Below are 57,671 nucleotides of genomic sequence, written 5' to 3' on the forward strand. Positions count from 1 at the left end.
GAGCCAGATTGTGGGTAACGATCACCAGAGTGTAACGGCCACGCAAGCGCATGATCAGCTCTTCCACCACTCTGGATGAAATGGGGTCAAGGGCACTGCAAGGTTCATCCATCAACAGAATTTCCGGCTCCAACACCAACGCCCGCGCAATACACAGCCGTTGCTGTTGACCGCCCGACAAGCTCAAGGCAGAGCTGTCTAACCGATCACAGACTTCATCCCACAAGCCCACGCCCTTAAGGGCTTGTTTGATCTTACGCTTTCGCAGGTGAGGATCACGCACACCGTGCTCCTTCAGTGGTAGATCCAAATTGCGCCGGATGGACAAGGGAAAGGGGTTGGGCCGTTGGAAAATCATACCGATACGGCGGCGCAGGGCCAGCGTATCAACGGATTCCTGCCGCAGGTTATGGCCATCAAACAGAATCTGCCCACGCACCTGCACGCCGGGATGGTAATCGGTAAGCCGGTTCAGGGTTGAAAGAAAACTGGTCTTGCCACACCCGGAAGGGCCAATCAGAGCGGTGATGCATCCCTTGTGGATATCCAGGGATACATCGGCCAGTACCGCGTTGTTACCATAATAAACGGCAAGGTCTCGCACTTGCAGAATGGGGCTGGGCACACAACAGGCGGCTTTCTGCTCCATCTCCCCCAGGGTATAGGCAGCTGTAGGTTGATCAATCATCATTGGCTTATCCTCCGCTTGAACCAGTTGTCTACCAGGCTCTGTGCCAGCCCATTGAGCAAAACAATCAGCACGATCAGCACCAGGGCTGAACCATATGCCGCGCCATCGCCCCCGGTCACATTCATCGACAAGTCAAATATATGTACCGCCAGCACTCTGCCGGAGTCCAATGGTGATTCCGGCATGCGGTCGACATAACCACTGGTAAACAACAGGGCCGCGGTTTCTGCGGTGGCCCGACCAATACCAAGCACCAAACCCGCCAGAATGGCCGGGCGCGCCGCCGGCAGTAACACATGACAAACTGCCGCAGCCCGGGTCATACCGAGTGCCCACGCCCCCTGGCGCCAATCGTCACTCACCTGCCGCAGGCCGGATTCACAGGTGCGGATAAACACCGGTAAAATCATGCACGCCAATGTCAAACCACCGGCTAACAACGAATACCCCAGCCCCATGTAGACGCTAAAAAACGCGTTACCAAACAGCCCGTACACAATGGACGGTATCCCGGCCAGAACATCCAGCGTAATACCGGTGTAGGCGGCGAAGCCACGCTGCTTGGGTGCAAACTCCGACAACCAAATGGCCACACCCAATCCCAAAGGCAACGCGGCAGCCAACGCAATCACCAGTACCCACAGGGTGGACACCAGAACAGGTGCTATGCCACCGGCACGGCCGGCATCCCTGGGTTCGGTGACCAGAAAAGCCCAGGAAATCCGTGCAGCACCTTCGCTGACGACGTCCGTCAACACCCACACCAATGCGGCAACCACCAGGGCCGCAGCAGCGAAAACCACAGTGGAAAAAACACGGTCAATCATGGCGGGCAAACTTCCGCTGGTGACGGCCCAGCCGATAAGCCATCCAGGATAGCCCCCACACCACCAACGTCAGCAATAAGCCGGAGGCAAACAAACTGGCCCGGTGTTCGCCCACGGCGTAGGCCATTTCCAAAGCCATATTGGCGGTGAGCACACGCACCGGTTCAAACAGGGTTGCAGGAATCTGAACGACGTTGCCCGCCACCATCAGTACCGCCATGGTTTCCCCCAATGCACGCGCCGCGGCCAGTATGGTACCGGCCACAATACCGGAGCGGGCGGCGGGCAGCATGATGTGGATAATCTGTGAAGTGCGGCGCAGGCCCAACGCTATTGCCCCTGTGTGCAGCTCCCGGGGAACACTGGCCAAGGCGGAAGCGCTGGTTAGCGCAATGGTGGGCAGTATCATCAAAGACAACACCAGTATTGCCGCCAACAGGGAAGCACCAGGGGGTTGCCATTGAGTGATCCAGGGCACCAGCCGGGTTAACCCCCACAGCCCAAACACTACAGAGGGGATTCCCGCCAACAGATTGAGCAACAGGCGAAAGCCGCGCGCAAATGCCGCAGACGCGTAAAATTCCAGATAAATCCCATTGATCAGCCCCAATGGTAAAGCAATCAGAATGGCGCCCAGCATAACGGCCAGCGACGCCAGAATCATGGGCGCCAACCCAAACCGGCCCTCCAGCGGATACCAGCCTGGATTCTGCAACAGGTTCGCAAACAAACGGTTGCCGCCGTGCCCGGTGTCGGCGCTGACCAGGAAAGGCCAGGCTTCACTCATCAAGAACAGTAAAATGGTGAGCAACAGGGCCACCATGCCGGCCGTCAACAGGGCCAGCGAGGCATTCCAGCGGCCGTCTTTGGATCTCAGGTGATCCAGGCACTTTGCCATCATTGCTTCACCTGGGAACAACAAAGAACTGATCTGCAATAAGATCCGCCACCGCTTCCGATTGCGCGAACGCTATAAAACGGCGCGCCAGTGGCGACGGGGATTTCCCGGTGAGCAGATTGAGCGGACGCGCCAACGGAAACCTGTGGGCCTGCACTTCAGCAACCGAGGCTGCAACGCCTTCCAGCGGCAGGCGTTTTATGGTCACGCCTCTTGCCTGGCTGAACTCAGCCGCACCGATGGACACGTAACCGATTGCCCCCGGGTTTCCTGCCACGGTTTTAATGCCTTGTTCGTTATCCCCGATGATAATGCTCGGCCTTACCTGGCTGTTTTTCAGTGCAAAATAATTGAGGAACAGCTCCAGCGTGGAATGCCCTTCGGCTTTGTTGACAACGGTGATGGAAAGATCACGGCCGCCAACGTCTTTCCAGTTGCGGATCTTTCCGGTGTAGATGTCGATGATCTGGGTGTTGCTTAACGAGCTTATGGGGTTGGAGCGATGGACGATGATACCCACACCATCAATGGCAATGGTATGTACACGCAAACCCGTCTCCGTTGGTTTGAGATTGCGGGAGGCCATACCGATGTGGGCCAAACCGGTACGGGTATCGTTCACACCGCGGGTGGAACCGCCGGTTTGTACATCGATCCGCACCTGCGGATGCTGCTGTTCGTATCGTTTGGCCATCTCCAGCACCAACGGTGCCACGGTACTTGATCCGGTCAGAATGAGTCGGTTATCCGCCGCCTGCACACCGTACGCACTCAGGCACAGGGCCACCGCCAACAAAAGCCCGGTCAGTCGCTGGAACATGACAGTTTCCTCATGGTGTTACAGACGGTCTCCCGCGACGCACCCTGTGGGTGGGCAGCCACCAACGCCTCCACCCGGGCCTGAAGCACTGAAAAGCAACGCCTGAAGCCATCCCGTTCGCTTTCCGGATCGAGTGCAGCATTGGCGGGATCGGGCAACCCCCAATGTACGATTTCATAATCACCGTAAAACGTGGGGCAAACCTCGGCAGCAGCGTTATCACACACCGTTAACACCAGATCCAACCGCGGAGCGTCCGCCTGAGTGAACTCATCCCAACTCTTACTGCGTACGCTGTTTTGTTCCTGGGGCAGCAACTGGGCTATTTGTTCGATGGCCAGTGGGTTAACTTTACCGGTGGGCTGGCTTCCCGCACTGAACGCCCGAAACAGGGGTGCCCCCACACTGTTGAGCAGGGCTTCCGCCATAATAGAGCGCGCAGAGTTGCCGGTACAAAGCACCAGCACATTAAGCCGCTTACCCTGATCGGAGGTTGATGCAACGTTCTCAGCAGAGGTCAGCAACATGAGCTTGCTCCCGCCTGATCAACAAGGGCATCGGTTACAGACTCGGTACAGCCGTCGAACAAACCAAAGTGCGTATCGAAGTTACCAAAGAACTCAAAGTGTTCACGAAACCGGGTTTCCCGCAGCATGGACCAGGTGTTACCGCAAACCGGAAACACTTTACCGGTGGGCATGACATGATGGTCATCCAGCACAAAATGATGAGGCTGATGCTGAATCGTGCCCAGGTAGCGCACCGCCTGGCCGTAGTCTTCACAGGCAGTTTCCAATGTATCAAGCTTGAACAACCGATAGGTTGTTGATGTAAATTGAACATGGCCGATCTTTTCAGCCAGATTGGAATCATCGATGGCAAGGGGCCGGCTTTCCACCCGGCGCGGATCGATAAACCCGGCTTTGGCGGCTAGCCGCAGAAAATCCTGTTGGTAGAGGGCGCCACCCAGGCACTCACCGTAAATTACCGGATCGTTTTGCAGGGCTGCCGGGATGCGGCGATCTGCGTACACGTCGGAAAAATACAGTTCGCCCCCGGGTTTTAATAAGCGGGCGATGTTGTGCAGAACCGCTTCTTTGTCGGTGGATAAATTCACCACGCAATTGGATACGATGACATCAAAGCTTTCTGGCTCCAGATCCAGCTCATCCAATTGTTCGATGTATCCGGTCAGAAACCGGCAATTATCATAGCCAAAGGTAGTGGCGTGATAGGCTTGGTGGCTGCGGGCCACTGCCAATTGCTCGGCTGTCATATCCACGCCCACCACAGACCCCGCTGCACCCACCAATTGCGCCAGCAGGTAAACATCACGGCCAGCGCCACACCCCAGATCCAGCACGCGACACCCTTCCAAGGCCGGGGGGCACACCAGTCCGCAACCGTAATAACGGCTAAGGACTTCCCCATGCACGTTCGCCAACAGTGGCTTTAACCATCCCGGTATGGCACCGGGGTCACAACAGGCACTGGTTTTCAGATCGTCACTGGATTGAAGTTGACGCCCATAATAATCCTGAACTGCCTCTCGCATGTCGCTTCTCCTGATCTTACTTGGTTGAATCACTGGGTATCATTTAAACGCCAGTCATAATCCAGAAAACTGATGTCCAACGCCCCTGCCTGCAACGCTGCAATGCTGGCTTCGGACCACGGCAATGCGTGCTTGTAAAGCCCGAAGAATTCAGACAGAGAATTCGAACCTCGCCATCCTGCCTCGAAATCACCTCGATACCATTTGAAGATGGACGATATTTGCATGCTGCCATTGCTGACACGATTACGGGACGAATCCGTTAGAAAGCGCATGGTCTGCTGCTCCAATTGCTTTTCCAATTGGCTGCCCGTGTAAGCTTCCTCACGCAATGCCGGACAGCCAACGCTGGCACAGTTGACCGCAAAATGGATGCGCGGATCATTGTATCGACCCGACCCGCGAATGAGATCGTGTTCGATATAATCCAGGGATACCTTGTCATTAAACAGCGGTATAAACTCCTCTTTCCACGGCGATGAGAAAAAACCACCCAGATCTTTAATGGATTCAACATCGGGGTATTCGCTTAAGATCAGCTCCACCGTCCAGGCGTTGTAGGCATTAATAAGGAAAGCCAATTGCTCTGGCTTCGAAAACGCGTCAAAGCGACTACGGGGTAGTGCAGAAAGCGTTTCTAAGTATGCAGTCAGGTTTGCCCTGTTTTGTTGCAAGGCACTGTAGTCCACCTGAGTGGATGATCCGCCCTGAATGGGCACCACATGCGATTTCACCAGATTATCCCAAAGGGAGTGATCGAAGGTTTCTGCCTGTACCCAGGATGAGCACAGAGCTATGACAAAAGCAGCCAACAGTTGTTTTAACATGATTTACGCTCTCCTCCAGGTATGGTAGCGCTGTAGCCATTCCAGTATGCGTTGCGGTGCGTGGTCTTTCTTCCACACTCCCGCCACGTATTTATTCGACTCCGCCCAGGTTGGATAGGCATGGATCGTGCCCAGGATCTTGTTCAAACCGAGCCCATGCTTCATGGCCAGCACAAATTCGGCCAGCAACTCTCCGGCGTGCTCACCGACGATGGTGGCGCCCAGGATTCGATCCTTGCCCGGTTCGGTGAGCACTTTGACAAAGCCCCGGGTTTCCCCTTCCACAATGGCGCGATCCAGATCATCCAGTTGATAACGGCTGATTTCATATTCAATGTTCTGCTCGCTGGCCTCACGCTCATTGAGGCCAACCCGTGCAATCTCCGGTTCCATAAACGTGGTAGCGGGGATCACCCGATAATCCACTTTGAATTTTTTTAACTGGCCGAATAAGCCGTTTACCGCGGCATACCAGGCTTGGTGCGCCGCCACATGGGTAAACTGGTAAGGCCCAACCACATCACCCACCGCCAATATATTGGGATACATTGTTTGCAGGTAATCATCCGTTGTAACCGTACGATCGGTTTTAATGCCCAATGCCTCCAGGCCAAACCCTGAGGTTCGAGGCACGCGACCCACCGCGCACAGCAGCTGATCGAACTCGATGTCATGCTGCATTCCCTCATGCTCAACCACCAGGTATTGACGGGCACCCTGCCGATAACAGCGCAGCGCTTTGTGATCTGTTAATACCTTAACCCCTTCCTGCTCCAGGGTTTGTCGGGCAAAGGCGGAGACTTCATCGTCCTCGCGCAGCAAAAGCCGGCTTGCCATTTCAACCTGGGTTACCTGCACCCCAAGGCGGGAGAAGCTTTGTGACAGCTCGCAGCCTATGGGGCCGCCACCCAGCACCACCAGACGCCCGGGGGGCTCCTGCAATTGCGCAAAGGTATCCCACAGCGTATCACTGGTCACGTAGTCCACTTCATCCAAACCCGGCAACGGTGGCACAAAGGGCCGGGCTCCGGTGGCAATGACAATGGTTCGACTGGTAAGCCGGGTAAGGTCACCGTCACTTGATTCAATCTCAACGGTCCAGGGATCGATTAAACGGCCATACCCTTGTTTTACTTCAACACCCAATTCGGTATAACGCTCAACGCTGTCATGAGGTGCAATGGCCGCAATTTTCTCGTGAATACCCTGCATGACTTTGCTAAACGAGATGCGGGCCGGCCCGCTGCTGACACCGTAATCACCGGCCTTCTTGATCTGGTGTGCCACCTTGGCACTTTTGATCAGCGCTTTACTGGGGACGCAGCCAAAGTTCAAACAGTCGCCACCCATCTTATGGGCTTCAACCAACGTCACTTTGGCATTCACCGCTGCGGCAATGTACGCGGATACCAATCCGCCCGCGCCGGCCCCGAGGACAATCAGGTTACGATCGAACGATGACGGCTTGCGCCAACCCCGATAGGCACGCCGGGCCTGTAAACTATTGACCAGTTTCTTGGCGAACAACGGAAACAGGCCCAGTAACGCGAACGAGAGCAACAACGATGGGGAAATAATGCCACCCAAACTCTCGATCTGGGCCAACTGGGTTCCCGCGTTAACATAAACGATGGTTCCCGCCAGCATACCCACCTGACTGACCCAGTAAAACGTCGCGGCTCTGATGGTGGTCAGCCCCATCACCAGATTGATTAAGAAGAATGGAAAGATCGGTACCAGCCTTAGTGTGAACAGATAGAATCCGCCCTCCTGTTCCACTCCCGCATTGATTTGCTGCATGCGCTGCCGGAAGCGCCGTTCAACGGATTCACGCAATAGATAGCGGGATGCCAGAAACGCCAGAGTGGCCCCCAAACTGCTGGCAAACGACACCAGAATCGTGCCATACACCAGGCCGAACAGGGCCCCTGCGGCTAACGTCATGACCGCCGCACCGGGCAGGGACAACGCAGTCACCACGACGTACAGAACGAAGAATCCCGCCATCACAAACCACAGGGATTCCGTTTTCCAGCGCTCAAACTGGGACAGGCTGGATTTCAGCCCTTCCAAGGTCAGAGTGTGATTCAGATCCAGAGCAAAAAACAGCAGCACGACCAGCGCAATTACGCCGACGATAATAAGCTTCTTCATAGCTGAGCCCCCGCCAATGCACCGGCGCAGCTACTACCCTGCCCTGCTGTACAACCAAAACAATGATCCGCCACCGCAATGGGCTGATCGATGTCAACGGCATTGTTCAAGTCAATTAAATGCATGCGCTGATTGCCCCGCAACGGAATGTTCAACTGTTGATTAAAATCACAGTCATATAGATAGCCTTTCCAATCCACACTCACCAGTGACCGGCACATCACCGTATCCAGGTGTTGCGGATGAAAGCTGTCTTTCAACAGTTGCATGTAGCTGTAGAACTGCCCCTTCGATATCAAGGTGGAACCGAAGCGTTGAATGGGCATGTTGGTGATGACGTACAACCGGTTAAACCGAATACTGAACTCATCATTCAGAATGCGCTTGTAGTCGGCCTCCAACTCGCCTTGCTCAGGTGGAAGCGTTGGGCCCTGCGGGTTATACACCAGATTCAACAACAGGCCACTATCATCATGGCCGTATCCCAATGCGTTCAGGCGCTGCAAAGCGTCAATGCTTTTCGAGAACACGCCTTTGCCCCGTTGCTGATCCACGTTCTTGGTGGAATAACAGGGCAACGAGGCGATTATCTCTACCTGGTGTTTGGCAAGAAACTCTGCCAGCAAGTGCTGTTCCGGCTCCAACAGAATGGTCAGGTTGCAGCGATCCACAACATGGATATGGGCAGCCCTGGCCTGCTGCACCAGCTCACGGAACTGCGGGTGCATTTCGGGTGCGCCACCGGTAAGGTCGAGCGTGGTCATGCCTGCGGCCTGCATGGCGGGAACAATCAGGCGCACTGTATCCGCCGACATCATTTCCGTGCGATGGGGCCCAGCATTAACATGGCAGTGGATGCAACGTTGATTACATTGATAGCCTAGATTTACCTGCAACGTGGTGGTTGCACCGCGACGCAGGCTGGGAAAATGCGTCGCATTCAGTAGGGGGAGTATTTTATGCATCGACTGCTCCTGCATACGTAGAGTCTATGAAATGGATTGCGCAGATTGGGTTTTGTTACACTGAAGATCCGAAAATACTGCTTTTTTGTGGTAGCGCTGCTGTAGCAGAAAGCACAGCAACAGTGTGCCGCCCTGAGCCAGGGCAATCCAAGGGGATACGTGGAACTGTAATAGGCCTTCGGCCGGACTGATATTGCCGCCATGGCAGTAGCTCAACACCGCGAATGCACAAAAATAGAATAGCCAAGCGCGCCCCATCAAAACCGTGATGGGTAACAACCACAGCCAATACCAACTGTTAACCACTGGGGACACTAACAATAAGCACAACAGCGCCAAATCCACAGGCGGGTAATGATTGTTTACCCTGGAACGCCACCTGATCCACAACACGGCCAAGCCGACCAGCAACACAAGCGCGCTGGTTTCACGGGCATAACCCGCCGGGGCGACCGCTTCAATCAATCGAAACAGCAAGGGGTTAAAACGCCACTCACGGGCAAAGGTTTGCAGTGAATACCATTCGCTGCCACTTAGCTGCAGCAAAGGTGCATACAGCAATGCCAAAGTGATGCCGCAGTACAACAACACTTTCATAAACCAGCCAAAATGAACGGGATAATTCCGTAACGCCTGCACCTGCACAAGAACAAACGGCAGCACCACAAGCGCAGATATTTTGGCGCCCAGTGCAATGCCTAACGCCACACCGGTAAGAAGCGGGCGCCGTTGCTGCCAGCCATAAAGGCACCAGATAAGCGCCAGTGCCACCATCAGATCAGGGTGAGCACTGGCAATGGCCTCTTTCAGTAGCAACGGATGGATCGCGTAGGCAGTGAGCCAGCGGCAGGATACCCCCATGGCATACAGGCTCAGCAGGATGCACACATCGGTGAGCACCAGCAGCCCTTGCAGCGCGGTGAGATTACCGGGGGCGATGTAATAGGCCAGAGCAAACACATACTGCAACACCGGGCCATAGATCGAAGGCAACTCCGGATAGTTGATGTTATTCAGTATCCATTGCCACTGCTGGGGCAACTGGGCCTGTGAAAAAAAGAATTCCGGTGGATGCTGCCAGGGGGGAAGGAACAACGCTGTTTGCCGACCATCCCATAGATAGCGAAAGTAATCGTCCTCCAGCAAGGGCCAGGCCATGGCCGCTATCACACGCAGCACCACCGCCAACAACAGTACCTGCCCCAGGGTGGGCGCGATGTCCTTGCGCAGGGCCAGGATCACCAAGGCACCCAAGCCCAGCGCCGAAGAAAGCAGCGTGAACACCAGCTCACGCTGCGGGTTGGTTCCGAGGTCACTGTTACCGCCGAGGTACAGCATTATTGCTGCTGACAAAGCCAGCAACAATAATGCCTTCCTGCCTCGGACCAGAGACACGTTAAAACGCGTGGGTATAAGTAAGGCCGGCAATTTCATCGTCCGCTACGGTATTGCGACCGTCCGTCAAGGTAGCCAGGGTGAAGGCGATCCCCTGGCTGGGTCCAACGGCGTAGTTCAAAGAGAACTTCACCAACTCCCGCTCTTCATTCACCTCTTGGAAGCGTTCCGGGGTAAAACCGGGGCCGCCGATATCCAAATCACCGCCGTAGCGCTTGTTCGAGTAACCAAGGCTCAGCCCCAGGGCGCTGGTGGGATTGTACTGGGCAGACAGATGAACAAAGCTTGCTTCGGGCACATCTCCACTGCGGTACTCGTATCCCAGCTCTGCGCTGACACCCCAGTTAAGCCCTACCTGCTTACCCACCAGCGCCGATGCCTGAAATCCGTTTTCGGCTTTGCCGAGGGCGGCAAGGCGATCACCTTCGTAATCCCCCTTGATGATCGCGGCACCGCGCAGCGTGATGGTGGGAACATTGTTTGCCGTGGCAAACTCATCCATCACCCGCCAACTTACACCGATGGTCGAGTCGGTAAAACCACTGTCCCGATCGGCGCTGCCCGCCTCCACCTCGCCGTAGCCGATCAAGGCATCCAGTGCCAGGTTGTCGCTGATCCCATAGTTGATCAGCAACGCGGTATCATTGCGCTCAAAACTGCTGGCTGCCCCACCGGTAATGGCGCTTGCAGCAAGCTCATCATCGCCAATGTAGGCATCATCACCTTCCTGTTGCGTGTAATTGATCGATACCAATGTCTCCCCGGGAATGGGCAACCAGGGCGAGGTACCTTCAGCAACAGAAAGGCCCGGCAGTGTCAGTAATGCAGGTACTAACCATAACGTTCTATTCATCATTGCGATCCTTTCGATACTTTGGATTAATTGGGGTTAAAGTTTGAAGCGACGCTTCAGATATACGCTCACGGCTTCCTGCTCCCGGGAGGTCAGATCCGCCTGCGGCAGCTTCTGCAACAGCTCCTGAGCACTGCTTTTGTTCAGGTCGAACCCCGGCATGGAACAACTCTCACAGGCAATTTTCACAGCAAAGACCCGTTTACCCAGGTTGTAGTTCGCCTTATCTCCGGTTTGTGCGTGGCCCACCGCATCCGAACCTGATGCCAACGCCAGGGAGGAGGCCATACTCATGAACAGGATTAGCGCACAGTGAGAGAGCTTGTTTGGGTTTCGCATCGTGTATCTCCTTATTTGTAGGGGGTATGGTTTTGATCTAATAAAAGGTGTGGTTTAACGCCACGGCGTTGTTGCCACCAGAATCTGGCCAGCATGCCGATGATGTCCCTGCCTGCGCGCAGCACCCCCAGTACGGTACCGCCGATTTTGGAGTGGCCGCCCAGCCGCGCCCGCCAGCGCACGGGCACTTCCACCACGCATAATTGCGCGCGATAGGCACTTAACTGCATCTCGATCGTCCATCCGAAATCGCGATCGACCATGTGCAACTGATCAAAGGCATGCCGGGTGATGGCACGCAGCGGGCCGAGATCCTGTACCGGGTAACCCCACAGAGTACGCATCAGCGTGCAGGCCAGTTGATTTCCAAAACGCTGGGCCGTGGTCATCGACCCGGGTTCTGCATAGGTCCGCACTCCAATGGCAAGGTCGGCACCCTGCATCAGGGCAACCAGTAGATTCCAGCTGTCGTCAATGGCCACCGCACCGTCGCCATCCACAAACAGCAGCACCTCACCGCGACTGGCTTGCACACCCTGCCAACAGGCTTCGCCGTACCCCAGTTTGGGTGCCCGTATCACCTTAACGCCGTGCTGCCGGGCAATGGCCGCAGTACTGTCGGTGGATCCGTTATCCACCACCAACAACTCCCAGCGCAGCGGTAGATTGCAGCGCGCAACGAACTTCAGAATCTGCACCAGCACCAAGCCAATACAGTTGGCTTCGTTATGGGCGGGGATAATGATGCTGACCAGGTGGTTGGGTTTCACAAGTTCACTTCCTGAAAAATCTGTGCAGCCATACTAGGTATCCACACAGGCCACTTCCTCACGGAAGTTTCACAAAACCTTCAATTAAGTTTCGCAATGAGGCGTGAGCAACATTGAAGTCCGGGGTCAGGGTAAGCGGATTGATTAAAAACCAAGCACAAGAAGTGCAGGGATTGTAATTCCCCAAAGAGGTGCTGGTGTTCTTGTTGGGGGTTTTAGGTGAGGGTTTTAGGTGGGGTATTTCGTTAGACTATCAGGCGTGGGTGGAAACCGGCAGGGATTTACCGGATCCAGCGATTTCTCCGGTGCGGAACCATTCTCAGCATGCTTACACGCAATGGTATATTTTGCAGGTGTAAATAGGCGTTAATCTGCTTGCCTCAAGCAGGCTGGTGATTATCAGCGCCACCATCAACTGCTGTCGCAACCTTTGTGAAAAACCACGAGTGCTTTTCGCCTCTGAAGCCAGCTCGCTGCACCGTGGCTGGGGAAAAGGTGCCTGTGCCAGCGGCCAGGGAAGGAAAGGAAAGGAAAGATGCCCCTGATCCAGGGCGCGAATACGCAGACACACCAAAATGTGATCGCCGTCACGCTTTGGCACCAATAGGCACCATAACCAGCCCATCTACTTGAGACAATCTATCAACAAACTAGAGTTAACTTTATCAGCTATCTCTGACAAGAAGCTGCATGGATTGAATTCATTTGCTCTTAGCAACGAACACAACTTTCACTTCATATACTCCGGACGAAAGCCCGTACCGACTAAGGAAGTAGTTTATGACTGATCCACAAATCGAAGTTATGCAACATTTGGCGAAGGCACCTGCTTTGGTATTTCTAATTGTTGCCGCTTCAGACGGAAAGGTTGACCAGAAAGAAATCAAACAGTTCGGCAAGATACTTAAAGATAACGCGTATGAGCCGCTCTTTGTGGCAATGCAGAAAACCAATATGTCGATGGTCGATCTCATCTTATCGGTAAAGAACAGCAACAATTCCCCCATAGAAGATTTGGCCTTAATCCGGCGCATTCTGGATCAAATGATGCCGGAAAATGTCGCCAAGACCTATAAGGTAATGCTGTTGATGCTGGCCAAGAGTATTGCCGAAGCCTCAGGCGGATTTCTGGGTATTTTTGGCAGCAAAATCAGCCAAGAAGAGAAGCTTGCTCTGGCTGCTATCGCCAGTACCTTGGGTGTACTGGAAGAGGGTAGTCAAACCGAAGCCAAGCCCGCTGCTGACTCTCAGTATCAGAGCGTGGCAGACCTGCCCGACAATCTATTCCCGGCTTTAAAGACAGCAGAGTGGGGAAAAGACGCGAAAGGCAGTGTTGTCATGAACACGATATTTGAGGCAAGTGATCCGATACAGTATGAGCCGGTTATCGGCTACGCCATTGACAGCCCTGAAGCCATCACGTTTTTAAACTGCGACATGATTGCGGAATCAATGACGGTTCAAGACGTACATGCGCGTGCTTTAATGAACCTAGAAGCACGGTTACTGGGTAACGCTACGTGGGAGCCACTGAAATATGATGTCGATTCCAGCTCGAAAGAACCCATATCAGGATTGGTTCTAACCGGGGATTACTATTGCAGCGAAGCCATGCTAAGTGAAACGCTTTTACAACAGGCCCATGACAAACTTGGCTCTGAACTGATCATGGTAATGGCGCCAGAACGAGGCAAATTGTTTGCTACACAAATCGTCAGCCAACAGGATCCAGAACCCGAACGGATTCTCTTCGCCAGCTTTGCCATCGCGCAATTTTTTAACCCGGAACAGGCACCAATATCGCCCAATGTGTGGATTTCACTTAATGGCAGTATTGTGGGCCATATTAAAGGAATGGATGACATTATTGCCTCCGCCAAAAAGCATGCAGAGGCTGACATGCAGCGAGAGGAAGAACAATTGCCCCATAAGGCGGGAACGTTCTCAGATGGTAGCGGTGTCGGCATACGCATAAAAGTGCAGGCACACAACATCGAAATCATGTTCAAGAATTTGCAGCATATTATCCGTGGCTATGTTCAGCATGGCATAAAAGATGACAAGTTCACCGGCGCCATTGACGTTGTGCTGGAGATCAAGGATTCCCAATTTAACCCAGCAATGATAGATGCACTAAAAACCGAACTGGATGATATGTTTGATTTCTTAACTAATCAGTGTTCGAGCTTAGGATTTCGAGGTAAGGATAATTCAGCGATCAGGCTCAATTATGAAGTCAGTGCCTGAACGTAAGAAGCACTCAATATAAAGCATTCCGGCTCATCGATGCTTTTCATCGATGAGCCCGCTGGTAATCCGTTGAGCAATTCTTTTTCCGGCATCTACGCAATGCGGAACTTTACTCACACTAATAATAGCCACAACTTCATTCCTTGTATTCAGAACTGGCCCACCTGAATCACCCCGGCAAGCGCCAGAAGAAAATGAGATCAACTTTTCGTCTAAAGCTGCATTTTCCAGTGGTCGCGATTTTTTTATACCGTAGTACCCCCATTCATCTTCACCAAAACCCCAAGCAATAAAGGGAGTATTTTTTTGTGTATAAGATGCAATTGGAACAGGTGTAACAGGCAACACATCAGTGGAAACTAAGGAAACAACATCGTTCCCAAGAAAATCGTTTACGGTTTTGATGGTGGCAGAAGACCTGGGTGATATTTTAGTGACATCAAACCACTGAACCGTGTCATGCAAAATATTATCTCCAACACCTATTTTTACAGTATTGGATGGGTAGTATGTTTGGGCTTTTAAACCATAAACGCAATGAGTTGCGGTTAACACTTCGTTAGCACCCACAACCACACCACTGCAAAAATCTTTTTTGCCTGTGATTTTGATGGCCACAATGGCGTTACTATCGAAACCATACTGTGTGTTTTTATATCCTGTTTCAGAAACAGGGGCAGCACTGGTCTGATTAACGCTAACGCCCAGATAGAGCATCACAAGTAAAAAACGATTAAACAAACGCATAATGAAATTGGCTGACATTTCCATTACCTTTGAAATGTCAGCCCTGTTCCTTGTATTTGTTGGAGGATTAAATTGATTCTTCAGCTTATGGGAACGTAGAGCGGAAATACGAGATCCAGCTTGCGTATTGTGGCGTTAACCGCACCATGCGGTCTGCGCGACTGACATTCTCACATGAAGAGGAAGACGCCGTTCCACCACAAGTGGATTGAATATCGTGTGCAGTATAATAGACTGATCCGTCATTTCCTACATTGCCGTTGCCGTATAGATACAGAGGTGAACCGCTCATTCCCGCTGACCCATCACAAGACATTCTGAAATTACGATTGTAGCCATCGCCATCCAGATTGGTACCATTACCTACCGAGCACGATGCTGCATCGCCGTACAAGTGGAATGGGCTGCACACTGTCAAATCTGTTGTACAGGTAGGGCACTTGGCAGGGTCGGCTGGATCGTCGATACGCGGGTTATTGGCAGGGCCGGCGTTACATGAGGGATAACCACGACTGAATTTGGATACCGTGTTGAGCGAACCCATAGGAGCGTACCAGTAGCCCATCCAACCCACGTTATTACCCAACCGATCAGGGATGACAATAATACCAAAATCGTACTGCTCACGATTGCTCACACTGCTCTGACGCCATTGGCTGGGGGTAAAATACCAGTATGTTTTACCGATGCTGGGGCAATCATCAGTGCTGGAATTTGGGCATCCGGGCATAGTGGTGGAAGCTTTCCAATCAGTGCCATTGCGCCCTACACGTGCAGATAAAGCAAAAAAGTTATCGGTAGCCGAGGTGTTAATGCAGTGTGCTGCAGTAACGATGTGACGGGGGCCAACCAAGGTGCCGGAACAACCGCTATTAGAGCCACCGTAATCAAAATTCGCAATGGTGCGCCAGGGCCAAGCGTTGATTTCGGTGTTGAGCGAACCCAACCGAACACGATTGTCATCGTTAAAGCTCCAGCCCATTGGATAATACTGGCGCTTATCCACCGCCTCTACTCGCTCTGTGGTTTCTGATTTTATCTCACCCACAAAGCTGTCGTTTTGCTTCTCATTCACGGCAACTCGAAAGGTCAGCTCACGAATTTCGACCGGTATGAAGAAGTTAAACTCATTGCGTGTTTCAGGTTTATAGGCTGAAAAACTGTCTACGGTTGGAACATCGTCTGGCGCATATTCGCTGTAGCCATCAATACGATTAAAACTTTCATCGGCTTTTGCTTCAGGCTGCTCCGGATTGCCTTTACTAATCGTATTGCCTTTGCGTAACCAGTCGATTCGCACAGGGGGCAGCCCTGCCAAGCGTTCGCCCGTGGTTTTTTGCAAGTTGATCAACATGGATTCCGATTCATCAACCAATTCATAGGCATCCTTGAAGATGCTTTTGTCATTAGCGTATTTTTCGTGGACCCGAATTACATATTCAACCTGGGTTTCATCACTCGTAAAGCGCTTTTCCACGTAGGATTCACCCTTTGAGAAAGCACTACCGCTGAACAGCAGCACACAAGCCGCCAGTGAAGCGGATAGAGTGGATGGGATTTTCCGTAGCATTCCATTTGACATTGTTGTTTCCTGAAGAGGTCGTTGTAGGATGGGGCTATCTTAATGAGGGATGCAGTGAAGGTAAGTAACAAGTGAGGCGCAGAAATGTGACATAGTTCCGCAATCGAACTTCCCGTTTCGGGTGTTTCGACAAGATGCCCCTACATTAATTTCACCCCCGAAAGTACAAGGGTTATATATCGCCGTTTTGCACTTCCTAAAGGTCTTACTATAATTCAGGTCTGATATGTTTGGTTGTGAGCAAACACCCCTAACCCATCAGATGTGAAAGTAGTTGATGTCTATATCCAGTTTTACACGGTTTTTAGTACTGATTGTTGCTTTATGTTCCTTAATCGCTGGTTGTTCTACCGCTGTCGAACGGCTAAACAAGCTGCATCAGCAAAATAGGGAAACAATGCGACATGAGATTAATGCCTTGCTCTCTGAGCCTGGCGATATTAATCGTCAATCTCCTGAGAAAGCGTTAACACCTTTGATGGCAGCAGCCTTCTTTGACCCGGAGCGCATACCGGGCATGATCGCCCAAGGGGCAGATGTAAATTATAGAACGCCTTTTGACGAGACTGCTTTACACATTCTTATGTTTCGGGAAGCCACATACAAAGGAATCTTCTGGGCTAGTGCCGGGTATGGCCCATATGAGGATACTCATGAGCTTGCTGCCATTGAAGCTTTGCTTCAAGCAGGCGCAAACCCAAATATCGGCGGACCTGGAGGCTCAACCCCAGCACACTTCGCTGCCAACCCCAAATACTACAAAGGCGATGATGAGTACTGGCTTGATATGCAGGTTGAGCGTATTGCCTTGCTCGTCAGGTATGGCGCCGATCTTTCTATCATAAACTCTAAAGGGTTTACCCCATATGAGATCTCCGTTCCGGCTCATGCTTGGGAACAGGAAGACCAATCTCCCTCCCAGGCAGCTTTTTCTCAGTTTCTTTTACTCGCCGAAAAGCGTGGAATAGAACAGGCGTATACCGCTCATATTGAACGCAAAACATCACTCGCCAAACAGGCTAAGGAAAGGGCCAGGGCCGAAGCAGAACGTAAACACCGCGAGGAAATCGCGCGCAGGAAAATGCGCGCCAAGGAGGAAGCCGTCGCCTCTTATATTGCCTCACACCCGAATCTGAACAACGCGTTATCGGAAGTGGTTCAGATCGGGAAGGAAAAAAGAGCGGTGGAATCGGTCCTCAGGCAAAATGCGTTCGGTGAAAGGTGTGAAACCGGCAGTAACAACACGTATTATCAATCTAAAACCTGTATGACGAGTTGGGAGGCCTTGAAGGCGAGTGCTGAAAGCCATTATTCGAGCCTTGATTCAGCCTACCGTAAGCAACGCAACTGGTTTGCCAACCTGTTTGGTGAAAGTGGCCATATCGTTAAAGCGCTGGTAGACGATCGCGTTGTGAATGCCCCAGCAGACGAAGCGGTCATGCAGCAATACGCACCGGCTCTGAGGCAACTCAGCAACATTACACAGGCCGAAGCTCGCGCCGAACGAGCTGAACAACGGCGCAAAGAACAGCAGATGATGGCTGACTTTATGAGTACGATTCAAAATTCGTTCGATAGGACGAACCAAATGCTGGACCGTAATATGGCTCAAACCCAGCAGGTGATTCAGCAGGCCTATGCGTCACAGAGAGCAAACGCTACCGCCCACCAATCTTCTTCCCACCAAGGAATACCTGAACTGGAAGACAAGTTGAACAATATTGATCGCACATTTGATTCACCAACCAGCTCCCGCTCAGGCAGCCTCGCTTCTGAAAACAATCAACCAGATATCCTCCTCAACAAGCCAGAAAGTAGCCATAGAGTCTGTGCCGGCCCATTTACCATGCCGGCTATCGACATGGTTGTAACAACCCAGGAATATAATGGAGGGCGTGCCAGTCAAAAATTTGAGTGTCCGGAAGGCACTATCCCTGTGCAGGAAGGTGCTCACAGCAACCAATTCACCAACTGGTTATTGCCAAGCAGGACAGAAGAGCCAGCAGGCAAGGGAAAGATTCGGGTCACTCGCAAGTCGTTTCGTTATGAATGCCTGTGCGCAAACAAAAAGAAAACCGGTTCTGGCGCAACCCAACAATAAACGGACCTTGCATGATTGTAATGCGATTGGGTAATCACAGGGGACGCATCATCAACCGTTATTTATCCTTTCCGGTGTGCCCCCCATCTGCAAGGCCATTGCTCCCTCGGGATAACGTTCTCCATAGATCGACACTGATGCAATTGCCTCATCAGGCTTAGTCAGCATATCGCTCCCGAGTTCGATCTCAACCGCAGCAGCATTTTCCGCCAAGCGTCGCAGGCTGCGTGTGCCCGGGTTCTCTTTAAAGAAACGGCCCAACAGGGTTTCATTGGTAAAAGGACCATACATATCGGCGGTATCCCACAGGGTTACCTGTTGCTGCAGCGCACTGGATAACACCTGCCTATTGACGGCATCATCACTGCTACCGTAAAAATCCGACATACCCATGCAACCCAGACCAATAGCTGAAAGCTCCAGCCCCTTCCCATCCCCGACGCAAGGCTTAGACCGGGGCAATGATCGTCACCATGCCCGTATCGCCAACGTACTGGCCATATCCAGACCCACTTTGCCGAGCCACTGGATATCAACGCACTGGCCGATATTGCCAGTATGAGTCAAAGCAGCCTGCACCAGCACTTCAACGCTGTGACCAAAGCCTCGCCCCTGCAATACATCAAGGCCATCCGCCTGCATCGGGCTCAGCACTTGTTAAGCGACAGCCAACTCAGTGTCAGCGAGGCCGCCTGGGAAGCTGGCTATCAAAGCCTTTCCCAATTCAGTCGTGAGTACAAACGGCTTTTTGGCGACGTACCGAGTCGAGCGGTGGGATCGGTGGTGGATTAACGACGATTCGCGGAATGCTTGGAATCCCACCTGGAGGAAGACGACCTGTGCTGGTATGACATTGGCATCGGCAATAACGACCTGCATCCGGGCCGGGGCCTGCTGATATTGGGTTGCCGGTGGGGCGGGAAGGCATATTCCCCCGGGGGAAGCCGCAAACTGATCGGGGGACGATCAATTACCCCCGGGGGAGACCTTGAACTGGTCGGGGGACGACCAATCGCCCCCGGGGGATGGCGTCAGAGGCCGGTTGCTTGCTGTTGCGGAACGGGGGAAGCCGTGCCGGAGCGGCGGGCGCGACGATACTGGCTGTGATAGCCGTCCAGGCGCGCCGGGTTATCCCAGAACACATACTCGCCACAGGCACGGATCTCATCCACGGCCTCCTTCAGGTGCGTATACGCCTGATCGCGGATCACCCGGGCGCTGCTGCCGTGGGCTCGCTCACCGTTCACCATCGCCAGCAAATCCGCCATGTCAGCGGCGGTGGAGGCGGCCAGATCCAGCGCCTGCGCATCCACACCCACCGCCAGCAATGGCTCCGCATTGGCGCGCCCCAGAATCGCAACGTCGTTCAAATCCTGAATCATGTCCACATGTCCGGTGCCCTCAGCAATGTCCGACACCCGCTTCAACAACGCATCATCCCTGCGGTAGGCATAACGCATGGCACGCAACATCTGATCGCGCAGGGCATAGGCGGCGGGCGCTTCCTGATCCCATTGCTGTTGCGCCTCCTCGCGGCCAAAACGCTCCTTGAACCACAGGGATTCAGCCTCGCGCAGGGCGCCAATGCGCTGCGGTAAATCCTGCACCCAAGCCCAGGGCAGGCCTGCGCTCTGCAAGGTGGTTTTATCCTCCTGCGCCCAGTGGTAGAGGTTTTCCGCCTCCTGCAGATAGGCTTTAACGGGAATATTGGGTTTCTTGAGGGTGGCGGGATCAATGGCCTCGATCAGCGCCAATTTGGCAGCATAATCCGTGCTACTCATGATTTAAGTCCTTTTGATTGGTTGGTAATGGTTTGAATGAATGCCCCGTCGGCGAATGAAGCTGGGCCGAAGCTGGAACCGGGGTTCGTTTATAGAGACAGGATTGGGGTTAAGAATTAGGGGGTTAATAATTGGGGAGTTTACGCGCAAACGTCAACATGAACGCCACAGCCACCACGCTCGCAGTCGCGCTCTACCTGCGTATAATGAGTGCAAATCAGTCAAGGGGTCTTATTTCTATGCGCAAGACAAAAATTATCTGCACCATCGGCCCGGTCAGCTCCTCCTATGAGGCACTGGAGCAGTTGGCCCAAGCGGGAATGAACGTGGTTCGCCTGAATATGTCCCACGGTGAGCACGAGGCCTGTGCCAAAGTGATCAAAGCCATACGTACCCTGAACCGCAAGCTGCATCACCCCATCGCGGTGCTGATCGATACCCAGGGGCCGGAAATTCGCACCGGCGATCTCAGCAATGAATTGGATCTTAAGACCGGAGACGTGATCTCGGTGGTGGCGCGGGGCGTGGAAGATGTGGAAGCCAGCTCGATTCAGATCAATTACGAGGATCTGATTCATGACGTGAGTGTCGGCGACAAGATCACCGTGGATAACGGCCTGATCAACCTGGAAGTCTTGAGCAAAGAAGAGCGTTTGATGCAATGCCGGGTAGTGGATGGCGGTGTGCTCAAGAGTAAACGTCACGTCAACCTGCCGGGTATTCGCGTTAACCTGCCCGCCATCACAGAAAAGGATCGGCGCGATATCGCCTTTGCGGTGGAGCAGGAAGTGGATTTTATTGCGTTGTCGTTCGTGCGCGGTGCCGATGATATTGCCGAGCTGAAACAACTGCTGGGCAGCAAGGCAGACAAAATCAAAATCATCGCCAAGATCGAAGACCAGGAAGGGGTGAACAATCTTGACGCCATCGTTACTGCCTCTGATGGTGTTATGGTGGCACGGGGTGATCTTGGTGTCGAAATCGATTTTGAACGCCTGCCCCAGGTGCAGCGGCAGATCGTGGCGGCCTGCGCCGTGCAGGGCAAGCGGGTTATAGTGGCGACGCACATGCTGGAATCGATGATATCGAGCCCCATGCCCACCCGTGCGGAAGTGACCGATGTGGCCAATGCGGTGTACGAAGAAGTGGACGCGATTATGCTCTCCGGTGAGACCACCATCGGTAAGTACCCCTTCAAGTGCGTGGAGGTGCTGGATCGCATTGCGCGAACCATCGAGCCCAATCCGGGGCTGGCCTTTACCGACAAACTGCGGCTTGGCAATGACAAACAGGAAATCGCGTTGGCCGCGGTGAATCTGGCCGAGTCGATTCATGCTGCCGCCATTGTGGTTCCCACCAGACGGGGCCTGATGGCCAATTTGGTGGCCAACTGCCACCCGCGCAAGTCCATCATTTGCGCCTTCACCAATGACAGTCGTACCCGCCGCCATCTGGTGTTAACACGCAACGTGCTCAGCTATCGCATCAATTTCAGCTCCGATCCGGAAAAAACGCTGGCCAACGCCGCACGCATTATGCTGAGCCGTCAGGAGTTTTCGCTGGACGACAAGGTGGTGGTGATTTCGGATGCCTTATCCGGAGCCGGTATTGAAGCGATTCAGATTCGTACGCTGCGGGACTGGGATTCGGCTATAGAGCAGCAGGCTCCATAATTGGGGAGCCTTGAAACCACTTAAAACTCTTATCAAGAGCTTTGTGTCACATTCGATTCGACGCGCCGCCAGGACATCGCGTCGTGCATCGTGATCCTAATCGCTAGTGATACACTGTATAATCCAGTGTTCGTTTTGCTCTGACCTGAATTATGTCCGCATATCCTGTATTACTCGTCATCGGCTACGTCTGGCCGGAACCCGCATCCTCGGCGGCGGGCAGCCGCCTGCTACAGCTGATCCGAGCCTTTCAGCAAGATGGTTATCGCGTGGTGTATGGAACGCCTGCGGAGGCCAGCCACCATGCCTCTGATCTTGCATCGCTGGATATCGAGGCCGTGACACTGGCGCTGAACTGTGCCTCTTTTGACGGATTCATCCGTGATCTGAACCCAGATGTGGTGATGTTCGACCGCTTTATGATGGAAGAGCAATTCGGCTGGCGCGTTGAAGAGCAATGTCCGCGGGCATTGCGTGTGCTGGATACCGAAGATCTTCACAGCCTGCGCCATGCCCGCGCCGCTCAGCTGAAACGGCAGCCGTTCAGCATACCGCTTATTCCTGACATTGAATTCCGTCACAGCGAACTGGCCATGCGTGAGGTTGCCGCCATTCTGCGCTGCGATGTGTCGCTGATGATTTCCACAGTAGAAATCGACTATCTAACGCGCTTTTTTCAGGTGCCGCCCACTCAGTTACAGCATGTACCGTTTATGGAAGAGATGACGGATGCACACAGCACCGTACCGTTTGCACAACGGGCGCATTTTATTTCCATCGGTAATTTCCGTCACGATCCCAACTGGGACGCGGTACGTTATTTAAAAGAGACTTTGTGGCCATTAATCCGCCAGCAACTGCCACAAACAGAGCTGCATGTTTACGGCGCCTACCCACCTAAAAAAGCCACTCAACTGCACAACGAGCGCAGCGGTTTTCTGGTGAAAGGCTGGGCCCCCGACGCGCAACAAGTGGTGCGTCAGGCACGGGTAATGCTGGCCCCGCTACGCTTTGGTGCAGGCCTCAAAGGCAAATTGATTGATGCTGCCCGCAATGGCACGCCGGCAGTCACCACTAGCATCGGTGCTGAAGCGATGTACGGTGATGATGACCCGCCATGTACTCTGGTGGCCAATACGCCAGAAGCGTTTGCTTCGGCTGCAGTCGGTTTATATCAGAATGAAGATCAGTGGCTGCCCCTGCACCATAATGGCTTACGATTACTGGAGCAGCGCTTTTCATTTGCCACCCACGCACCGCGTTTGATCCAGCGGATTACTGAGTTAAGGGCGATGCTGGATGAGCACCGGAAGGCGCACTTTTACGGCCAAATGTTGCGTCACCACAGTTTGAAAAGTACGCGATTTATGGCTCAGTGGATTGAAGCCAAAAATCGGTTAAAGAAAAATGACTCGGAATAAGCCATGGGAAATGCACAGCAGCAAGGCGGGGTATTTTTTGGAGCAGTTGGCGGCGGTGGAGGGTAGGTTGTTGGGGGTTGGGTGAGGGATCTTGGGCAATCCTGATTCGACAAGATGATTGATCAAACTGCAATCGATCACTATACTGGTTAGGTAAATCATTGGGGATAGAAGAGTGGGATGACTAAGGATTTAGCGTACCCTTTATTCGTAGTATCAATCATAGCGTAGCTGCCTATGCAGTTGAATCAGCAATGTGAAATCAAAGAAACGCAATTCCATTGGAAGTCTGCTTTCGACCCGAAGCGGACTTTGGAGCAATATTCCTTTTAGAGTAATAAAAAGATTTATGAATATTAGAGCTGTATTCATTGGTATTAATAAACACAAAGACAGTGCTATCCCAGAATTGAATGGTGCTTCAAGGGATGCAACGGCTCTTTGGGCAATGTTTATGGATTCGATAGATGGCTTATCGTCACGATTGCTAATAGATGAAAATGCTACGCATCAGAATATTCAAGAAGCTATTTTGGGTGAGTTATCTTCTGCTCAAAAGGAAGATGTATTAATAATTACATTTGCAGGTCATGGTTCACCCGATGGTAGGCTTATAGCTTTTGACACTGATGGTACTAACTTACCTGATACGGCTATTTCAATGGCTGATCTTGCATACTCATTTCAAGAAACTAAAGCACGCGCTGTTTTATGCATCTTAGACTGCTGTTTTAGCGGGCAGGCTCCTGCAAGGGTTCTTGAAACGGAGGCGCGACCAAGAAATGCTTTTACCTTTTCAGGAATATATGGTGAGGGACGCATTTTGTTAGCAGCTTGCGCGGAGAATGAAGCTGCTTGGGAACAGCCTGGAACTGGACATGGAATTTTAACCTTTGCGGTAATGCAAGCTCTTCAGAAAGAAGATGGAGGCAACATTCAGTTTCCAGATGTAACAGGAGACATTATTCGTTCGGCTCGAGTGGAGGCAGACCGAATAGGCGTTACTCAAACCCCTGTATTTCTGGGTGGTGTACAAGGTGGGTTAGTTTTTCCTGCCCTTCGGCGCGGGGAGAATTATAACGCAGCCTTTCCCGCCATGCCTACGCAACAACTAAATGGGGACTTTGCAGAACTAGAAAATTATGGAGTTTCTCCTGAGATTGTTTCTCAATGGACCAAGAGATTTCCTGGAGGCCTGAATGATTTGCAGCTAACCGCAGTTAATGAGCACGGTATTTTAAATGGCCGCTCTTTACTTGTAGTGGCGCCAACAAGCTCCGGTAAAACCATGATTGGAGAATTGGCAGCTATACAGGCTGTTCTCCAAGGTAAAAAAGCGGCTTTTTTGTTGCCTTATCGTGCTCTCGTAAATGAGAAGTTTGAAGAATTTAGAGAGCGATATGAAGCTGCAGGACTTCGAGTTGTAAGATGTAGTGGGGACGCGTCAGATGGAATAGGACCAGCATTAAATGGGCGTTACGATATTGGATTTTTTACATACGAAACTTTTCTTAATATGGCGCTTACCTCATCAAGGTTGCTTAATCAACTGGGCGTGGTGATTGTAGATGAGGGGCAGTTCATTACTGATCCCAATCGAGGCATTACAGTAGAATTAATTTTTGCCCTACTATTACGTGCTCATGATAGAGGTATAACACCGCAGTTATTAGTCCTTTCTGCAGTTATTGGAAATCTAAATAACTTTGATAGTTGGCTTGGTCTTCCCGTTTTAATCTCCCGCAATCGTCCTGTTCCGTTAATAGAGGGTGTATTAGACAGGCGGGGAACATTTCAGTTTGTAGACGTGGACGGTAGTACAAAGCAGGAGTCTCTGCTGTTGCAGCATGATATCGTTCAGCGTCGCGACAAGCCTAGCTCACAGGATGTAATTGTTCCTTTGGCTAAAAAGCTCGTAGGGGATGGTGAGAAAATTATCGTATTTAGAAATGTGCGTGGACCTGCCCAAGGTTGTGCAAAATACCTCTCTCAAGAACTCAATCTTGAACCAGCAACATCAGTACTCGATGCTCTTCCTACAAGAGATTTGACTGCTTCATCACAACATCTTCGAGACTGTTTGGAGGGAGGAACTGCCTTTCACAGCACTAATCTTTTGCGTGGGGAAAGAGAAGCTGTAGAAAAAGGCTTTAGAGATGCTAACGGGAATATTCATGCTCTTGCAGCAACGACAACGCTGGCGGCAGGTATAAATACTCCTGCTTCAACTGTGATTTTGGCAGAAAATGAATTTAAAGGTGAGGATGGAAGGCCGTTTACTGTTGCTGAATATAAGAACATGGCCGGAAGAGCTGGGCGTTTAGGTTTTAATGAAACCGGAAAAGCAATTATCTTGGCTGATACGCCAGTTGAAAGGGCGCAACTATTCCAAAAATATGTGATGGGCATGCCGGAAGATGTAGCGTCGTCTTTCCAAGATAGAGATTTACCGACATGGACATTGCGGCTGCTTAGTCAGGTACGTGGTGTTCGTGCATCTGAAATTTCCAATCTTTTAGTAAATACATTTGGCGGTTATTGTGCATCACGAGAAAATCCGCAATGGCTGGAAATCATACAGGCTAATGTAGATGAGTTACTAAACCGAATGATCAGCGCTGGTTTAGTAGAGCTTGAAGGTGAAATTGTTCATCTCACTTTGCTCGGGCACGCATGTGGAGCTTCATCTTTGTCTTTTGAGTCCGCTTTGCGATTAGTTGAGTTAATGAATAGTTTGGATATTGAACAAGTTCCCCCAACTCATGTTTTAGGAATTATCCAGGTTTTAAATGAGTGTGACGCATTATATACCCCAGTTATGAAAAGAGGGCGCTCTGAAAGTGCAAGATTAAATAATGTTTCTGTACGTTACGGCCAGGAAATGACAAGGGCCTTACAGCGTTACTGTTCAGATGAAATACAAGTGTGGCAGCGTTGTAAGCGTGCGGCAATCCTTTGGGATTGGATAAATGGAGTTGCTGTTGAAGAGTTAGAGCAACAATATTCATCAAATAATCCATGGCAAGGGACTATTAGCTATGGTGACATAATAAGAATAGTGGATGGAAGCCGCTTTCATCTAAGATCAGCTCACCAAATATTAACGGCCCTGTTTCCTGAAAATGCTGATTTTCTAACAGAGCTTGATGAATTGTTACTTAGATTGGAATTTGGTTTGCCTTTAGACGCTCTGGGTTTGACAGAGTTGAGAATACCCCTTGAGCGTGGACAACATCTTGCTCTCTATAATGCTGGATACCGTACTCAAGAAGATATAGACAATCTTTCAGAACAGCAACTTTCAGAACTTGTGGGAACAGTAGCTACGATGCTACTTTTACCTGAAGATGATAATCCATGAATGGCAAATTGAAGATTTATTTCTTTATAAAGCCAGAAATACTGCTTGCATGACTAAGTGCTTTTTTTCGGATGGCGTTATGACTACTGGTTTGTTAAATATCATGGAGGTCGCTTAGATATAAGGATGAAAAAAAGCGATTGGACAAATATCATAAATACTACCCATGCATCTGTTTTCGGAGACGTTTCGAAAAAATCGGTGTTTTTGGCTCTTATAGGGAGAGGCTATTTCCCAAGACAATTACCGCCGCCATTTGCCACAGCTAGCTTTGCCAATTACGTTGAAAGCAACCCCGATGAATTCAAGAAACTTTTAATTGATGATTTACACAAAGGAGGTAGACTGAAAACTGCTGAGCTTTGTCGATTTAGTTTAGCACGGCCTGGACAGTTAAGGCGTATTTTAGGACTACCCAATCCCACGTTTTACTATCTTTTGTCACTCATTTTGGCTGACAACTTTAATATGTTTGAATTCGAGAATGATTTCATTTCTCCTGACTACTCTATGAGTTTTCCCAAATTTGAAGAAAATGAACAGATTAGAGCGTTTGAATTTTTAAACGATTGGGATGAAATTCCGATACGCAGGTTAAAGGAGCGAGCGAAGGGACGTTACTTAGTAAAAACGGATATCGCACGTTTTTTCCCTTCTATATACACACATAGCATACCTTGGGCACTTCACGGTAAGAAAACTGCTAAAAAAGATCGTTCAGCTAAGTTAATAGGTAATTTTATCGATTTACTTATACGCAGCAGCCAAGACGGACAGACTTTGGGAATTCCCATTGGTCCAGACTCATCGTTTCTTATTTCAGAACGAATTTTACTTGAAATTGATAGTGAAATATTCAAGCAAATAAAAAATAGGTCTATTGGTTGCTTTCATTGGGTTGATGACTATGAATTTGTTTGTCTAAGCCGAGATGACGCCGAATATTGTTTATCTGTATTGCAGCAGGCATTACAAGAGTATGAGTTAGAATTAAATACGTTAAAAACACAAATTTTGGAATTACCTGAGAATGTGCAAGACCCCGAAGTGGCGCAGTTGAGAAATTTCAAATTTGAGAATGAACCAAACGTTCGTCAGCTTCTTGAATACTATGATTTGGCATTCACGTGTTTCAATAAGCATCCCAAAGGTACCTTAAAATACGCCATTAAACGCATTCCTGACCATGACTTTTATCATGAATCAATTTCGGATTTTATGGTGCAGAGCATGATGTTGGAGCCTGGTGTTATTGAGGCTGTTTTTGTTTGGTTAGCGAGAGCAAATCGTATTAATGATGTTGACAAACCTACATTTACGCAATGCTTAGCTCATATCATTATTGAGCATGGTAGATTAGGGCATGCAAGTGAGGTATCGTGGGCAATCTGGGGCTTCATATTACTAGAGCAAGAAATTCCCGAAAAAGCAGTTTATGTTCTCTGTAATATGGAGGATTCTGTTGTTTTATTACTTGCTCTTGATGCTAAAGAAAAAGGATTGCTTAAAGGTAAGGATTTAGAAAATCAGATAGAAAAATTACTAGATGACAACAGCTTGTTTGGAACACACTGGCTACTTTCGTATGAGGCGGCAGTCCATAAATGGAGGTCTGCTGCAAGTGTCAATAAAGAGAAACTATTTAAATGTTTAAAAGACAATGGCGTATGTTTTTATCAATCTCAAGACATTGAGGAGTATCAGAAAACCATGAAAAATTGGGAACCCTATAATCCCTACGTTGATATCGATGTTGATGTCGATGAATTCGATGCGATTGATCCTAGCGAAAATTGATGAAATAAAACGTAACTGATTAGAGCTACTCAATGTCCGCTCCTGGCCGCTATCACTTTTAATAGAACAGTTTCAGGTGAGAATACCCTCGGTGTTTGTTGAAAATCAGAGCCTGGTATATAGTGTTTCGCGTGTGGTCTTTTTTCATGAGTTTTAAGGGATGTATTGTGATAGTTAAACCGAAGAACGTCATCATTAGCATAAAGCCTGAATATGCATTCAAAATCATCTCCGGTGAAAAAACAATCGAATTGAGGCGTAAGTTTCCCATAGACGCTGTTGAAGGCGGTATAGCTCTTATATACGCATCCAGTCCCATTAAAGAAATTATCGGGTATGCCATTATTGAGAAGGTGCGAGAATATCCAATCGATACCCTATGGAAGAAATGCAGCAAGAAAGCTTGTGTTACTAAAGATTTTTTCTATTCATATTTCGACGGTACAGATAGTGGTTTTGCTTTAAAGCTAAGAGAGCCCGTTGAATTAAATGAACCTGTACATATAAATCGCATGCGGGATGAGTTTTTCTTATCCGCCCCTCAATCTTTCCGCTACGCACCTGATAGGGTATTAGACTGCATCGCTGCATGAGTGGACCCAAACTATTAATTGATACAAATATTTTGATTGGTCTTGAAGACCATAAAAAAATCGTATCGACTTTTTCCACCCTCCATAAAAAATGCCAGCAACACGGCGTTCAAATTTTTATCCATGAAGCATCCAAAAAAGATATTGAGAGGGATAAAGATGCTGAGCGCCGCAAAATTATCCTTTCAAAGATTGATAAATTTTTATTATTAAACGGCATAGACATTCCTCCGGTGCATGAACTGGAAGCGACTTATGGAGCCATAAAAAGCCCAAATGATCTTGTGGACGTCACTCTTTTGCATAGCCTGCACGATGTTGATGCTGTCGATTTTTTAATTACGCAAGATCGAGGTCTTCATAAGCGCGCTCAGCGAGTAGGTATTTCAGGTCGTGTTTTTAGGATTGAAGATGCTATTGTATGGCTTAGAGATACCTATGACCGCATCAAGGTATCACTACCGTATATTGAGTCCAAACAATGCCATCAAATTAATAAAAAGGATGATATTTTTACTTCGCTGCGAGAGGATTATGAAGGTTTTGATACTTGGTTTCATGATAGCTGCGTCAAAAACCATAGAGACTGTTGGACTATTATTTTCAATGATGAGATTGCCGGGATCGCGATTAGAAAGGATGAAAGTTTCGATGATTTGAAAAAGGATGTCCCTTCATCCGAGTCACACTTTACAGGCGCGCCGAAAAAAATCTTAAAAATATGTACCTTTAAGGTTAAAGACCGTTATCGAGGAGAAAAGCTCGGCGAGCAATTGATCAAGCAAGTGCTTTGGTGGGCACATAAAAACACTTATGACTTCGTATATTTAACTGTATTTCCCAAGCATAAATATTTGATCGATATGCTATTGCAATACGGATTTGAAACTATTGGCCGGACAAAAGGCGAGCTTTACTTGGGTAAAACGTTTATGCCTGATTTGCTTAAAACATCTAAGAGCACTGATCCGTTATCCTACCATCGACAATATTACCCTGCATTTCTTCGTGGCGAAGAGGTGTCAAAGTTTTTAATTCCGATTAAAAGTCCATATTATGAAGTTCTTTTCCCTGAAAATGTCAGTAAGAGACAGAAAAGCTTTTTTGACGACAGTCCAGATATCCAAATCAACAAGGTTCCAGGTAACACCATTAGAAAAGTATATTTATGCCAATCTGGTATTAAGTCTATCCAAAAGGGCGACATTTTATTGTTTTTTCATCTAAAGGATGAAAATTCATTTCATTCCCAGTCGTTGGTGACAGTCGGTATTACCGATGGCTTTGACATTACATGCAGTCATGAGGAAATATTAAAACTTACCGCGAAGAGGTCGGTGTACAGCCAAGAACAATTAATTGGTTTTACAAAGAAAGATACTAAAGAAGTTAAAGTAATTAATTTCTTGTTGGCGGGACATATTAATCCAGCAATTCTTTATGATCGTTTGTTGGAAATAGGCATCAAAGGCCCATATCAATCAATCCGAAGTATTTCACACGAGCACTTTCAGATTTTGGAGAAGGAACTTATTCTAGATGTCAAAACAACATGAAATTGTAGTGGTGGCTGGGCTGTCAGGCGTAGGAAAGTCTCACTTAATAAACGAATTGAAGAAAAGTGACAGTCAGTTCGTTCATTTTTCAGCAGGTTCTTTAATTAAAAAAGGACGCAACTTATCTGATAGGGATGAGCTTCGTTTGTTGGGAGAGAATGAAATCCTTCAAAACCAATATTTACTCGTTGACCAATTGAAAGAAGAACTAGAGTCGTTATCGGATAGAAACATAGTATTATTTGATGCTCATATGGTGATTGATTCCGATGAATCTATATTGGAAATTCCTTTTGAAATATTTGAAAGATTAAATCCGTCAAGATTAATTTTATTATGCTGTGAGCCTGAAATGATATTGTCGAGGAGGGAAAAGGATGGCTCACGATTGCGTCCAATACGCTCGAGGGTATAAAAATAACTGTGTAACTGGCAGTTCATAATCATACTGGAACCCTATCACCATAGAGAATGATGAACTGATTTAGAGCTGCTTTCCAGTCCCGAATAGGCATAGTCCATTTTTTAGCGACATTACGCAACCCCAGATAAAGCAGTTTTCGTATGGCCTCATCATGAGGGAAAGCTCCCCGGCCTTTAATCACTTTGCGTAAACTGTAATTCAGTGACTCTATGGCGTTGGTTGTGTAGACCACCTTGCGAATTTCCGGCGGGTAATCAAAAAATGGCGTCAGACGCTCCCAGTTGCGCTCCCAACCAGGAACAATAGCCGAGTACTGAGTACCCCATTGATTGTCGAAAGCGGTCAGTGCTGCTCGTGCGGCGTCCTCAGTTGGCGCCGTGTAAATCATTCGAAGTGAAGCCGCTACGGCTTTGCGATCTTTCCAGGACACATACGACAGGCTATTGCGAACCTGATGCACTATACAGAGTTGAATACGGGTTTCGGGATAAACGGCTTCTATGGCTTCAGGCAACCCTTTCAACCCATCAACACAGGCGATAAAGCAATCCTGAACTCCTCGGGATTTCAGTTCATTGAATACGGTGAGCCAGAACTTTGCACCCTCGGTATCGGCTAGCCACATACCCAGAAGCTCTTTCTCTCCCAGCAGGTTGATGCCAAGAGCCAAATAAACAGCCTTGTTGCGGACAGGCCCTTCTTGCCGGGATTTTACAAACAAGCAATCAAAATACAGGATGGGATAGACTGGATCGAGCGGTCGCGCCTGCCAGGCTTGCACGTCCTCTAGGACACTGTTGGTGACGTTGGAAATCAGGGTGGCAGAGACTTCCGTGCCGTAAAGCTCAATCAGTTCATCCTGAATCTCACGGGTACTCAAACCACGGGCATAGAGCGCAATAATCTTTTCGTCCAACCCTTCCAGACGGCGCTGTCGTTTGCGTACAATTTGCGGTTCAAAACTACCGTTACGATCTCTGGGAACCTGGAGGTTAAGTTCTCCATCGGTGGTTTGCAGGGATTTTGATGTACGGCCATTGCGGGAATTGCCACTGTTTCGGCCACTGGGATCATTGGCTTCATAGCCCAAGTGATCTGTGAGTTCACCTTCGAGAGCAGACTCCAGTGCTCGTTTTGTGATCTCTTTGATCAGGCCTTGTTGACCCAGAAAATCCTTGGCATCGCCTTTAAAATCCTTAAGTAATTCATCTAACAAGGCTTTCTGTTTTTCCGTTAAGTCAGCCATCTTGTTACCCTCCTTTTGAGGTATAAGATAACCACTTACACAGATTTTTTTACACCCTCATACGCTCAGTTAAAGAGCTCAATAGCCAACAAGAATTATCTCGTAAACTGGCTGAAGAATATGCAGCTAGGTTATCCATACCGTTTTCTTCCCTAACTTCGGATGGCATCGAAATTTTCAGAAAAGAGATATTTTCTAGGAGCTAATAGGATTATCAATGTTCGCTTATGGCCAAAAGCAGTCTTCCCACTAATTAGTAGGATTCGAGTGCTTTTTTCGCAATTTTCCAAACTTCACTTTTCAAAAAATCATGCCTTTTCTCATCATGTTCCGGTAAACGCCAATATACGTCATTGAAATTTCCCATCCCACCGTAGGCCCCCAGAACTTTCCTATAAGATTTCTCATACTTCCCATCAATATAATATTGCTTTGCAAGGTTAAACCATTCTGCCCAATTGTCAGCTTCAGCTTTTCTAAGCAGTGCTATGAGTTCTTCCAGCTTTTCTATATACATAATCACAGCCATCGGAGATATTTTAGAGCGGGAAGTCAACAATCAGGTCAAAGTAAGGAGAAATTACGAGGTTCTGATACAATGCAATCAACAATCTGCACCAGTGTGGTGTTGCACCATTTTGATGCCAAGTATACCTGACAAGCTCTCCCCTAGTCGAACGGCTGATCCCAACAGATCGCCTCGAAACACATTGGCAGAACATAAAGCCAGATAGTTGTTGTTACACAGGCTATCGTACAAATATACGCAGATAAAACCGGGGCCTTTTCCGCGAGTTGCATAAACAATCTCAACATGACCATCACCTGAAAACGGCTGACTTACATATCCAAGTCTATTTCCCATAAACATTTCATTTTCGAAGACTTTTAATAGATACCAACCGGGGCCAGTCGATTGAAGCTCACAGCTGATATTTTCAGGTATATCTGAATAGTCTTTCTTGTTTGAAAGGTCAATGCTGGTAGGAACTCTGATTTTCATGCGAAACACTATCTTTTATATGCAAAAAGAACAAATATCTCTATATAACTCTTGGTGAGCAAAGCTTAACGAAACCCTACTTTTTTTGGTGTTCTCGTCAACCGTATGAAGAAGCCACTTTCCAGGTGGAAATCGCCCTTCTTTTTCACATTCGTCAATGACACTCAAACACTCTTCCATTTCCTCAGAGTTCACATACTCTTCTATAAGGATCCGCATGTATTCAAATATCTGAGTACGTGTACGATATTCCATATTTACAACTCACTGGCCTACTATAATTTAAGTAACTTTGATATTTGATACTAATGCACTGAGCCTCCCTGACTAGCTATTAAGGCTAAGGCCATAGGCCTTATTCTATTTCTATAAATAGCTTTCGATCATTCGCATCCTTTAGCAACTGTTCAATTATTTTCTTTTTGACTTAGGAGAGATCGTCTTTTTCTTGGGATCAATCCATTCATTCATACTATTCTCATAAACCAAAAAATCTGGCGATCTATGACCAGGGAGAAAAGCTTCACCTAGAATTCTTACAACACTCTCTTCTGTTTCCATCAGAATATGTCCTTGCGATATCTCCTTAATCATAATAATAGACCTCTGAGCCTCCAGTATTTTTATCTTTATCATTTTTGCAGCAATGTGTAACATCTAAGAGACTGACGAATCTTGAGGGATCTTTCGTATCATGGCTGACGTTAATGTTTTTGAAGAGCACGGTGGTATCCTTCATATTGATACAGGAACAGCATTAATCACTTTTTGGCCTCAGCAAATAGAAACGAACGAAAATTCTGACGTGGTAATTCGGCCAATTTCCGTGCAACTACGACTAGATGATAGCGACAAGCAAAAAGTTTCAAAATTCGCCTCACCCAAAGACACCAGATACTTCAAGGACAAGGCACGGTCCAGCATTACAGACATTGCCTATTCTAATCTTGCAAAAGAAGAAAAATCCATGCTACTAAATGAGCTTAAGAAAGAGATTACCAATTTAGAAAAGAATTTATAGTTCTCTATAAGGATCTGGCACTTCAAACTGCTTGTAGTTTTCATAGTTATTCTTTATATCTTCTGCCTTTTTCGTTAAGTATTCCTCATCCATCGAATCAAGATTCAGTTTAAATGCCCTCGAAAAGTCCACAAAGCTATGGCCAAATGGGATTGATATTATGTATCCGTCTCCTGAATCATAGACGCAATAAGCCCAATTCTTTTTTGCAACGATATCCATGCTAGCTAAGTTTTTTTCCACTTTTTAGGTCTGTGACGACATGATTTCCACTGTTTAATTTCTTTGCAGAAATTACAGCTTCATCCTCACCCTTAGGTAGTTTTCCTCCTGGCAATCACTCCAAAGATGAGCGAAGCATTAAGCCATGTACTAGATGCAGGAAATGCTTCTGCACATCGGGCTTATTTTCCTAGCCGGGAAGATCTAATGACATGCATAGAGCTCGTTAAGCACTTGATACACGGAATTTATATCCTACGGTCCGGCGTAGAAAAAGTGGCAGGGAACATTCCTAAGCGAGGTGAATAATTAACTAACGAAATAAAAAATTAATACTTAATGGTTTTAACTTTACATCCATTCCTTTTCAGTAAGCCTATAAAATCTCTTTCACTAGAAATTTTGGCTAAGGAAAAATCTACGATATATTTCTTAAACCATTCAGAGTCTGTTTCTTTGAATATGTCTTCCCATTGCGAAACATCAAATCCATCCAGATTCAAAGTTCCACCCATAAGGCCATGACCATATCCTTCTTCCAATAATATTTTCTTTGCATCAAAGGAATAGGCAATTAGTTTTGGCCACACGGAACTGTTGGATTCATTTGCACTCCTTTTGTCAACTTCTGCAATCACATAGTATGTATCAGACACCACTACTTCTCCGGCAAAATATCTACATTATCAAAATCTATTTTTCTACTATCTGCATGCAGCTGAACTGCACCACCTTCCCCATATTGCGGATACGCTTCTGCAAATGGCTCCAGTTTGGTTTTAACGTCATCCCCCTTCCAATAGGGAACCCTCGCCTGGACCTCTTTGTTCTCAAACAATTGCAGTGTATCAAATTCTCCTCTGAGTCGCGCATCACTCCAAGAGCCTTTACTATTGGCGTCCGGCCCAATTTCAGGGCCTTTTACCTGGAAGGCTTTTCTGGCTTCAATACCCGTATCGTACTTTTCAAAGCCAAAATATGTAGTCGGCGCAGATTTATTCTGAATGGTCATTGGAGCAAATTTATTTACAGTGCCATCGTCGTTCTCATACCTCATATACCTGTATCCAGTTGAAGGCAATGTTGAGTCGGGGCCACTAGGTCCAACATAGAAATCCGGCTTAGTCTTCGACAATTTTTCTGAATCTTGCACAGACAGACCCTGTGCTCGATACGCTTTATATCTTTCATAACGCTCTTTACAAACCATCCCCAGCGGATCAACCCACCCACTCGGATTCGGCGCATACTGATAATTATTTATCCCCCCCAACAACCCAATCGGGTCCTGCTGGGTAAACTGCCCTGTCCCCGGATCATAATACCGGAACCGGTTGTAATGTAACCCGGTCTCTTCATCCCAGTACTGGCCCTGAAATGCTCGATGCTTTGATTAGGCGGCAGCAGGCTTCTTAAGAATTACAATTCCGACCAGCGACGACACATTACGAAAGTAGAGCAGAGTCGTACTAGTGTCGCTTTTTAATGAATAACTGTGAATGAGCGTATCAGGCTCAAGCCTGCCTAGTGCATCAAACAGTTCTTCAATCCCAATCACATCAATGCCCGCATTTTTTGCACTAACAATGCGTATTTGGAGCTCCTTAATTAAACCAAATGCCGAATAAATTCCTGGCTTCTCGCTGACTAACCTTAAGTTAGTCCTATCGCCAATATCTACGGCAACATTAGCCGACAAAACAATATCTATAAGCTCATCTTTGGTCATGGTTTATAAACCTCAATATTGCTACGAGAGCCTTGCAGTAGTACTTCCTGCTCATTCCATTCATCCGGCGACCACTCCCATTTCCAGCCTGCCCCTTCTGGTGGCGCCCCTGTCGGCACTCTTAACACTACACCACCATCGCCGTATTTTTCTGCGTGTTTAACGGCTGTAGCAGGATCTCTTGTCCATGATGTAAATGGACTGTTTTCTGCGTGACCGCCAGCATTATGCATTTCAGGAGTGGCCGAGCCATTTATATTTCCAGGTGCTACTTTCCCCTGCAAAGCATTTTCATAATCAGGGTGCCCCGCATGTATGCCTCTATATAAGTATTTTCCTTCCTCGTGAGGCGGCAATTTTGCAAGCTCGGCAGTCGTTATCGCTGTAGATTGCCTGCCTGAATTTTCCCTTTCACAAGATAATCCTAACGGATCAACCCACCCACTCGGATTAGGCGCATACTGATAATTATTAATCCCTCCCAACAACCCAATCGGGTCCTGCTGGGTAAACTGCCCTGTCCCCGGATCATAATACCTGAACCGGTTGTAATGTAACCCGGTCTCTTCATCCCAGTACTGGCCCTGGAACCTCAAATTGTTCTCAACAGCCTCCACATCCTGCCGCAGCACGTTGCCATACACGCGGTAGCGTGCGCTCCAGACGATCTGGCCTTCCCAGTTGGTCATTTCCTGGGGGGTGCCCAGGTGGTCCAGGTGGTAGAAGTAGCACTGGTTGTTTTCGATAAAGGCCAGGGGCTTGAAGCTGTTGGGTTCGTACAGGTAGAGCTTGTCGATCCGGTTGCGCTGCTCGCTGAGCAGCACGTCGCCGTTCCACAGGAATGTGGTTTCGCCGAATTCATCCTGTTTGCGGATGCGGCGGCCCAGGGGGTCATAGGCGTAGGTGACGGTTTGGGTTGCCTGCCCTTGTGTAAGAGATCCTCCGCTCTTTTCCACTTTGATCAGCTGGTTCTGGCTGTTGTAGTGGTAGCGGGTTTGCAGTGCGCCACCTGTGCCACGGCGCTCTTCGATCAAGTTGCCGCGCGCATCATAGGTGAAGTGGCGGTTGCCGTGGAAGGCCAGGCGGTTGCCTGCTGTTTTGGCTTGCTCGCCCTGGCCGCTTTGCGGGCTTAAGATGTTGCCCGCCGGATCAAAGTCGAATTGTTCCTGGGCGTAGCCTTCCACGGTTTTAAGCCTGTCCAGCGCGTCGTAGTGGTAGCGGATCTGGCCTTTGCGCAGGTCGTCGATTTGGCTTAGGCGGCCGGCGCCGTCGTATTGGTATTGGCGGTCGATGATGGTTTCGCGGCCCTGTTGGCCTTGCACCCAATGGCGAGTAAGGCGGCCTGCCGGATCATAGTCAAACCCGGCCTGCACCTGGCCCTGGGTGCGGCTGATTTCCTGCCCGTGCTGGTTGCGTTGCAATTGGGTAATACGGTGGCCGTTGTAATCCAGGGCGGTGAACTGCCCGAAAGGATCGTACTCATAGGCCAGTTGTTGGCCGCCGGGCAGCACGCTGCCGATGCGGTTGCCCAGGGGATCATAGCGGTGTTCCAGGGTGGCTTGATCCTGGGTTTCGGATTGCAGTTGGCCGTTGGGGGTGTAGGCAAAGGCCAGGGTGCGCTGGCGGTTGCCGGCGCTTTCCAGGCGGCCGTTGGCATCGTAACCGAATACGGTGTCGTGGCCATCGGGGGTATGTTTGTGCAGCAGGCGGCCCATTGGATCCCGTTCGAAGCGGGTGGTGTGCGCCGCGAGGGTGTCGTCGTTATCGTGCAGGCCTTCGATGTGCCGCCCTTCAATATGAGCTGTAAGCTGCCCCAGCGGGTTGTATTGGTATTGCTGCACGCGGCCATCAAAGCCGATCTCTTCTATCAGGCGCTCGCAGGCGTCGTATTTCAGTTGGTAGTGTTCGCCGTTTTCGTTGGTCAGCCCGATCAGGTTGCGTTCGCGGTCGTAGTGGTAGTGCAGGCTGTTGCCGGCCGGATCAATGCGGCGTTTAACCTGGGCCAGGCCGTCGTATTCAAAGCGGGTTTTACGGCCTAAGGGGTCGGTGTATTCGGTCAGTTGGCGGTTGGCGTTGTAGGCCAGGCTGGCGCGGCTGCCATCGGGGTAGTGGATGGCGGTGACATCGCCCTTGGCGTTGTGTTGGTAGCGGGTGGTGTGGTTGCCCTGCTCCACCCGGGCCACGTGGCCCTGTTGATCATAGTGGTAGTGGGTGGGCTCCACCGTGTGCCCGTTGTGTTCCAGGGCACGGGTCAGCAGTTGGCCGCTGGGGCTCCAGGCCAGAATCTGTTTTTGCCCGGCCTGCCCCGGTGGGGCCGGGCCGATGATCAGTTCCGGCAGGCCCTGGGGGTTGTAAAAGTATTGGGTTTGGTTGCCTTCGGCGTCGGTGGTGGTGCTCACCAGCCCATCGCGGTTGTATTCCCGGCTCCAACTGTTGCCCACGGCATCGGTAAAGCACAGGGGGCGGTGCTGTTCATCGTACAGCAGGGTATAGCCGCCGCCGGCCGGGTCGGTGTGGCCGGTGGGGTTACCCACATCGTCATAGTAAAAGTTGTGTTCAAACCCCAGGGCATCGATGGTTTTGATTTTGCGGCCGCAGCGATCGTAGTGATGATGGGTGCTGTGGCCCAGGGGATCGGTTTCGCGCACCACGTTGCCGCGCCGATCGTATTCCACTTCGGTCACGCCGCCGTTGGAATCGGTGCTGCGGGTGATGCGGTTTTGGGTATCCCATTCAAAGTGGTAATCGTAGGTGGCCACCCCGCTGCTGCCACCCGTGGCATCCCCCCACTGGCGCAGGCAGCGGGCTTTGGGGGTGAGCTGATCCCAGGCAAAGTAAAAGTTAAAGCCGGTGCGCAGGGTGCGCTGGGTGATGATGTGGTTCTGGTAGGCAAAGCGCTCGGCATCGCCACCGGCATCTTCCACGGCGATCAGATCATTGTCGGCGTTGTAGTGGTAGCGGGCCAGGGTTTGGTGGTGGCCGTTATGGCGGCTGTGGATGGCGTGGATCAGGCCCGGCCCGCCGGTTTCGAATTCCAGCACGCTGCCCCAGCTGGCTTCCATGCGTTCGATCTGCTGGGTGGCCTCGTTGTAAAAGCAATCCCAGCGGTTGCCCACGGTGTCCATGAGGGCGGCCAGCTTTAAGGTGCCCGTACCCACAAAGAGTTTGTCCGGCTGGCCCGGTTGTTTGAGGTAGAACACGGTGTGCCAGTCGCGGTGCAAAAACAGGCCCTCGGCGCTGTTGCTGGTGAACTGGCCGATCTCGGGCACCGGCAGTTGGATCTGGCGGCCTTCGGCATCGTGGTAAAGGATGGCATCATTGCCGATCTGCAGGGTTTCGCAGGTGGGAAAGGTCCACCCATGGCCCAGGCCCCGGTTGCGGGGGTTGCTGGTGCGGTACAGGCGCTTCCAGGCGAGGGGGATCAGGCCGGGCAGGGTGAAGTCTTCCTGTTCCAGCAGTTCCTCGCCGGTGATCTGGCTGATGGGTTCGCCCTTGGTGCAGGTTTTACTGGCGGGCTGGCACAGATCGCCGTTGCCGTTGCGGCCGGTTTGGTTGCTGTCGCCGGCGTGGCTGCTGTTGTGGGGGCGGTTGCTGCGGCTGCCCGGCAAGGTCATTTGCTTGTTGCTTTTGGTGGTGCCGTTAAAGCTGAGTTTGCCTTTCACCCGTTTTAGGATGGGCACCAGTTTTTCCAGCAGCTCCATCACCTTTTTCACTGCCTGGCCACCCTTGGCCAGGGCTTTGGCCCCCATGGCGGCGGCGCCGGCACCCCCAGTAAGCGCCCCCAACACGATGCCCACCACCAGATCACTGCCGGCGGAGCCCGCCATGTACACCTGATCCACGCTGTGGTGGGCATCCCAGTAGCGCCCGGGGAATTCGTACAGCAGGTCCCGTACTTCTTCGTCCGAGAGCAGCAAAAACAGGTTTTCCATGGTCTCCATGGCGCCATCGGCCAGCTCGGCGCCGTTGGCCCGGGCCTGTTCCAGCTTAGTTTGCAGGGTTTTGATGTCGCCACTGACAATGCTGCCCCACACATCGGCATAGGCCATGCCCATCTTGGCCAGAATGGCCCCGGCCTGGGTAATGAAATCCACAAATTCGGTGGCCCCATCCCACACCCCCTGGGCGGCGGCGCCGGCGTAGATCACGCCTTTCATGATGTCGGGGGTGTCTTCCCAGGCTTGCTCTTTGTACACCGCATCCTGCTGCACGGTGGCCACGATGCTGTCTAAGGTCTGCTTCAGCTCTTTGCGGATCTGTTCGGCTTCCTGCCGGTCGGCGGCGTCACTGTCGGGGTTGAAGTGGATCTCCAGCGGGCCCGCCACCAAGCCTTCCACGTGGGCCTTGCCCTCGGCATCGGTGGTGCCGCGCTGCCTGATGGAGGGATCTTTCTTGCACACCACTTCAAACGGCATGTTGGCAATGGGGGTGAGGTAAAGATCGTCGTAGCGGTAGTGCAGATCCACCCACTGATCCGCCGCCCGACATTTAGGGATGTGTACGCTGATGCCGGAGCGGGAGGGGGAACTGGAGCGGGATTGGTTGTCGTCACCCATGGGGTACTGAGTCCTTGCGCAGAATGCCTGCTATAAAGACAACCGGGGCGTTAAATGAGGCAGGAAAACGGTTGGACGAGGGTATTAAGCATTTGCCACAATAAGGTTTGCCAGCTCGGGATTTCTCAAGCGGCGCCGATACGATTGAGACACTTATAGGGCATTGGGGCAATACATGAATTTCTGGAGAATCGGCTTTGTAACCGGATTCACCGCGTTCGTCATTTTGACGCACTTCTACATCAACGATTACTGGATCACCACACTGGCATCCGCCCTTGGAATTATCAGCCTGTCGTTAAATGCCCTGTTCAGTACCACTTCAAGCCATCCGCACGGCCTTATGGTGGGCGGTATCCAGAAGATTCTGAGCATCGGTCATTATGCAAAGGCCGTCACCATCACACTGTGGGGCCTCTCATTCGTTGTCGTTCTGTACGGAACGGGATACCTACCCAACAGTCGATACCAATTAACAGGGTACGTCGAGAACGTTCAGGGGGAGTTAATGCCATCGTTCTCTCTAACCTTTACCAGCGGTGAAAACGCAACCCGATTGGTAACCGATAACAACGGCAAATTTATCATTAGTGCAAAGAAACATCAGATATCCGCTGATCAGGCTGTGCTGTCCTGGAAAGCCCACGGTAAACCATTCGATCTGCCGCTTTTGTTCACGAGTTTTACCTCAGGCAAGGAACTGAATATTCGTTTGCCGGCGGGCGAACCGCCTTTTCGTGTCACTTATTACACCTTACGTGGAATCTTGCTGAACAGCTTGGTGCTGGGTGGAGATGATCCCTACTGGGACCGATTGTTCAAGGGCAAATACCATATCGTTCAAAACGACGTTTACCGCCAGGCAGCGGACTTTTTGAACGCATACTCTGAGCCGTTATTTGGCTATATCCCCGAGGGAGAGTTAGTGAATTACTCGTCTAGGGATACCCAGAGCAGCGAATTTATCGAAAAGGTTGGCAAGGCTTATCTGGCTGGCACCGACAGAGAGCCGACCATTTATCTGGGGGTTGATTCACTTTTCGGTGACCTGCACAACGTCATGTTAAGATCCAACCAATGGCCAGAGGGATTCTACACCGACTGTCATTGGACCGATGACGACGTGAGCCATACTTACATTCGACTCCCCACCCTGTATCGACCATTGACCAACGCAGACCTGAAGGTCGCGGTTACCAAAGCCAAATACGACTCTCATCTGTGGAAATCCATTCAACACATCACTGAAGGACAGGTACCGGAGAATTTCATGTTGATCAGAGCCTCTCTGGACGAGGCCCACGGCTCTTTTTCGGTAAGTGCGCTTTTGAGAGAACTGGAAATTCAGATTATGGTATTTGAAAACACTTCCTCAAGCCCAATCAGGGTGGCAGCGCTGCACGCAAAACTTGCTGATGAGGCCCTGCGGCCCGAGGCGGAAACCCAGCGTGTCTATTCAAAGAAGGAAACTATGATAGCTTCGTTTCCTGATTTTCAAATTCGGCCTGGCGAAAAGGTGGTTGTACCTCTGTCTTTAGGTTTCACCTATCTCCATAATCCCGCTTTAACCGAGTCACGGGATTCCCCTGCGTGTGGCCCGGATCAAGCGGCAATATACAAGCGCATGGTAAAAGAAGATCGTATCTATTACTGGGATGAGTCACATACCATTTATCATCACCCCGAGCAAACCGATCCTGATGGCTGGATTGAAGAACACACGCCAAAAATCCGCAAAAAATCATTTCCTGAAATGGCGCACCCCTACCTTGAAAAGACGTTCCATTACGGTATGAGCCTGCAGCCTGTATCGGTGGACATCAAGGGGGTTAATTACACAATCAGGCAGTTCGATCCGGATAAAATAGGTCTGTATGCGGGGCTAGATGAAGGCAGTTGCCCCTTTGTGTATGCATTTGATCAGCACACCCATAAGTGGAAGAATCAAGGTATCACGTTGCCTTACGCCCTGGGTGAACACGCCAAAACCACCGCAACAACGGTTTTGCAGGTATTTGACGGCAGGATCAAGTTGGTGGAACACGAACCCGAAGTGTCATACATCGACAAGGTAGAGCTGGAAATAACCACCCGTGATGGACGCTCCATTCGCATACCAGCCATGGATGTTCGATTAACGCATGAGGATGCAAACGAGGTGATCATTCAACGTGGAGAAGAGCTGCTGGTGGAGTTTGATCGAGCGATACCGTTACCGGAAACAGTTTCGCAATATGCCGTTAAGGTGACGGGTTACTATCTTCCCTTTGGTTCTGCGGAATATTTTCAAAAGCACCCGAATCTAAAGATACAGCCCGATTACGATTTATCACCATAGTCCGCCACCGGGGGATTCGGTGTTCGATGGATTGGATGAATTATCGTCGCCCAAGAGGGTATAGAGACAGGCGGAGCATTAATTGGGAACAGTAATTGTGAGATGAATGGCAGGTTTGACCGATTCCGAATGTAGCAAAGTCACTTTACATACCCCACGATCAGGTTCGTAATAAATTCCGGCAACCCTGGCCCACGGATGAAAGGAACTGAGAATGGAACGCTCAAATAATCCACTGCGACGATTAAACATGATACCGGTCGTTTTGTTTTTAGCGACTTTACCCACTATCAGCACAGCTGCTACCAATACCCTGTTTTTACACAGCCAATGGCCAAAAGAGGGGGTTCCCATCCTGCAGTTTAATGAAACCCCCACTCTTGAAAATGTTTATCCGGAACGCACCGAACAGGAGGTTTCTCACGACAGAAAGCAAATAGAAAAGATCTTCAGCACCATTGAGTCAACCTTTCCCACGGACAAGGAAACCGCCTATCTGAATGGTTTGGGCATCGCAAAATACGAAGTGTCCATATCAGCCAAGAAAGATCCGATGGTGGCCGTGGGGCTAAACTTTATTGTAACGACCAACACCGGCTCCATATCCATTCTGGACAAAAACGCCAAGCCCGTGCCAGGTAAGAATGGTGTGTACGCAGTTTTTTCGGCCAGCACCTTGTTTGGCGAGTTCATCGATCGGGATTCGCCCCTTGATCTCAACAAGCACACCGGCTTTCGCAAACCCTGCGATTTTCCGGAATACCCCGAGACCAGTGGTAACAAATTCTGCATCGATGAATTCTACGATACTCGCGTTTTCTTCGATCAGGGCGCCAAGCGCTTCATCATATTGAGTCAGGCCAGGAATCGTATCTGGAGCGATACCTGGCGCCCCAACGGCGCGACAAAATTTTCCGGTGTTGAGAACGGCGTGAGATACTGCGGCAAGCAAGGCATAAAGGGATCTAACGAGACAGTCCCTTTAACCAGTACAAGCTATTGCAAACTGGCCCGGCGCCATCAGCTTTTTGCCATTTCCAAAACCGAAGATCCCAGAAACGGCTTTTATATTTACGCCCTGAAAAAACAAAACTACGAGGACTGGCCCTGGGGCGCGGTTAACCCGGCGGGAGACACCTTCACCATCGGCCACGCCAGTGCAGCCATGGATATCGGTGCTGCCGTAACGGTGATACGGCTATCGGATATGCGTAGCGGTACCCCGCAACCGCGTTATTTCCAATTGAGCAGGGATGATCTGATTGCCGCTCACCCGGCGGGTGTGAACACCGCAGATGGGCCCTATTCCAAGGGCTTGTATAATCCAGCACCCATCGCTCACCATGGACCAGCGCAAAGTCTGCACGGCTACACCCTGATACTGAGCAGGGTCGACCACTGGTCCAAGAGCCCCGAAAAAAACACCACCCCGTCGCAAACGGATTCGTTGCGGGTCTTTGGTTATCCAAAACCCACGGCCCATGGTGTCAAACCCAAAGTCGTTTATGGGGAAACCGTAACAGAGGATGCATTCCTGCCGGGCTTTATGATGCACAGCGTTTATCGTGACGGCCATGTGCATGTGTCTTGGGAATCGGTTGAAAGCGCCAGCAAGAATCGTCAGCTGCGTTACCTGGATCTTCCCATCAGTGCCTCATCCAAAGGCATTACCTTCCCCATCAGCACCCGCAACAAAGCCCGCCATTGGGTTTCCGGCTATGTGGACAAATTGAATCTGTTTCCCACCGTGGCGGTGAACTCTGCAGGTAAATTGATCATTCCGTATGTACGTGGCGGAGGCGCGCAAATTCGGGTGCATCGCTGGGTGCCGACACGAACCGCTCCCGCGGATAGCCTGCTCCTGCATCTGTCGTCAGCGGATTGGAAAAGCCGCAATATCGATTATTCCTGGGCAACGGTTGACCCCACTGACGACCAAACTTTTTGGTTCTCCCAGATGGGCGTCAATAATGCAGGCAGCCTGCGCTTTTATTTATTCCGGGTGAAAGGGGGCTTCTAAACCCCCTGCCGTGTCAGCCGATGGATTCCAGTTGCTCGGCCCGTTGCCGCAGCACATCCGAACGGGGTGAATCGCCGAATTCACGGCTGTATTCGCGGCTGAAATGGGAGGGGCTTTCGTAGCCCACCCGGAAGCTGGCGGTGGCGGCGTCCAGCCCTTCGCTCAACATCAGGCGGCGGGCCTCGTACAGGCGCAACCGTTTCTGGTACTGCAGGGGGGACATGCGGGTGACATCCTTGAAGCTGCGGAACAGGGCGGATTCGCTCATATTGACGGCCTCGGCCAGCTCCCGCACCCGCATGGGCTCGGTAAAGCGCTCTTTGATGAGGGCGGTGACTTTCGACACGCGGCTGGCCTGATGATCCACCATGGCAAACTTGCGGATGCTGAACCCCAGCTCGCCCATCAGCACCCGGTACAGTATCTCTTTGCGGATCAGTGGCCCCAACACCGGCACGTCGCCGGGGCGCTCCAGCAGCCCCAGCAAACGGGTCAGGGCATCCAGCAAATCCGGCTCCATGGCCGCCACCTGCAGGCCGCAGTTGCAGAGGGGGCCGGTCTCCATGGGTTCGTTGATCTGCGCCTGCAGGATCATGTCGGTCACCTCCTGGGGGGTGAACTTCAGCTTGATGGCCAGATAGGGTTTTTCCGGCGAGGCCTCCACCACATGGCCCAGCACCGGCAGCGCAACGCTGGTGGTGAGATAGCTCAGCTCGTGGTAGACGATCTCGCGATCCCCCAAGTGCACGGTTTTACGCCCCTGAATCAGGAACGCAATGCTGGGTTCATACACGGTGGGATTGCAGGTGGCGGTGGGCTGGTCGGCCCGAATCAGGTGAACCCCCGGCAATGCACACTCGGTGATGCCATCCCCGCTGGACCACCGCAGAATGCCGTTGGCCAGGGTTTGCTGTTGGTGGGCGCTCACCATTTCGTCAGTCAGGGTTTCGCTGATCACGGGGTTCTCCTGCCGGGTTGAAAGCTGCAATCAGTATACGCCCGGTTGCGGGTTGCGCCAGACGGAACCACCCCCGAAATGCAGGATTAGGCAAGAATGTGATGGGATTCGGCAATCAGCGAGTATTCGCAAACCGGTTTTACGCCACCAAATGCCTTTATTTGTCGAAATTTATCGCGTTTTTACCGCATTACCATTCAGTTTTGTGTCAATCACATTACAGCTATACGATGTATAGCCCCAACCAAAGCAGGAATAGGCAATCACGATAGAGAAACCGACTACCGCCGGCCAGCCCCTGCCCCCTATTCTGTACACCCTGAGCTGTACCGATTCGAAAGGGGTAATTGAGATGAGTATTAATGCTTCTGCACACAGAAAACCACCGCTGAAAACCGCCATTGCGGCGAGTATTGTGGCGCTGACCATCACCCTGTCCGGTTGCAACAATAATCTGCAGGCCACCGAGGCCGAGCCACCCCCGCCGGCGGTGGATGTGACCCGGTTGCAGGCCCGCAACGTCACCCTGTGGGATGCGTTCACCGGCCACGTTGCCGCCACCGAAAGTGTGGCCCTGCGGCCCCGGGTCAGCGGTTATATCGACTCCATCCACTTTGAAGAAGGGCAACTGGTGGAACAGGGGCAGTTGCTGTTTGTGATTGATCCACGCCCCTACCAGGCACGGCAACGGGCGGCGCAGGCGGCCTTGCAGCGCGCCGAAAGTATCCTGAGCCTGGCCCGCACGGAAGCCACCCGCGCCCAAAACCTGTTGCAGAACCGGGCGATCTCCCAGGAGGAGCTGGACCAACGGCTGGCCACCCTGGCCAACGCCGAAGCCGATGTGGCTGCGGCCCGCGCCCAGCTGGACAGCGCCCGTCTGGATCTGGGGTTCACCCGGATCACCGCGCCTATCAATGGCCGGGTGAGCCGTGCCCACATCACCCAGGGCAACCTGGCCACGGCGGATCAAACCCTGCTGACCACGTTGGTGTCGGTGGACCCGGTGCACGTTTATTTCGAGATTGACCAGGCCACCGATTATCAAAACCGCCAGCAGGGGGTTGCGGTGTTCGCCCCCGGTTCCCCCATCCGGGTGGGCGTAACCGGTGAAACCGGCTTCCCTCATCAGGCCGTGCTGGATTTTGTGGATAACCAGCTCAACCGCCAAACCGGCACCCTGCAGTACCGCGCCCTGTTGCCCAATCCCGACGGCGCGTTCAAGCCCGGCCAGTTCGCGCGGGTGGAAATTCCCATTGAACGCCTGAACCAGGCCTTGCTGGTGGATCAGAAAGCCGTGATGACGGATCAGGATCGCCGCTTTGTGTACGTGGTGGACACCAACAACACCGTTGCCCGCCGCGAGGTCAGCACCCGGCATCGCATTCAGGGCAAGCTGGTAATCGATGAGGGTTTAACGGTGGGCGACATGGTGATCGTCAATGGCCTGCAGCGGATTCCGGTGGCGGGCATTCAGGTGGCGCCGGAGCTGGTGGAGGAGCCGGAACCTTCCCGGGTGGCCAACCACGGCGGCACCGGCAATCTGTTGATGTAGTACCGCCACCGGTCCCCAGCGGATCACCCACGTTTATTCTTTAATGACTGGCGCACAACTCGGTGCGCCGAGGGGCTCTGTCATGCAATTTTCCCGCTTTTTTGTTGATCGCCCGATCTTTGCCTCGGTGTTGTCGATCATTATTTTCGTGCTGGGGCTGATCAGTATTCCGCTGCTGCCCATCAGTGAATACCCGGAGGTGGTACCGCCCAGTGTGCAGGTCACCGCCAGTTATCCCGGCGCCAACCCCAAGACCATTGCCGAAACCGTGGCCACGCCGTTGGAGGAAGCCATCAACGGGGTGGAAGACATGATCTACATGAAATCCGTGGCCGGCAGTGACGGCACCCTGGTGCTGACGGTGACCTTTGAGCTGGGTACCGATCCGGATCAGGCCCAGGTGCAGGTGCAGAACCGGGTCACCCAGGCGTTGCCACGGCTGCCGGAGGATGTGCGCCGCCAGGGGGTGAGCACCCGCAAGCAGTCCCCCAGCCTGATGATGGCGGTGCACCTGCTGTCACCGGATGATCGCTTCGACGCCACCTATATTCGCAACTACGCGGTGTTGCACATCAGGGACGAGCTGGCGCGATTGCCCGGGGTGGGTGAAGCGGGGCTGTTTGGTTCGGGCGATTACGCCATGCGCCTGTGGGTGGATCCGCAACGGGCGGCGGCCCTGGGCATTACCGCCAACGACATTGTGGCCGCCGTGCGCGAGCAGAATATTCAGGTATCCGCCGGGCAACTGGGGGCCGCCCCCATGCCCGATGGATCGGATTACCTGCTTTCCATTAACGCGCAGGGGCGATTGGACAGCGCGGAGCAGTTCGGTGATGTGGTGCTGAAAACCGGTGCCGATGGCGCCCTGACCCGGCTGAAGGATGTGGCCCGCATTGAGTTGGCGTCTTCCCAGGATACGTTACGGGCTCTGCTCAATGGGCGTCAGGCGGTGGCGCTGCCGATCTTCCAGGCACCCGGTTCCAATGCGCTGGAAGTGTCCCGCGCGGTGCGCGCCAAGATGGCGGAGCTGGACGATCAGTTTCCCCAAGGCCTGGACTGGGAAGTGGCCTATGATCCCACGGTGTTCGTCAGTACCTCCATCAAGGCAGTTATCCAGACGTTGCTGGAGGCGGTGGTGTTGGTGGTGCTGGTGGTAATTCTGTTCCTGCAAACCTGGCGCGCCTCGTTGATTCCGTTACTGGCGGTGCCGGTTTCCATCATCGGCACCTTTGGCCTGTTGTTGTTGCTGGGTTATTCCATCAATACCCTGACCCTGTTTGGCATGGTGCTGGCCATCGGCATCGTGGTGGACGACGCCATCGTGGTGGTGGAAAACGTGGAGCGCAATATCGAGCAGGGGTTGGCGCCACTGGCGGCCGCGCATCAGGCGATGCGGGAAGTGAGCGGCCCCATTGTTGCGATCAGCCTGGTGCTGTGCGCGGTGTTTATTCCCATGGCGTTTCTGGATGGCATTACCGGCCAGTTCTATCGCCAGTTTGCCGTCACCATCGCCATTGCCACGGTAATCTCGGCGATCAACTCGCTGACCCTGTCGCCGGCATTGGCGGCCACCTTACTGAAACCCCACGACGCAGAGCCGGATCGTCCGGCCCGTGCCCTGCAGTTTCTGTTCGGTTGGATCTTCCGCCCGTTTAACCGCTTTTTTCAGCGCAGTGCCGATGGCTACCAGGCGATGGTGGCGCGCAACCTGAAACGGCGGGGTATGGTGTTCGCCCTCTATGGCGTGTTGCTCGGCGCTACCCTGTTTATGTTTGATCAGGTGCCCGGCGGGTTTATTCCCACCCAGGATAAAACCTATCTGGTGGGCAGTATCCGGTTGCCGGAAGGGGCTTCCCTCGATCGTACCGAAGCGGTGGCGCGCCGGGTCAGTGAACTGGCGTTGAACACCGAAGGGGTTTCCCACGCGGCGGCGTTTGTGGGATTCAATGCCCTGCAACGCACCAACACCCCCAACGTGGGTACCGTGTTTGTGCTGTTCGATGATTTCAGTGAGCGGGATCGCAGCGCCCAGGAAATTGCCGAGGAACTCAACGGCAAGCTGGCCGCCATTAAGGAAGGCTTTGCCCTCACCTTTATGCCGCCGCCCATTTTCGGCCTGGGGGCCGGTTCCGGTTACTCCCTGTATCTGCAGGATCGTAACGCGGCCGGTTATGGGGCGTTGCAGAACGCCACCCATCAACTGGCCGGCGCCTTAAGCCAGACCCCCGGTTTGAGTTTTCCCATCAGCTCCTACCAGGCCAACGTGCCGCAACTGGATGCGGTGGTGGACCGCGCCCAGGCCAAGGCGCAGGGGGTGCAACTGGATGACGTGTTCGGCACGCTGCAACTGTACTTCGGTTCACTCTACATTAATGATTTTAATATTTTCGGCCGCACCTACCGGGTGATGGCGCAAGCCGATGCACCCTACCGGGATGAGGAGCGGGATCTGAATCATTTGTACACCCGCAACCGCCTGGGCGATATGGTGCCCCTCAGCAGTATGGTGACGCTGGAACAAAGCTTTGGCCCCGACCCGGTGATTCGCTACAACGGCTATCCGGCGGCGGATCTGATCGGCCAATCGGATCCCATGCGCTTGTCCTCCGGTGAAACCCTGGCCACGGTGGAGGATGTTGCGCAGTCGGTGTTGCCCCCCGGCATGGCCATTCAATGGACGGACCTGAGTTTCCAGCAGATCAATCAAAGCCAGGCCGCCCTGGTGGTGTTTCCCCTGGCGTTAATGTTGGTGTTCCTGGTGCTGGCGGCCCTGTATGAAAGTTGGGTGCTGCCCCTGGCGGTGATTCTGATCGTGCCCATGTGTCTGCTGGCCGCCCTGTTCGGGGTTTGGCTCAACCAGGGTGACAGCAACGTGTTTGTGCAGGTGGGCCTGGTGGTGTTGATGGGGCTGGCCTGCAAAAACGCCATCCTTATTGTGGAGTTTGCCCGCGAACGGGAGTTCGACGGCTTGAATCCGGTGCAGGCCGCCCTGGAAGCCTGCCGCCTGCGGCTGCGCCCCATCATCATGACCTCGGTGGCCTTCGTGGCCGGCGTGGTGCCACTGGTTCTGGCCAGCGGAGCCGGCAGTGAGGTGCGCAACGCCATGGGGGTAACCGTGTTCACCGGTATGATCGGGGTCACCCTGTTTGGCCTGGTGCTGACCCCGGTGTTTTACGTGGCACTGCGCCGGTTGGCACAGCGCGGCGAAGCCGGCGCGCAATCCGATTCCACCGCTTCTACTTCATTCCCGGGAGAATCCCATGCCTGATCGTATTGTTTCAACGCCCCTGTTGGCCTTGCTGTTAGCCGCCTGCGCGGTGGGGCCGGATTATCAACCACCTGCGGATACGGCGCCGGAGCACTTTATTCACCAACCACCGGCCACCGAAGCAGCCACGCCGCCGCAAACAGCGCTGCAAATGCAGGCCCGCTTTTGGAACGGCTTCAACGATCCGATGCTGGCGCAACTGGTGCTGAACACGCTGGACAACAACCAGGAGCTGACGGCGGCACTGGCCCATTACCAGCGCTCAGCAGCGCAACTGCAGGCGGCCAAACGCAATCTGTTGCCCCGGGGCAGCGTGGCTGCCGATGCTACCGAAAGCCATTTGCCCCAGGTGGAGCGTTTGTCTGCCGATGGCGCAGAGCGGATTGAACGCTATCAGGTGGCCGGTGCCCTGAGCTGGGAGCTGGATTTGTTCGGCCGCCTGCAACGCATTCGTGAGGGCCGGCAGGCGCAGCTGGATGCATCCGCTGCGGATCTGGAAGCCCTGCAAATTACCCTGGTGGCCCAACTGGCCGCTCAGTACTTTGAACTGCGCGGGCGCCAGCAGCAACTGCAGGTGGCCATACAAAACCTCCGGCTGCAGCGGGAATCCCTAGCCATTGTAACAGCGCGGGTGCAGGCCGGCCGCAGTACCCGTTTTGATCAGGTACGGGCCCAGGCGCAAATGGAATCCACCGCCGCCATCCTGCCGCAACTGCAGGCCGATATCGCCGCCCTGATGCATCGTATTGCCACCCTCAGCGGCCTGCCCGCCGGGCACCTGAATGCTCAATTGGGATTGGTGCAGGATCTGCCCCGGCAGCTGCCCGCAGTGGATCTGGATACGCCGGCGGAGGTGTTGCGCCGGCGCCCGGACGTGCGTGCCGCCGAACGTGAACTGGCGGCACGCACCGCCGCCATTGGTGCCGCCCAAGCCCAGTGGTTCCCACGCTTGGAGTTAAGTGCCCTGGTGGGCAGCGTTGCCGCCGACCCCGGCGACCTGTTTACCGGAGCCAGTGCCAGCCGCCGCGCCGGCCTCAGTATCCACTGGCCACTCTTGGACTTCGGACGGGTCAGTGCATTGGTGGACAGCGCCGACGCCGATGCCCGCGCCGCCCTGGCCCGTTATCGGCAAACCGTATTGATTGCCCTGGAGGAAACAGAAACCGAACTGGTTCGCTACCAACAAAGCCAGCACCGCACTGCCGCATTGGAGCGCTCTGCCAACGCCGCGGCAACGGCAGCACAGCTGGCCCGCACCCGCTACGGCCAAGGCTACATCGACTTTTTTGAAGTGCTGGCGGCAGAGCAGGAGCTGATCGAGATTCAAGGCGCCAGGGTACAAAGCCGCACCGAACAAACCCTGGCCATGGTGAACCTGTATCGCGCCATGGCAGGCCCGCCGGGGGGCTTTACCCCGGTATCAGCCCTCCCCTATAATCGGCCGCGGGGATAGATTATTCACGGGCGCTGAATCCACTCTGATCAGCCTTTGTGCAACTGAATCGTCAACAACAATTATATAAATCTATAAAAATCGGGGAATTTCCATGAGCAAAGGATTGATATCAATCGCCTTGGCGTCTTGCGTTCTGCTGTCCGCTTGCGGTGGCGGTGGTAACAACGGTGGCGCGCAAGTTGTAGGCCCGCGCAGCAACAGTGAATCGTTCAATGTAGGAGGTACGGTAAGCGGGCTGCAGGGCTCGTTAACCATCAGCGCCAACGGGGAAACCATTGAACTCAACAGCGATGGGGCCTTTGAATTCAGTGAATCGTTCCGCAACGGCACCAGTATCAACCTGCAGGTGGAGGACCGGCCGTTTCGCCAGGGCTGCTACTTTAGCGACAACCAGTTTGTGATACGCAATGACATCAACAACCTGATGGTAACCTGTTCATCGCTGGGCACCCTGCGCGGTGTGGTAAAAAATTACTCCACCGGCGCGCCCCTGGCCAATTCCACTGTGGTGCTGGTGGCAGATACCGGTTCGGGCATGGCAGAAATCGAGCGCACCCGCTCCAATGCCAACGGCGAGTTCAGCATCACCGGCACCGGTGTTTCTGAGCGTTTTCTGCTGTCGGCCACGCTGGCCCAGTACGGTTCCAGTACGTTGGTTTTATCCAACTCCCTTACCAATCCTGATCTGATTGCCGATCCTCTGATGCTGAACAATGATCTGGATGCGGTGTTTTCCGGAACCGCGCCCTTTACGCTGACGGTTGACGGTTATGACCTGGCAACCCTGCCGGCGAACGCGCTTGTGGATCGCAATAACAACCCCTATTCCGGTGCTGTTTCCGCCACGGCAACCATTATCGACCCCTCCAGCGATCCGGCGCTGATGCCTGGTGACTACCAGGTAGTATCCCCCGGTAACGGCCAGCTCCGGCCAATCGAGTCGTTCGGCGCAGTGGAATACAACTTTACCGATGGCAGCGGTAATCCCCTGCAACTGGCGAACGGGGTGAGTGCCACCATTAACATTCCCCTGGCCAGTAGTGTGGATCCGGACACGGCACCGGCCAGCATTCCATTGTTCTATTTTGAGGAAACCACCGGCTATTGGGTGGAGGATGGCAGCGCCACACTCACCAGCACAGCCGCCGGCTATGTGTACGCCGGAACGGTATCCCACTTCACCTATTGGAATGCAGACGATTACTACACCAGCGTTGATCTTGTGGGGTGTGTAGAAAACGCCGTTGGCCGCCGGATTGCGGATGCCCGTGTCATGGCCGTGGGCAGTGATTACATCGGCTCCAGTTCCGCCATCAGTAATCAACTTGGCGAATTCACGATTCCCGTACGGGAGGATTCCCGCGTCCTGCTCACAGCCCGCCGTGGTGGTAACAGCAACACCCTGGTGGTCAACACCGGCACCACGATGGCCACACTGGATCAATGTCTGGTGCTGGGGAACGACAGCAGCAGTACCACCATCAAACTCAGCTGGGGAGCCAATCCTGCGGATCTGGATTCGCACTTGATTGCCAATGATCTGGTGGGCACCAACGCCACCATTCATGTGTACTACGCAGACGAAACCGCCGTGATCAACGATATCGTCATTGATCTGGATGTGGATGATACGACCAGCTTTGGCCCGGAAATCATCACCATTCCGGACTTTCCCGCCGCCGGAACCTATCAGTATTTTGTGCACCACTACAGCGGCACCGGTAATATCGTAACCTCGCCGGCGCGAGTTGAACTACAGCTCATTGACGAGACTTACATTTTCACCTCTGAACAAGCCAATGGAGATCCAAACTTAGAAGCCTGGCATGTGTTCAACCTGGTGGTGACAGAGGACATGAACGTGAGCGTGGAAACCGTGCAGCAACTGGTGGACGAGGAACAAGTGGAGAATGTACCCGCGACCTCCAATAATCTGCGGGCGATGCGCCTTAGCACGGGTGGGGGGCTTCCTGCCAAGGATTACTGATCGGCACCGGTTTTTATCCCGAACAGCCCGTAAATGCGCAACCAGCCTTTACGGGCTTCTAATATTTTGCGATAACCAGATCCATGCTGTGCCGTTCATTACATAAGGACACCCCATGGACCCATCGATTACCGAGGTAATCCCTTATCTGACCCACCCCCTGGCGCTGGTGGGTTATGTGCTGATGTTGTTTTTCAGCGTCCACCGCGCCCTCATCAAGTCCGGCATTATTCCGCCCCTAAACCAGCAGGATGGTGCCTCTGTGGTACATGCATTGCTGAAGTACGGCTTCTGGATTGCCGCACTGATCATCGTTGCCGGAGTAACCCTGCAATACGTGCAGAATCAGCCGGACGTGATTCAGGAAGGCGAGGCAGCGGCCGGCGGTACCGTGATCAATCAATCCGGCAGCGGCAACACCGTCAACATCAATGATTCCCGGTTGCTGCTTGAACTGATCAATCAGAAAGAGAAAGACAGCGCCAAGCTGGCAACCCTCAGCCATCAACTGGGTGTTACCGAGAGTGCATTGAGTGGCTTTTTTACCACGCTGGAACAGGAGCAGATTGCGCTGGACAAGTTGCCGGCGGCACTGCAGAAAATCGCCCAGCGGCATCGCGAAATGCTGGCACAACTGGCGAGTTTGAAGCACAACGCCAGCAGCCATCAAGCGCTGCTGGGGCAGGCGGAAACGGCCATTGCCCAGGGGCAGCACGAACAGGCTGACGCATTGATCAGACAGTACATCCAGCAGGAAACCGATTCCCACCAATTGAATATTGCCGCTGCCAACGCCATGCTGGGCACCTCCGCCCTGGCCCGCTTTCAGTTTGCGGCCGGTGTGACTCACCTGCAACAGGCCACTGCTCTGGTACCGGAATCGCAGCCGCAAATAAAGCGGCAGTATCTGTTGCAATGGGCCGATGCCCTGTCGGATTTTGGTGAGCACAAAGGCCGCAATGATATTCTTGAACAGGCCATCAACACCTATCAGGAGGCATTAACCTACGTTACCCGGGAGGATGCCCCCCTGCAGTGGGCCTTGATCCACAGCCAGATGGGCCGGGCCACTGGCCTGTTGGGCGAGCGTGAAAGTGATCCACAGCGATTACTGCAGGCCAGGGCAGCCTTTGAACAGGCATTGCAGGAGCAGACTCAGAGCAACGCGCCGGAAGACTGGGCCGCCTCACAAAATGGCCTGGGCGCAACCTTGATTACGTTGGGGGAGCGGCAAGGCGACGACCGCTTACTGCAACAGGGAATGGCCGCACTGCAGCAATCGTTGAAGGTGCGCACCCCGCAGCAATCCATCGCCAGTTGGGCCACTACCCGCAACAACCTGGTGGCCGCTCAACTGCTGATGGGAAAGCGTCAAACCGATAGCGCCGTCATGGAGCAGGCACTGCCCATGTATCAGGAGATGCTGGATACACTGAACCGACAGGACAACCCACTGGAGTGGGCCACCACCCAGCACAACCTGGCCTCGGCGCTGGCCTTGATAGCCGAACGGGAATCCGGCGTGGAGCGGTTGCAGCAAGCGGTGGCCGCCAACCAGCTTGCCTTGCAGGAGTGGACACGGGAGCGGGTGCCCCTGGAATGGGCCAGCGTACAATCCAACCTGGCGACCGTTTACTACCTGATTGGAAAACGCAGCCATGATCCCGCCTCCTTCCGGCGTGCCATTGCCGCTTTTGAAGCGGCCATGGAAGAACGGACCCGGGCCCGTGAACCTTTAGACTGGGCCATTACCATGAACAATCTGGGATTGGTGCAGGAGAAACTGGAAGAGTTGGAGCCTGGCCAACACCACTTGGAAGAGGCCATTGCAACCTATCGATCCGCCCTGGAGGTGTACAGCGGTGACAGCAATCCAATCGACTGGGCTGGTGTGTTGAACAATCTGGGTAGTGCGTTGACGGACCTGGGGTTAAAAAACGCTACCACAGACCCCATGCAGGAGGCCGTTGAACTGTATGAGCTGGCCCTGCAGAAATGCACCCGTGAGCGGGATCCAATACGCTGGTCTGGCCTGCAGAGTAACCGGGGCAAAACACTGCGATTACTGGGTATGAAACACCGAGACACCAATTTACTGCAGCAATCCTACGCCGCGTTTGAATTGGCGCTGCAAGAGCGCCCACTGGAACACTTTCCCGCAAAATGGAGCAATACAACCCAGTACCTTGCCGCTGTGGCTTACACCTTGGGTTTCCAAAATGATGACGTGGCTTTTTTGCAAAAGGCTGAATCCCACTACCAATCGCTGCTACAACATCAGGATCAATTCGGCCCGGCGATGGCAGCCGATGCCAATCGCGGGCTGGGCAACCTGTATTATCACATGAGTACGCTGGTTGCAGCAGAGGCAACCCAGCCCTTGTTGAGGCAAGCCCATTCATCCTGGCTGGCTGCCCGCCAGATCTACGAGGCCTATGATCAAATTCACTCAACACAGCGCCTTACTGAGTTACTGGCCGCCGACGCGTTCGAGTTTATCCGCCGGGAACAGGCGGCCCTACCCTGATATCGTTTGCCGACGCAGCGCCTATAAAGTGCAGCAGTTCCCTGGCAATCGCCTGTGGTTGATCCTCTTGCAGAAAGTGATCCGCCTGGGGAACCAAAATGGTCCCAGCCTGAGGAAACAGCGCCTCCATACCGGCATGAGCCGCTATACCAATCCACGAGCGCGAGCCCAACAACAAATCATCACTGCTCCAGAAAAATACGGTAGGTTTGTCGGCCCAAAAATCCGCAGCCAGTTGCTCTATCTCAGTAAAAAGCGGCTTATCTATTTCAGCTTTGGCAAATAGATTAATGCCAGCATGGACACGGCAAGCCGCAACGCCGGGCGTGACTTCCTCTTGCTGCCGGAACGGTGCTCGATACAAATCCAGCACCCTTTGCGACAGGCGCCGGGTAGTCATCGTCTGCA

47 protein-coding genes and 1 pseudogene (2 of these 48 cut by a window edge) are annotated in these 57,671 nt (G+C 52.1%); 19 read left to right on the forward strand and 29 right to left on the reverse strand.

The features are described 5' to 3' along the window. The 13 genes in view from D9N13_RS23555 to D9N13_RS23615 are tightly spaced (at most 58 nt apart) and all read right to left on the reverse strand, a layout consistent with a single transcriptional unit that may run on beyond the window. On the reverse strand, positions 1-691 hold the 5' portion of the coding sequence (locus tag D9N13_RS23555; protein ID WP_290594521.1) for a phosphate ABC transporter ATP-binding protein. The gene continues 146 nt to the left of window position 1, outside the view; 691 of the gene's 837 nt are visible here — the first part of the coding sequence; it begins with the start codon at positions 689-691; its stop codon lies beyond the left edge, outside the window. Continuing rightward, complete coding sequence (gene pstA / locus D9N13_RS23560; RefSeq protein WP_290594523.1) at positions 688-1,518, reverse strand: phosphate ABC transporter permease PstA; 831 nt, start codon at positions 1,516-1,518, stop codon at positions 688-690. The genes D9N13_RS23555 and pstA overlap by 4 nt, the downstream gene beginning before the upstream one ends. Further along, positions 1,511-2,419, reverse strand: coding sequence for a phosphate ABC transporter permease subunit PstC (gene pstC / locus D9N13_RS23565; RefSeq protein ID WP_290594524.1), 909 nt, complete (start codon positions 2,417-2,419; stop codon positions 1,511-1,513). The genes pstA and pstC overlap by 8 nt, the downstream gene beginning before the upstream one ends. Positions 2,420-2,423: 4 nt before the next feature. Further along, on the reverse strand, positions 2,424-3,236 hold the full coding sequence (locus tag D9N13_RS23570) for a phosphate ABC transporter substrate-binding protein (RefSeq protein ID WP_290594525.1): 813 nt from the start codon (positions 3,234-3,236) through the stop codon (positions 2,424-2,426). Then, a complete protein-coding gene (locus D9N13_RS23575; RefSeq protein ID WP_290594527.1) occupies positions 3,221-3,763 on the reverse strand; it encodes an arsenate reductase ArsC in 543 nt (180 codons plus the stop codon). The genes D9N13_RS23570 and D9N13_RS23575 overlap by 16 nt, the downstream gene beginning before the upstream one ends. Further along, positions 3,754-4,791, reverse strand: a complete 1,038-nt coding sequence (locus D9N13_RS23580; protein WP_290594529.1) for a methyltransferase domain-containing protein — start codon at positions 4,789-4,791, stop codon at positions 3,754-3,756. The genes D9N13_RS23575 and D9N13_RS23580 overlap by 10 nt, the downstream gene beginning before the upstream one ends. Before the next feature lie 29 nt (positions 4,792-4,820). Beyond that, positions 4,821-5,618, reverse strand: a complete 798-nt coding sequence (locus tag D9N13_RS23585) for a DUF547 domain-containing protein (protein ID WP_290594533.1) — start codon at positions 5,616-5,618, stop codon at positions 4,821-4,823. 3 nt (positions 5,619-5,621) lie between these two features. Continuing rightward, on the reverse strand, positions 5,622-7,772 hold the full coding sequence (locus D9N13_RS23590; RefSeq protein WP_290594536.1) for an FAD-dependent oxidoreductase: 2,151 nt from the start codon (positions 7,770-7,772) through the stop codon (positions 5,622-5,624). Further along, positions 7,769-8,737 (reverse strand): arsenosugar biosynthesis radical SAM (seleno)protein ArsS, encoded by a 969-nt coding sequence (gene arsS / locus D9N13_RS23595; RefSeq protein ID WP_290594541.1) that lies wholly within the window; start codon positions 8,735-8,737, stop codon positions 7,769-7,771. Before arsS ends, D9N13_RS23590 begins: the two co-directional genes overlap by 4 nt. A 24-nt stretch (positions 8,738-8,761) precedes the next feature. Beyond that, positions 8,762-10,075 (reverse strand): hypothetical protein, encoded by a 1,314-nt coding sequence (locus D9N13_RS23600; protein WP_290594547.1) that lies wholly within the window; start codon positions 10,073-10,075, stop codon positions 8,762-8,764. Between the two features lie 58 nt (positions 10,076-10,133). Beyond that, entirely contained in the window at positions 10,134-10,988 is an 855-nt protein-coding gene (locus D9N13_RS23605; protein ID WP_290594552.1) for a transporter, read from the reverse strand. A gap of 33 nt (positions 10,989-11,021) precedes the next feature. Beyond that, complete coding sequence (locus D9N13_RS23610; RefSeq protein ID WP_290594553.1) at positions 11,022-11,324, reverse strand: hypothetical protein; 303 nt, start codon at positions 11,322-11,324, stop codon at positions 11,022-11,024. Positions 11,325-11,335: 11 nt separating this feature from the next. After that, positions 11,336-12,094: a glycosyltransferase family 2 protein gene (locus tag D9N13_RS23615; RefSeq protein WP_290594554.1), complete on the reverse strand. Its 759-nt coding sequence runs from the start codon at positions 12,092-12,094 to the stop codon at positions 11,336-11,338. Positions 12,095-12,874: 780 nt separating this feature from the next. Between D9N13_RS23615 and D9N13_RS23620 the strand changes: the two genes are divergently transcribed. After that, positions 12,875-14,341, forward strand: a complete 1,467-nt coding sequence (locus D9N13_RS23620; protein WP_290594558.1) for a hypothetical protein — start codon at positions 12,875-12,877, stop codon at positions 14,339-14,341. Positions 14,342-14,374: 33 nt separating this feature from the next. Here D9N13_RS23620 and D9N13_RS23625 read toward each other — a convergent pair whose 3' ends face one another. Together D9N13_RS23625 and D9N13_RS23630 are read right to left on the reverse strand one after the other, a co-directional pair. Then, positions 14,375-15,109, reverse strand: a complete 735-nt coding sequence (locus tag D9N13_RS23625) for a trypsin-like serine peptidase (protein WP_290594568.1) — start codon at positions 15,107-15,109, stop codon at positions 14,375-14,377. A gap of 67 nt (positions 15,110-15,176) precedes the next feature. Then, complete coding sequence (locus tag D9N13_RS23630) at positions 15,177-16,673, reverse strand: trypsin-like serine peptidase (protein ID WP_290594574.1); 1,497 nt, start codon at positions 16,671-16,673, stop codon at positions 15,177-15,179. A gap of 274 nt (positions 16,674-16,947) precedes the next feature. Between D9N13_RS23630 and D9N13_RS23635 the strand changes: the two genes are divergently transcribed. Next, positions 16,948-18,774, forward strand: coding sequence for an ankyrin repeat domain-containing protein (locus D9N13_RS23635; protein WP_290594580.1), 1,827 nt, complete (start codon positions 16,948-16,950; stop codon positions 18,772-18,774). Positions 18,775-18,825: 51 nt separating this feature from the next. On the opposite strand, the gene D9N13_RS23640 is transcribed toward D9N13_RS23635, so the two are convergent. After that, positions 18,826-19,236: an aldo/keto reductase gene (locus D9N13_RS23640; RefSeq protein WP_290594585.1), complete on the reverse strand. Its 411-nt coding sequence runs from the start codon at positions 19,234-19,236 to the stop codon at positions 18,826-18,828. Between the two features lie 87 nt (positions 19,237-19,323). Here D9N13_RS23640 and D9N13_RS23645 point away from each other — a divergent pair, with 87 nt between their 5' ends. Further along, on the forward strand, positions 19,324-19,566 hold the full coding sequence (locus D9N13_RS23645; protein ID WP_290594707.1) for a helix-turn-helix domain-containing protein: 243 nt from the start codon (positions 19,324-19,326) through the stop codon (positions 19,564-19,566). A 239-nt stretch (positions 19,567-19,805) separates the two neighbouring features. On the opposite strand, the gene D9N13_RS23650 is transcribed toward D9N13_RS23645, so the two are convergent. Then, complete coding sequence (locus tag D9N13_RS23650) at positions 19,806-20,555, reverse strand: hypothetical protein (RefSeq protein ID WP_290594592.1); 750 nt, start codon at positions 20,553-20,555, stop codon at positions 19,806-19,808. Positions 20,556-20,794: 239 nt separating this feature from the next. Between D9N13_RS23650 and pyk the strand changes: the two genes are divergently transcribed. The 7 genes from pyk (at position 20,795) to D9N13_RS23685 (ending at position 31,371) form a co-directional block, all read left to right on the forward strand. Further along, positions 20,795-22,228 (forward strand): pyruvate kinase, encoded by a 1,434-nt coding sequence (gene pyk, locus D9N13_RS23655; RefSeq protein WP_290594598.1) that lies wholly within the window; start codon positions 20,795-20,797, stop codon positions 22,226-22,228. Positions 22,229-22,380: 152 nt separating this feature from the next. After that, the gene (locus D9N13_RS23660; RefSeq protein WP_290594604.1) at positions 22,381-23,649 is read left to right on the forward strand and encodes a glycosyltransferase; all 1,269 of its coding nucleotides are present in this window, start codon (positions 22,381-22,383) and stop codon (positions 23,647-23,649) included. A 256-nt stretch (positions 23,650-23,905) separates the two neighbouring features. Then, positions 23,906-27,010 carry a DEAD/DEAH box helicase gene (locus tag D9N13_RS23665; protein WP_290594619.1) on the forward strand — a complete coding sequence of 1,035 codons (3,105 nt, stop codon included), beginning with the start codon at positions 23,906-23,908 and terminating at the stop codon, positions 27,008-27,010. Positions 27,011-27,136: 126 nt separating this feature from the next. Beyond that, positions 27,137-28,807 (forward strand): RNA-directed DNA polymerase, encoded by a 1,671-nt coding sequence (locus D9N13_RS23670; RefSeq protein ID WP_290594625.1) that lies wholly within the window; start codon positions 27,137-27,139, stop codon positions 28,805-28,807. A gap of 146 nt (positions 28,808-28,953) precedes the next feature. Beyond that, positions 28,954-29,400 carry an ASCH domain-containing protein gene (locus tag D9N13_RS23675; RefSeq protein ID WP_290594630.1) on the forward strand — a complete coding sequence of 149 codons (447 nt, stop codon included), beginning with the start codon at positions 28,954-28,956 and terminating at the stop codon, positions 29,398-29,400. Further along, the gene (locus tag D9N13_RS23680; RefSeq protein WP_290594635.1) at positions 29,397-30,956 is read left to right on the forward strand and encodes a GNAT family N-acetyltransferase; all 1,560 of its coding nucleotides are present in this window, start codon (positions 29,397-29,399) and stop codon (positions 30,954-30,956) included. The genes D9N13_RS23675 and D9N13_RS23680 overlap by 4 nt, the downstream gene beginning before the upstream one ends. Further along, a complete protein-coding gene (locus tag D9N13_RS23685) occupies positions 30,940-31,371 on the forward strand; it encodes an ATP-binding protein (RefSeq protein WP_290594638.1) in 432 nt (143 codons plus the stop codon). Before D9N13_RS23680 ends, D9N13_RS23685 begins: the two co-directional genes overlap by 17 nt. A 28-nt stretch (positions 31,372-31,399) precedes the next feature. On the opposite strand, the gene D9N13_RS23690 is transcribed toward D9N13_RS23685, so the two are convergent. From D9N13_RS23690 to D9N13_RS23705, 4 genes are all read right to left on the reverse strand, one after another. Continuing rightward, positions 31,400-32,626 carry an IS256 family transposase gene (locus tag D9N13_RS23690; protein WP_290594639.1) on the reverse strand — a complete coding sequence of 409 codons (1,227 nt, stop codon included), beginning with the start codon at positions 32,624-32,626 and terminating at the stop codon, positions 31,400-31,402. Between the two features lie 253 nt (positions 32,627-32,879). Beyond that, positions 32,880-33,143, reverse strand: coding sequence for a DUF6966 domain-containing protein (locus D9N13_RS23695; protein ID WP_290594640.1), 264 nt, complete (start codon positions 33,141-33,143; stop codon positions 32,880-32,882). A gap of 87 nt (positions 33,144-33,230) precedes the next feature. Next, complete coding sequence (locus D9N13_RS23700; protein WP_290594641.1) at positions 33,231-33,629, reverse strand: hypothetical protein; 399 nt, start codon at positions 33,627-33,629, stop codon at positions 33,231-33,233. Positions 33,630-34,040: 411 nt separating this feature from the next. Further along, positions 34,041-34,286 carry an Imm74 family immunity protein gene (locus D9N13_RS23705; RefSeq protein WP_317622548.1) on the reverse strand — a complete coding sequence of 82 codons (246 nt, stop codon included), beginning with the start codon at positions 34,284-34,286 and terminating at the stop codon, positions 34,041-34,043. A 37-nt stretch (positions 34,287-34,323) separates the two neighbouring features. Between D9N13_RS23705 and D9N13_RS23710 the strand changes: the two genes are divergently transcribed. After that, a complete protein-coding gene (locus D9N13_RS23710) occupies positions 34,324-34,650 on the forward strand; it encodes a hypothetical protein (RefSeq protein WP_290594643.1) in 327 nt (108 codons plus the stop codon). Here D9N13_RS23710 and D9N13_RS23715 read toward each other — a convergent pair. After that, on the reverse strand, positions 34,645-34,872 hold the full coding sequence (locus D9N13_RS23715) for a hypothetical protein (RefSeq protein ID WP_290594644.1): 228 nt from the start codon (positions 34,870-34,872) through the stop codon (positions 34,645-34,647). The genes D9N13_RS23710 and D9N13_RS23715 overlap by 6 nt on opposite strands. A gap of 114 nt (positions 34,873-34,986) precedes the next feature. On the opposite strand from D9N13_RS23715, the gene D9N13_RS24375 reads away from it, so the two are divergent. After that, on the forward strand, positions 34,987-35,181 hold the full coding sequence (locus D9N13_RS24375; RefSeq protein ID WP_411268210.1) for a DUF4145 domain-containing protein: 195 nt from the start codon (positions 34,987-34,989) through the stop codon (positions 35,179-35,181). Positions 35,182-35,201: 20 nt separating this feature from the next. On the opposite strand, the gene D9N13_RS23720 is transcribed toward D9N13_RS24375, so the two are convergent. The 5 genes and pseudogenes from D9N13_RS23720 to D9N13_RS23740 form a co-directional block, all read right to left on the reverse strand. Continuing rightward, on the reverse strand, positions 35,202-35,528 hold the full coding sequence (locus D9N13_RS23720) for a hypothetical protein (RefSeq protein WP_290594645.1): 327 nt from the start codon (positions 35,526-35,528) through the stop codon (positions 35,202-35,204). A 2-nt stretch (positions 35,529-35,530) separates the two neighbouring features. Beyond that, entirely contained in the window at positions 35,531-36,025 is a 495-nt protein-coding gene (locus D9N13_RS23725; RefSeq protein ID WP_290594646.1) for a hypothetical protein, read from the reverse strand. A gap of 54 nt (positions 36,026-36,079) precedes the next feature. Further along, positions 36,080-36,250, reverse strand: a pseudogene (locus tag D9N13_RS23730) (RHS repeat-associated core domain-containing protein); the annotation flags it as partial. Positions 36,251-36,265: 15 nt separating this feature from the next. After that, complete coding sequence (locus D9N13_RS23735) at positions 36,266-36,601, reverse strand: hypothetical protein (RefSeq protein WP_290594647.1); 336 nt, start codon at positions 36,599-36,601, stop codon at positions 36,266-36,268. Further along, positions 36,598-41,157, reverse strand: a complete 4,560-nt coding sequence (locus D9N13_RS23740) for an RHS repeat-associated core domain-containing protein (protein ID WP_290594648.1) — start codon at positions 41,155-41,157, stop codon at positions 36,598-36,600. Before D9N13_RS23740 ends, D9N13_RS23735 begins: the two co-directional genes overlap by 4 nt. 163 nt (positions 41,158-41,320) lie before the next feature. Between D9N13_RS23740 and D9N13_RS23745 the strand changes: the two genes are divergently transcribed. Both D9N13_RS23745 and D9N13_RS23750 read left to right on the forward strand, forming a co-directional pair. Beyond that, positions 41,321-43,495 carry a hypothetical protein gene (locus tag D9N13_RS23745; RefSeq protein ID WP_290594649.1) on the forward strand — a complete coding sequence of 725 codons (2,175 nt, stop codon included), beginning with the start codon at positions 41,321-41,323 and terminating at the stop codon, positions 43,493-43,495. A gap of 214 nt (positions 43,496-43,709) precedes the next feature. After that, positions 43,710-45,515 (forward strand): hypothetical protein, encoded by a 1,806-nt coding sequence (locus D9N13_RS23750; RefSeq protein ID WP_290594650.1) that lies wholly within the window; start codon positions 43,710-43,712, stop codon positions 45,513-45,515. Between the two features lie 13 nt (positions 45,516-45,528). Here D9N13_RS23750 and D9N13_RS23755 read toward each other — a convergent pair whose 3' ends face one another. Beyond that, entirely contained in the window at positions 45,529-46,473 is a 945-nt protein-coding gene (locus tag D9N13_RS23755) for an AraC family transcriptional regulator (protein ID WP_290594651.1), read from the reverse strand. A gap of 352 nt (positions 46,474-46,825) precedes the next feature. On the opposite strand from D9N13_RS23755, the gene D9N13_RS23760 reads away from it, so the two are divergent. The 5 genes from D9N13_RS23760 to D9N13_RS23780 all read left to right on the forward strand — a co-directional run bounded on the left by D9N13_RS23760 (position 46,826) and on the right by D9N13_RS23780 (position 57,263). Next, entirely contained in the window at positions 46,826-48,025 is a 1,200-nt protein-coding gene (locus tag D9N13_RS23760; RefSeq protein ID WP_290594652.1) for an efflux RND transporter periplasmic adaptor subunit, read from the forward strand. Positions 48,026-48,107: 82 nt separating this feature from the next. Then, the gene (locus tag D9N13_RS23765) at positions 48,108-51,293 is read left to right on the forward strand and encodes an efflux RND transporter permease subunit (protein WP_290594653.1); all 3,186 of its coding nucleotides are present in this window, start codon (positions 48,108-48,110) and stop codon (positions 51,291-51,293) included. Next, positions 51,286-52,746 (forward strand): efflux transporter outer membrane subunit, encoded by a 1,461-nt coding sequence (locus D9N13_RS23770; protein WP_290594654.1) that lies wholly within the window; start codon positions 51,286-51,288, stop codon positions 52,744-52,746. Before D9N13_RS23765 ends, D9N13_RS23770 begins: the two co-directional genes overlap by 8 nt. A gap of 94 nt (positions 52,747-52,840) precedes the next feature. Beyond that, positions 52,841-54,736, forward strand: a complete 1,896-nt coding sequence (locus D9N13_RS23775) for a hypothetical protein (protein WP_290594655.1) — start codon at positions 52,841-52,843, stop codon at positions 54,734-54,736. A gap of 115 nt (positions 54,737-54,851) precedes the next feature. Continuing rightward, positions 54,852-57,263, forward strand: a complete 2,412-nt coding sequence (locus D9N13_RS23780; RefSeq protein WP_290594656.1) for a tetratricopeptide repeat protein — start codon at positions 54,852-54,854, stop codon at positions 57,261-57,263. On the opposite strand, the gene D9N13_RS23785 is transcribed toward D9N13_RS23780, so the two are convergent. Further along, positions 57,232-57,671 carry the final stretch of an alpha/beta fold hydrolase gene (locus D9N13_RS23785; protein ID WP_290594657.1) on the reverse strand. 604 nt of this gene lie beyond the right edge of the window, so only the last 440 of its 1,044 coding nucleotides appear in the window; the start codon falls outside the window, past its right edge; its stop codon occupies positions 57,232-57,234. The two genes, D9N13_RS23780 and D9N13_RS23785, sit on opposite strands and share 32 nt — an antisense overlap.

This window comes from Ketobacter sp. GenoA1 (genome assembly GCF_003671475.1).
Lineage (GTDB): Bacteria > Pseudomonadota > Gammaproteobacteria > Pseudomonadales > Ketobacteraceae > Ketobacter.

Coding starts and splice junctions, on each gene's coding strand:
- pstA (WP_290594523.1), bottom strand. CDS start 1,518: ATGATTGACCGTGTTTTTTCCACTGTGGTTTTCGCTGCTGCGGCCCTG.
- pstC (WP_290594524.1), bottom strand. CDS start 2,419: ATGATGGCAAAGTGCCTGGATCACCTGAGATCCAAAGACGGCCGCTGG.
- D9N13_RS23570 (WP_290594525.1), bottom strand. CDS start 3,236: ATGTTCCAGCGACTGACCGGGCTTTTGTTGGCGGTGGCCCTGTGCCTG.
- D9N13_RS23575 (WP_290594527.1), bottom strand. CDS start 3,763: ATGTTGCTGACCTCTGCTGAGAACGTTGCATCAACCTCCGATCAGGGT.
- D9N13_RS23580 (WP_290594529.1), bottom strand. CDS start 4,791: ATGCGAGAGGCAGTTCAGGATTATTATGGGCGTCAACTTCAATCCAGT.
- D9N13_RS23585 (WP_290594533.1), bottom strand. CDS start 5,618: ATGTTAAAACAACTGTTGGCTGCTTTTGTCATAGCTCTGTGCTCATCC.
- D9N13_RS23590 (WP_290594536.1), bottom strand. CDS start 7,772: ATGAAGAAGCTTATTATCGTCGGCGTAATTGCGCTGGTCGTGCTGCTG.
- arsS (WP_290594541.1), bottom strand. CDS start 8,737: ATGCATAAAATACTCCCCCTACTGAATGCGACGCATTTTCCCAGCCTG.
- D9N13_RS23600 (WP_290594547.1), bottom strand. CDS start 10,075: ATGCTGTACCTCGGCGGTAACAGTGACCTCGGAACCAACCCGCAGCGT.
- D9N13_RS23605 (WP_290594552.1), bottom strand. CDS start 10,988: ATGATGAATAGAACGTTATGGTTAGTACCTGCATTACTGACACTGCCG.
- D9N13_RS23610 (WP_290594553.1), bottom strand. CDS start 11,324: ATGCGAAACCCAAACAAGCTCTCTCACTGTGCGCTAATCCTGTTCATG.
- D9N13_RS23620 (WP_290594558.1), top strand. CDS start 12,875: ATGACTGATCCACAAATCGAAGTTATGCAACATTTGGCGAAGGCACCT.
- D9N13_RS23625 (WP_290594568.1), bottom strand. CDS start 15,109: ATGTCAGCCAATTTCATTATGCGTTTGTTTAATCGTTTTTTACTTGTG.
- D9N13_RS23630 (WP_290594574.1), bottom strand. CDS start 16,673: ATGTCAAATGGAATGCTACGGAAAATCCCATCCACTCTATCCGCTTCA.
- D9N13_RS23650 (WP_290594592.1), bottom strand. CDS start 20,555: ATGAGTAGCACGGATTATGCTGCCAAATTGGCGCTGATCGAGGCCATT.
- pyk (WP_290594598.1), top strand. CDS start 20,795: ATGCGCAAGACAAAAATTATCTGCACCATCGGCCCGGTCAGCTCCTCC.
- D9N13_RS23660 (WP_290594604.1), top strand. CDS start 22,381: ATGTCCGCATATCCTGTATTACTCGTCATCGGCTACGTCTGGCCGGAA.
- D9N13_RS23670 (WP_290594625.1), top strand. CDS start 27,137: ATGAAAAAAAGCGATTGGACAAATATCATAAATACTACCCATGCATCT.
- D9N13_RS23675 (WP_290594630.1), top strand. CDS start 28,954: ATGAGTTTTAAGGGATGTATTGTGATAGTTAAACCGAAGAACGTCATC.
- D9N13_RS23680 (WP_290594635.1), top strand. CDS start 29,397: ATGAGTGGACCCAAACTATTAATTGATACAAATATTTTGATTGGTCTT.
- D9N13_RS23685 (WP_290594638.1), top strand. CDS start 30,940: ATGTCAAAACAACATGAAATTGTAGTGGTGGCTGGGCTGTCAGGCGTA.
- D9N13_RS23690 (WP_290594639.1), bottom strand. CDS start 32,626: ATGGCTGACTTAACGGAAAAACAGAAAGCCTTGTTAGATGAATTACTT.
- D9N13_RS23695 (WP_290594640.1), bottom strand. CDS start 33,143: ATGTATATAGAAAAGCTGGAAGAACTCATAGCACTGCTTAGAAAAGCT.
- D9N13_RS23700 (WP_290594641.1), bottom strand. CDS start 33,629: ATGAAAATCAGAGTTCCTACCAGCATTGACCTTTCAAACAAGAAAGAC.
- D9N13_RS23705 (WP_317622548.1), bottom strand. CDS start 34,286: ATGTTACACATTGCTGCAAAAATGATAAAGATAAAAATACTGGAGGCT.
- D9N13_RS23710 (WP_290594643.1), top strand. CDS start 34,324: ATGGCTGACGTTAATGTTTTTGAAGAGCACGGTGGTATCCTTCATATT.
- D9N13_RS23715 (WP_290594644.1), bottom strand. CDS start 34,872: ATGGATATCGTTGCAAAAAAGAATTGGGCTTATTGCGTCTATGATTCA.
- D9N13_RS23735 (WP_290594647.1), bottom strand. CDS start 36,601: ATGACCAAAGATGAGCTTATAGATATTGTTTTGTCGGCTAATGTTGCC.
- D9N13_RS23740 (WP_290594648.1), bottom strand. CDS start 41,157: ATGGGTGACGACAACCAATCCCGCTCCAGTTCCCCCTCCCGCTCCGGC.
- D9N13_RS23750 (WP_290594650.1), top strand. CDS start 43,710: ATGGAACGCTCAAATAATCCACTGCGACGATTAAACATGATACCGGTC.
- D9N13_RS23760 (WP_290594652.1), top strand. CDS start 46,826: ATGAGTATTAATGCTTCTGCACACAGAAAACCACCGCTGAAAACCGCC.
- D9N13_RS23765 (WP_290594653.1), top strand. CDS start 48,108: ATGCAATTTTCCCGCTTTTTTGTTGATCGCCCGATCTTTGCCTCGGTG.
- D9N13_RS23770 (WP_290594654.1), top strand. CDS start 51,286: ATGCCTGATCGTATTGTTTCAACGCCCCTGTTGGCCTTGCTGTTAGCC.
- D9N13_RS23775 (WP_290594655.1), top strand. CDS start 52,841: ATGAGCAAAGGATTGATATCAATCGCCTTGGCGTCTTGCGTTCTGCTG.
- D9N13_RS23780 (WP_290594656.1), top strand. CDS start 54,852: ATGGACCCATCGATTACCGAGGTAATCCCTTATCTGACCCACCCCCTG.